This window comes from Chimaeribacter californicus, assembly GCF_002858675.1.
In the GTDB taxonomy this organism is placed as follows: Bacteria; Pseudomonadota; Gammaproteobacteria; order Enterobacterales; family Enterobacteriaceae; genus Chimaeribacter; species Chimaeribacter californicus.
Window position 1 is genome coordinate 114,185 of record NZ_PJZF01000007.1, and the last position, 55,165, is coordinate 169,349.

Genomic DNA, 55,165 nt, shown 5'->3' on the forward strand with positions numbered 1-55,165 from the left:
GCGGGTCAGGGCCGCGGGCGGCAGCGGCAGGTCGGCCGCCAGTTGCCCGGCCAGCCGCTGGGCCGTGGCGGCGACACTCTCCACCGGGATACTCTCCAGTGCGGCTGAGAGCGCCGCTTTCAACCGGGTGTGGGCCGCGCCGTCGCGCATTCTGACCAGCGCGGCAAACACCACACCGGCGGCAGTTTCCTGCAGTGCAGCCGGTACCGGTTCGCCCGGCGGGCGCACGCCCAGCAGTGGGTGGGTCAGTGCCTCTACCGCCAGCGCCGGTGACAGGGTCACCGCCGCAAAAGGCGGGAAGGCGCCCAGCGGCCCGGCCGCAGCCAGGCGCCGGTAAACAGCGCGTGGGTCAGGGTGGGTCACCGCAGCAACCGGGTCTGAAAGGGAGAACGGGCAACGTGTCATGATGATTTCCATTGGTCAGCAGGGAGGAACCCAGCGTAAAGTAATGCCGACCGCCATACTTCGTCAGGAAACGAACTATGCCTTATGAAACGATACCTTGCCCTCATGCCCCGGCAGAGCTCGCGCCGCCGCTGGAACAGCATCTGGCGGCGCTGGCCGCCGCGGTGGCAGACAGCCGCCGGGCGGCGATGCTCTGCCTGCTGATGGATGGCCGCGCCTATACCGCGACGGAACTCGGCACCGTGGCCGGTGTGGCCGCCTCCACCGCCAGTGCGCACCTGGCCCGGCTCACGGAGCAGCAGCTGGTTGTCATGATAAAGCAGGGGCGTTACCGCTATTTCCGGCTGGCCGGGGCACCGGTGGCCCAGATGCTGGAGGGGCTGATGGGGCTGACCGGCGGCGGCCCGACGGTGCGCTCCTCCACGCCGCCCGCCCTGCGTTTTGCCCGCACCTGTTACAACCATATGGCAGGCACGCTGGGCGTGCATCTGCATGCGCGGTTTCTGGCGTTGGGCTGGCTGACCGGGGAGGGGCACTATCAGCTGAGTGAGGCGGGGCAGGCGGGGTTACAGCAGATGGGCCTGGCCCTGACACCGTCACACCCGCCGGCGGCCTGTTACTGCCTGGACTGGAGTGAGCGCCGCGGCCACCTGGCAGGCGCTCTGGGCACGCAACTGTTGCAGCTTTTTGAACAACGGCACTGGGTGCAGCGCCACCTCGACAGCCGGGCACTGACACTGACCACGGCCGGGCGGCAGGCCGTGGCCCGCCACCTGGGTGCGCTTCCGGCACCCGAAGGCCGGTAAGCCCGGTTTGATATAAACCTGCTTTCCCTGGGGCACAGGGATAATTATTTTTTAAAAAAGAAGAACAAAATTGTTATATATCCGGCAGGGTATTTTTATTTGTTTTAACAAAAAGACCAGGAATTCTTATTGATATTAAGAACTGTAAATTAAAGTTGGTTTTTTAATTTTTATGTTTATACTCCTTCCGCGGTTTATCATCATAAATAGACAGGGTGCCGGCTTATTAATAAGCCGGCTATTTATTTCACTTTCTTTGAAAAGGTCACGTAAATAGAATGAAAATAGCGTCGCTGTTATCCGGAATAGTGTGTGTGGTGGCCCTGGCAGGTTGTGCGTCGAAAACCGCACCCGTCCAGAATGTAGACGCGGCGATCGCGGGGCAGTATACGGAGAGTCAGGTGAAAAACGCCATTCTGAGCGCTGGGCTGGCCCGGAAGTGGGTGATGGCTCCGGTCGCGCCGGGCGTGATCACCGGCCATGTTGAACGTCAGGGGCACAGCGCGGATATCCGCATTAATTATACCGCCGCCCGCTATACCATTAATTACGTTAACAGCCAGAATTTATTGGCCGCCAATGGAGTGATTCACCGGAATTATAATCGGTGGGTGAATAATTTGAATCGCGATATTCAATTAAAAATTTCTGCGCAGAATATTCAGTAATTTCCTTTTACACCGCGCCGGCTCGGGCCGGCCCTTTTATTATTCAGGCTGAACATAATGTCTTACGGATATGACACCGACCGCCTCAGCGCACTGGACGCGATAACCGCTGCGCAGCGCATCGCGTTTGCGCCCATGCTGTTTCAGGCTGCACGACTGTTACGTGACCACGGTATTCTGGCTTATCTTGATCAGTGTAGCCCCGCCGGGGCCGGGCTGGATGACGTGGCCGGGGCCACGCCGTTAAGCCGTTATGCCGTGTCCCTGCTGCTGGATGTCGGGCTGGGCGGGCGGCTGGTGGTGCAGCGGGATGACCGCTATTTCCTGGCTAAAACCGGCCACTATCTGCTTCACGATCCCATGACCCGCGTCAACATGGATTTCATGCATGACGTCTGCTATCAGGGCATGTTCCACCTTGATGAGGCGCTGCGCGAGGGGAAACCCGCCGGGCTGAAAGTTTTCGGCGAGTGGCCCACCATTTACCCGGCGTTGAGCCAGTTGCCGCCGAAGGCGCAACAGAGCTGGTTTGCCTTTGATCACTTCTATTCTGATGCGGCCTTTAATGCCGCGTTGCCGCACGTCTTCGCTCTTAACCCGGCGCATCTGTATGACGTCGGTGGTAATACCGGCAAATGGGCGATGCGCTGTTATGACTATGCGCCGGAGGTGCAGGTCACCCTTATCGATCTACCGGCCCAGATTACGCTCTCCCGCCCGCTGATTGCTGCGGCCGGTAAGGCTGACCGCATCCACGGCATCGGGGTAGATATGCTGTCAGACGATCCGCTGCCGGGCGAGGCTGACATCTGGTGGATGAGCCAGTTCCTTGACTGTTTCAGCGAAGCCCAGATTGTGGCCATCCTGCGCAAGATCGGCGCGGCGATGAAACCGGGGGCGCGGGTCTGCATTCTGGATATTTTCTGGGACCGTCAGGACTGGGAAGCGGCGGCTTTCACGCTGAATGCCTCCTCCCTCTATTTTACCTGCCTGGCGAACGGAACCAGCCGTTTCTATGCGGCAACGCGTTTCCTGCCGCTGGTGGAGGAGGCTGGTTTTGTGGTGGAGCAGCAGATTGATGGCCTCGGGGTCGGGCATACCCTGCTTGTCTGCAAGAAAAGTGCAGCGTAGCCGTGACCCATTTCCGGAAGAAGGCATCTGAATGAACCTGGCCTTTTCACTCCTTGACTGGCAGGCAGCCGCGCCGGGCCTGCCGGATGCGGCCGCCTGGCGGCAATGGGCGGCAGGCCCGCCGGTCACAGACCCCAGCCAGCCTTTGCCCCTGTGCCGTGAACTGCCGATGATGACCGCGCGGCGGCTCAATGACGGCAGCCGCCTGGCGGTCGAGTGTGGGCTGGCCCTGTTACGCCGCCAGGGTGCGGACGCGGTGGTTTTTACCAGCCGCCATGGCGAACTGGCGCGCAACCTGCGGATTTTACAAGCGCTGGCCGGAGGCACGGGGCCGTCGCCCACGGATTTCGCCATGTCGGTGCATAACGCCGCCATCGGCAGCCTGACCATTGCCGCTGCACAGCCGCTGGTGTCTGCCTCGCTGGCGGCCGGGGCGGACACCTTTTTGCAGGGGCTGTCTGAAGTGGCGGCCTTGCAGGCGGCGGGCTATGCCAGGGTGCTGCTGGTGGATTTTGACGGTACCGTGCCGGCGTTCTACCGGCCGCACATCGCGGGGCAGATGCCTACTTCGGCGTATGCCGTCGGCTTGTTGCTGGCCCCCGGTGACGCGCTGTGCGGCGAGCTCTGCTGGAGCGGGCGCGGCGCAGAACCGTCGCTGCCCCAGAGCCTGCAATTCCTGCATGCCATCGCAGGCGGCCACAGCCATTTCAGGGTGTCGGGCAGCGATCTCGATGGGCAGTGGACACACCGGCATGGTTAAAGGAGGCCGCTATCTGTGGCGTTTACTGATGACCGGCGTCTGTTTTGCACTGTTTGGGCTGGGCGGGCTGTGCCTGTCTTTGATCGGCTTCAGGCTGCTGGGGTGGGTCGAGCGTGATGCTTTGGCCCGCCGCCGCCTGGCACGCCGGCTTGTCTCAGCCAGTTTCCGCCTGTTCCTTGCTTCCGCCCGCCGGATGGGGGTGCTCAATTACCACATCGACGGGGCCGCGCTGCTGCAGGCGGAGCGGGGCGTGCTGGTGGTGGCTAACCACCCGACGCTGATCGATTACGTGCTGCTGGCGTCAGTGATGCCGGAGGCCGACTGCCTGGTCAAACGCGGCCTGCAGGAAAATCTCTTTTTGCGCGGCGTGGTGCAGGCGGCCGGGTATCTGGTCAACCGCGATGCGGACACCTTGCTGCCCGATTGCCGGCAGCGGCTGGCACAGGGCGATGTGATCATTATCTTCCCGGAAGGCACCCGCAGCCTGCCCGGCCAGCCGCTGACATTACAGCGCGGCGCAGCCAACCTCGCGGTGCGTTGCGGGTGCGATCTGCGCATTGTTCATATCCGGTGCAGCCAGCATACCCTGGGCAAACACCAACGCTGGTACCAGATTCCGCCTGAAAAACCGTATTTCTCCGTCAGCGTAAAGGCGCGGCTCTCCAGCCAGCCCTTTTTGCAGGGGGAGATCGCCTTGCCGCTGGCCGCCCGGCGGGTAAACCACACACTCACGCGTGCGTTAACGGCTGCCTATTCATCACCTTTGGAAAACACTATGGACACATTATCCCAAGAAATTAAGCAGTTAATTATTGACACGCTGAATCTGGAAGAGGTGAGCGTGGAAGAGATTGATACCCAGGCACCCCTATTTGGTGATGGGCTGGGGCTGGACTCCATCGACGCGCTGGAACTGGGGCTGGCGATCAAAAACCGCTACCACGTCGTGCTTTCTACTGAAAGTGAAGAGATGCGCGATCACTTCTTCTCCGTGGCAACCCTTGCCCGCTTCATTAATCAACAACATGCCGCCACAGGAGCTGCTCAGGATGAGTAAGCATGAGGTATACAACGAAATCAGCCAGCTGTTAGTGACGCTGTTTGAACTCGATCCCGCCAGCATCACGCCGGAAGCCCGGCTGTATGACGATCTGCAACTGGACAGCATCGATGCCGTAGACATGGTGGTGGTGCTGCAAAAACGCATCGGCCACAAGATTTCGCCGGAAATCTTTAAATCCGTGCGCACCGTGCAGGATGTCGTGGATGCGGTTGAACAGCTGATCGGCGAGTAGGTCACCGTTCTATGCGTCTCATTTTTACCGCATTACAGGGAGTAGGGTGGCTGACCACCCTGGCCTGGCCTTTTCTGGTCTGGTTCAGCCTGACCCATCCCGGCTACCGTGCGCTGTTGCCGCTGCTCGCTTGTCTGTTTTTAGTCCGCGCGCTGGCCTGCGTCGGCCGCCGGGAGGTCATGAAAGGGCTGACAATGGGGCTGGCGCTGGCCGGTTGTCTGCTCAGCGCCGCCAGCCTGCTGCTGGGCCGGGCACATCTGCTGCTCTGGTATCCGGTGGTGGTCAATGTCGCCCTGCTGGCGCTGTTCGGCGGTTCGCTGCTGACCGCCATGCCGCTGGTAGAACGGCTGGCCCGGTTGCGCCAGCCGTACCTGCCGCCGGAAGCGGTGCGGTATACCCGGCGGGTAACGCAGGTCTGGTGCGGTTTTTTCATGATTAACGGCAGTGTGGCACTGGCAACCTGCCTGCGGGGGCATCTGAACGAATGGACACTCTGGAATGGGGCAATCAGCTACCTGCTGATGGGGATACTGATGGGCGGCGAGTGGCTGGTGCGCCGTCGGGTGCAGGCCGCGTCATGACAGCCCGGCCAATCGCCGCCCAGCCAATCGCCGCCTGGCTTGATGCACAGGCCTGCCTGCCCGGACGGGCCGCCATGCGCAGGCAGGTTGTGCACCTCAGCCAGCGCCTGCAGAAATTACCGCAACAGCAGTGGGCGCTCTGTTTCGAAGACCGTTACCTGTTTACCGTCGCCTTGCTGGCGGCCCTGCATGCGCAGAAAACCCCGGTCATCCCCGGCCACTGCCGGCAGGCGCTGTTGCAGGAGCAACTGACCGAATTTGACGGCCTGCTCACGGACACCACCTTATCGTTGTCTTGCCCCACTTTGCAGGTGGAGGAAGGGGCGGAAATGGCCGGGGATGTGCTGCCGCCGATTACGCATGCGGCTGCTGTCGTGCTGTTTACCTCCGGTTCAACCGGTGCGCCGCGCAAAATCGTCAAGCCGGTCAAGTGCCTGGACGAGGAGGCGAGCTGGCTGGCGCACCACTGGGGCGCGTTGCTGAGCGAATGCCGGATTGTGGCGTCGGTCAGCCATCAGCATCTCTACGGGCTGACGTTCTGCATCTGGTTGCCTATGGCGCTGGGGCTCGACGTCACCGGCCCGCCGGTTCGTTACGCCGAGCAACTTGCGGCATTACCGCCCGGCAAGCCTTACGCCTTTATCAGCAGTCCGGCCTTTTTGCGCCGCCTTGATCCTGTGCTCCCGGCCCCTGACTGCCGGTTGATGGTGTCAGCCGGGGGTGTATTGCCCTGGCCGGATGCCGCTGCTGCCCGGCAGTGGTTTGGCCGGGCGGTGACAGAAATCTATGGCAGCACAGAGACCGGCGTGCTCGCCTGGCGACGGCGGGAGAGGGAAGCGGTGGGCTGGCAACCTTTCCCGGGCGTAACGTTTGCCCGCGACGGCGCGCAGCACTGGCGGGTGCGCTCCGCCCTGATTCCGCAACCGCAGGGCATCGTGCTGGATGACCGGCTGGATTTTGATGCTGCCGGGCGGTTCCAGCTGTGTGGGCGGCAGGAGCGCCTGATCAAAATCGAAGACAAGCGGATCTCACTCAGTGAGATCGAGCGCCGCCTGCTGGCGCTGCCGGAGGTGGCGGAGGCGGTGGCGTTACCGGTGTGCCGCGCCCGGCGCAGCGGCATTGGCGTCGTGCTGGTACTGGCGTCGCCGGTACAGGCCGCCGCACTGCCGCAACTGAGGCAGCAATGGCGGCGTGAGCTGCATAAATGGCTGGAGCCGGTCGCGATCCCGCGCTTCTGGCGCATTGTCGACACCCTTCCTTGTGATGGGCAGGGGAAATGCGCGTGGCCACAACTAAAGGAGCTGTTTGATGTTACCGACTGAACTCGCCTGCGAACTGCAGGGATCACAGGCCGTGCTCAGCCTGCGGGCGCATGCCGGCCTGTTCTGGTTTCGAGGCCATTTCCCCGGCCAGCCTCTGTTGCCCGGCGTCGCCCAGGTGGATTGGGTCATGCATTATGGCCGCCGGCTGCTGGTACCGGGCGGCCTCTTTTCCGGGGTTGAACAGATTAAATTTCAGCACCCTATCCAACCGGAGGATACGGTGACGTTGTCACTGAACTGGTGTGCAGAAACACGAAGGATCACCTTTGTTTATCAGCTGCCGGCAAACGGCGGGGAACCGGCCATCGTTGCCAGCAGCGGGAAAATCGCCTTATGTCCATAGCGTCTTCTTTTGCTCCCTGCGTCATTATCCCTTGCTATAACCATGGGGTGATGATGCCGGCCGTGCTGGCCCGGCTGGCTGTGTTTGCGCTGCCGGTTTTTATTGTGGATGACGGCAGTGACCAGCTTACCCAACAGCAGCTTGAGCACCTGGCGTGCAGCCATGCCCAGGTCACTCTGGTGACGTTGTCACGCAATTGCGGTAAGGGGGCGGCAGTGTTGCGCGGGCTGGAAGCCGCCGCAGTGGTTGGGTACAGCCACGCCCTGCAGGTGGATGCCGACGGCCAGCATCAGATTGAGGATGTGCCGCGCCTGCTGGCAGAGGCCCGTCGTTACCCGCACTGCCTGATCTCCGGCCAGCCGCACTATGATGCCTCGGTACCGAAAGCCCGCCTGTATGGCCGCTACCTGACCCACGTCTGGGTCTGGCTGGAGACGCTCTCTTTCTCGCTGAAAGACAGCATGTGCGGCTTTCGCGTTTACCCTATTGCGCCCACCCGTGCATTGGTTGCCCGGCAAGCAGTGGGCCAACGGATGGATTTCGACACCGACATCATGGTGCGCCTCTACTGGCAGGGCACCCCCAGCCGCTTTATTCCTACCCGCGTAACCTACCCGGCCGATGGGCTCTCACATTTTGATGCCTGGCGCGACAACCTGCGCATCACCCGTATGCATACCCGGTTATTTCTCGGCATGCTGCCGCGCCTGCCCGCCCTGTTGCGGCGGCGGGCCACACCGCACTGGGCGGAAATGACGGAGCGCAAAGGGCTGTGGGGAATGCGGCTGATGCTGGCGCTCTATCAACGGTGCGGCAGAACACCTTTTATGCTGCTGTTATGGCCGGTAGTGGCCGCCTACTGGCTGACCGGTCATGCCCAGCGCCGGGCCTCGCGGCAGTGGCTGCACCGGATACGTGACTATGCGCACCAGCAGCAGGTCGTGCTGCCACTGCCGCTCAACAGCTATGCCCACTTTCTGCGTTTCGGCCAGGCGATGCTGGATAAAACCGCCAGCTGGCGCGGTGACCTGCGCTGGGGCCGGGAGATCGATTTTGCACCCGGCGTGCGTGAGGCCATCGGCCCGCTGGAAGGGCGCGGGCGACTGATTCTGGCCTCGCATCTGGGTGACATTGAAGTCTGCCGGGCGTTGGCACAACAAATAGAGGGGCTGGTGATCAATGCGCTGGTGTTTACCGGCAACAGCCGTCGCTTCCGGCAGGCGGTCGGGGCGCTGGCCCCCCAGGCGGGCATCAACCTGATGCCGGTTGAGCGTATCGGCCCTGAGACTGCGGTGCTGCTGCAACAGAAGCTGGCGGCCGGTGAGTGGGTCGCTATTGTCGGCGATCGCACGGCGGTAACTGCCCCGCGCGAGGGTACCCGCCGGGTGACCTGGAGCAATTTCCTCGGGCAGCCCGCGCCCTTTCCCCAGGGGCCGTTTGTGCTGGCAGCGGTATTGCGCTGCCCGGTGATGCTGATGTTTGCCCTGCGCGAACAGGGCCGGTTACGCCTCTACTGCGAACCTTTCGCCGATCCGCTGCGTCTGCCGCGTACCGGGCGGGAAGCTGCGCTGCAACAGGTGGTGGATCGTTACGCGGCGCGGCTGGCGCACCATGCGCTGAAAGCACCGCTGGACTGGTTTAATTTTTATGATTTCTGGCAACTGCCCACAGATCCGCAGAACACAGAAAAAAGGAGTGATCATGAGTAATGCGCCATTAAGCCACGAGGTGGAGATCGTGGTTCCTTTCCATGACTGCGATCCGATGGGAGTGGTCTGGCACGGTAACTATTTCCGCTATTTTGAGGTGGCACGCGAAGCGCTGCTGGGGAAATTCAATTACGGCTACCGCGAGATGAAAGCCTCAGGCTATGTCTGGCCGGTGGTGGACACCCGCGTAAAATACCGGGCGGTGGTGGAACATGAACAGCACATCCGGGTGCGTGCCACCATTGAGGAGTTTGAAAACCGGCTGCGGATCGCCTACCAGATTTTTGACGCCCAAAGCGGGCAATGCACCACCACCGGCTACACCCTTCAGGTCGCGGTGGAGGAGGCAAGCCGGGCGCTCTGTTTTGTCTCCCCGCCGGTGCTGTTTGCGCGCCTGGGGGTGACGCCGTGCTGAAATTCATGATGGCGGCGTGGCTGCTGTTCAGCGCGTCCCTGCCGGCGTTAACGCTGGATGACCTGCAACAGCGTCTGGCCCAACACCGGGTTATCCGTAGTGATTTTACCCAACTGCGGCAGATTGCCGGGATGAGCCGGCCGCTGCGTTCAAGCGGCCGCCTGCTGATTTCGCAGGCAGATGGCCTGTGGTGGCAACAGGATACCCCCTTCCCGATGACGCTTATCCTGACGGAACAGCAGATGGTGCAACAGATGCCCAACCAGCCGCCGCAGGTGATTACCGCCGTCAACCAACCGCAGATGTTTCAGTTTAACCACCTGCTGCGGGCGCTGTTTCAGGCCGACCGCCAGGTGCTGATGCAGAATTTCTCACTCGCGCTGGAGGAGCCCGGCACCCCGGCGTGGCGGCTGGTGCTGACGCCGAACACTTCGCCCCTCGACAAACTTTTTACCCACCTGATTCTGGAAGGCGATCAGCTTATTGATCACATCGCCCTGTATGATCGCCAGGGCGATGTCACCACCCTTGCGTTCACCCATCAACGGCTGCTGCCAGGGACATTAAGTGATGATGAACAACAGCGTTTCCGCCACTAAGCGCCACAAGGTGGCGGGCTGGGGCTGGGCCGGGGTCTGCGCGGCATTATTGGTGTCCCTCTTCCTGTTGTGGCCGGGCGCCCGGATCAACAGCAGCGTGCTGGCGCTGCTGCCGGCGCGGATCATGGGCGATGCGCCGCCGGATCTGCAACAGGGGTTTATGCAGCAGCTGGATCGCCAGATGGTGTGGTTGATCTCACCCGGTAAACAGGCCGATCCGGCAGCCGCGCAATGGTGGCTCTCGCACCTTCGCGGGTTGCCGTCACTGCAACAGGTCACAGGCCCGATGGACGCGGGGCAACAACAGCAGTGGGGACAGTTTGCGTTTGAACACCGTAATGCGCTGCTGGATGGTGATACGCGTGCCCGGCTGGCCGAGGGCGGTGCAGCGCAGGCAGAGTGGGTGCTGGCGCAACTCTACTCAGCGTTCGCCGGGGTCAGCGGGCAGGAGCTGAAACATGACCCGCTGCTGCTGGTGCGCGGTGCCCAGCTGGCGCTGCAAAAAAACAGCGGGCGGATGGGGCTGACGCAAGGATGGCTGACCACCACTGACCCCCAGGGGCGCGTCTGGTATTTCCTGCATGGTGAACTCAGCGGTAATGCCTTCGACATGGCGCAAAGCCAGCAACTGACAGCGGAACTTGCCCGCCTGAAGAGTGCGTTTCAGGCCGCCTTCCCGCAGGCAAAAGTCCTGACACGCGGCAGTGTGCTGTTCAGCCACTATGCCGGCCAACAGGCGCGGCAGGATGTCTCCACGCTCGGTACGGCCTCGGTCGGCGGCGTGCTGTTGCTGATTATCATGGTTTTCCGCTCGGTGCGGCCGCTGCTGCTCTGTGTGTTGTCGCTTGGCGTGGGTGCGCTGGCCGGTGGCGTGATGACGCTGCTCTGTTTCGGCGAGCTGCATCTGATGACGCTGGTGATGAGCATCAGCATCGTTGGGATTTCAGCAGATTACACCCTCTATTACCTCACGGAACGCAGAGTACACGGCGCGGTGCATTCCCCGCTGGAGAGCCTGCACAAGGTGCTGCCGACGCTGCTGCTGGCGCTGGCGACCACCGTCGCCGCCTACCTGATGATGTTGCTGGCCCCGTTTCCGGGGGTGCGGCAACTGGCGGTGTTTGCCGCTGCCGGGCTGACTGCCTCCTGCCTGACGGTGGTCTGCTGGTATCCGTGGCTGGTCGGGGGCCTGCCGGTGCGGCCGGTGCCTGCGATGAGGCTGATGGGGCGCTGGCTCTGTGCCTGGCGGCGCCGGCCGGTCATCAGGCTGGGGCTGCCGCTGGCCGTGGCCGTGCTCGCGCTGGCGGGGTGGCTGCGCCTCACGGTCAACGATGATATTTCCCAGCTTCAGGCCCTGCCGCCGGGCCTGATGCAACAAGAACGCGAGATTGCCGCGCTGACCGGGCAACACAGCGATCAGACCTTCTTTATGGTCTATGGCGACAACGCTGAGCAGGTGCTGCAACGTGCCGGGGCGCTGGTGCCCGGCCTGCAAAACGCGCAGCGGCAACAATGGCTGAGCCATTGGCGCCTGCCGCCGCTCCTGTCGCTGCAACAGCAGGCGCAGGATCAGCGTTTGATCGCGGCAGCGGCCCCGCAGGTGACGCAGCGGCTGGCTGAGGCTGGTCTGGCGGTGGCGCCGCCGGATGTCCGGGCGATGCCGGTCACACCGGATGCCTGGCTGGCCAGCCCGTTGAGTGAGGGCTGGCGCCTGCTGTGGCTGACCCTGCCGGATGGCCGCAGCAGCCTGTTGATTCCGGTCAGCGGGGTACAGCAGCGGGCGGCGTTAAAGCAGCTGGCGGATACGCAGCCGGGCGTGGTGTGGGTCGATCGTAAAAGCGGCTTCAACGACCTGTTCCGCTTTTACCGGGTAATGCTCTCCTGGTTGCTGCTGGCGGCACTGGCGCTGCTGGCACTCAGTTTTACCTGCCGCTTCGGCCTGCGCCGTGGGCTGGTAAATATGCTCCCCACGCTGCTGTCACTGGGGGCAGGGGTGGCTGCGCTGTCGCTGGGCGGCGAGGCGCTGAACCTCTTTTCCCTGCTGGCGCTGGTGCTGGTGCTGGGCATCGGCATCAACTATACGCTGTTCTTCAGTAACCCCCGGGGCACACCAATGACTTCGTTGCTGGCCGCGACGCTGGCGATGGGCACCACGTTGATGACGCTGGGAATGCTGGTGTTCAGCCGCACCGCGGCGATCGCCAGCTTCGGCACGGTGTTATGCAGCGGCATTTTTACGGCCTTCCTGCTGGCCCCGCTGGCCTTGCCCCGTTCCAAAGGAAAACCCCGGAAATTCCCCTTTCGCGCCGGGCTGCTGCTCAGCGTGCTGCTGAGCGGGTGCGCTGCCACCCCCGGCCCCACGCTGCCGCAGGCGTGGCTCAAGCCCGGCGTGCGGGTCACGTTGCCCGCACCCGGCATCAGCCCGGCCATTCATGGCCAGCAATTGCTGACCGGCACCTTCAAAGGGCAGCAGCAATCGCTGGTGGTGTTGCTGAATGCCGATGCGCAGCGCCTTTCCCTGGCCGGGCTGTCGTCGCTGGGCATCCGGTTGTTCCAGCTCACTTATGATGCACAGGGCATCCACACCAGGCAGGCGCTCGTGCTGCCGGATCTGCCGCCTGCTGCGCAGGTACTGGCGGATGTCATGCTCGGCCTGTGGCCGGTGGAGGCCTGGCAGGGCCGCTTGCCGCCGGGCTGGACCCTTAACGACGAGGGCGATACCCGCCGGTTGTGTGATGAGCACGGGAAAAGGGTGACGGAGATCCGCTATCAGCGCCGCCACGGGCAGCGCAAACCGGTCAGCCTGGAGCAGTACGTATTCGGTTATCACATCACTATTCAACATCTGGACGATTAAGATGATCACAATTTCTGCCGTGGGCATGCTGAATGCCCTGGGCAACAACGCCGATGAGGTTGCCGGCAATCTGGCACGTGGCCATGCGCCGGGCATGGGGCCGGACAGCGTCTGGCGACTGGGTGAAAAATGCTGCTGGACCGGGCGGGTGACCGGGCCTCTGCCGGCGGTGCCTGACGCGCTGGCCGCGCACAACAGCCGCAATAACCGCCTGCTCATGGCTGCGCTGGCGCAGATCCGGCCGGAAGTCGAGCAGGCTATCGCCCGCGTGGGCGCAGCGCGGGTAGCCGTGGTATTGGGCACCAGTACCTCCGGGCTGGACGAGGCGGACCAGTTTGTCAGCCGCGGGTTGCCGGGCTACCGCTATGCCCAACAGGAGCTGGGCGATCCGTCGCGTTTTCTTGCCCGGTTACTGGGGCTGCGTGGGCCGGCTTATACCCTGTCAACCGCCTGCTCCTCCAGCGCCCGGGCGCTGATCAGTGGTGCCCGGCTGATCCGCGCCGGGCTGGCTGATATGGCGATTGTCGGCGGGGCTGACACCCTCAGCCGGATGCCGGTAAACGGCTTTGACAGCCTGGCCTCACTCTCTTCGCACCGCTGCACGCCTTTCAGCACCCACCGGGACGGCATCACCATCGGGGAAGGCAGCGCCCTGATGCTGATCGGGCGTAACACCGGCGGCGTGGCGCTGCGCGGCTGGGGAGAATCCTCGGATGCCCACCACATCTCTGCGCCCCATCCGCAGGGGGACGGGGCGATCCGCGCCATCAGTATGGCGTTGCGCAGTGCCGGGTTGCAGCCGCAGCAGGTCGGCTACATCAACCTGCACGGCACCGCCACCCGCCTTAATGACCAGATAGAGGCACAGGTCATCGCCACACTGTTCGGTGATGGCGTACCGGCCAGCTCGACCAAACACCTCACCGGGCATATGCTCGGTGCCGCCGGCATCGGGGAAGCGGCGCTCGGCTGGCTGCTGCTGACCCGGCCGCTGCCGCTGCCGCCGCAGGATTTCTCGCAAGACCCGCTGGATGAATCGCTTCCCCGCTGTGGCCTGCTTACGGCACCCGCGCCGTTGGGCCGACGGTGCGTGCTCTCCAACTCCTTCGCATTTGGCGGCAACAACGCCTGCCTGATTCTGGGGGATGCGCCATGACGCGTTTATCGCCTGCCTGTTATCTGCCCCATGTCGCGCCGCTGATCCTGCTGGATGAGGTCGTCAGTGTCTCCGGCACCTCGGCCCACTGCCGGGTGCGGGTCAGTGCCGACGGCGTCCTGGCGCCGTTTCTCACACCGCAGGGCACGTTGCCCGCCTGGTTTGGCATTGAAATCATCGCACAGGCGGTGGGGGTGTGGTCGGGCTGGCACGGGCGGCAGCGCGGGGAGGCCGCACAGCCGGGCATGTTGCTGGGCGCACGGAATTACCGCTGCCCGGCCGGTGACTTTGCCGCAGAGTCGCTGCTGGAAGTCAGTATCGCGTTGCTGATGCGCGATGAAAAAATGGGCAGTTTTGACGGCGCCATCGCCTGCAACGGTGAACGCCGGGCCGGCGGCAGGATCACCACCTACCAGCCGGGCGAAGGGGAGTTATCGCAACTTTTACAACAGGGAAAGATCTCATGAAGCGTTCAGTGTTAGTGACAGGGGCCAGCAAAGGCATCGGGCGCGCGATCGCGCAATGTCTGGCGGCCGGGGGGTTCTCTGTGGTGGTGCATTATCACCGCGATCAGGCCGGGGCCACGGCGACAATGGAACAGATCCACCAGGCCGGCGGCGAGGCGCGCCTGCTCTGCATGGATGTGGCTGACCGGGCGCAGTGCCGCGCCCGCCTGGAAGAGGACATAGCCGCGCACGGCGCCTATTACGGTGTGGTCAACAATGCCGGGATTACCTGCGACGGCGCGTTCCCGGCGCTGGAGGGTGAGGCGTGGGATCAGGTTATCCATACCAATCTCGACAGTTTCTACAACGTCATTCACCCCTGCATCATGCCGATGATCCGGCGGCGCGACGGCGGCCGGGTGGTGGTGATCTCATCGGTATCCGGGCTGGTAGGCAACCGCGGGCAGGTTAACTACAGCGCGGCCAAAGCGGGGCTGATAGGGGCCGCCAGGGCGCTGGCGGTGGAACTGGCCTCACGCCGGATTACCGTGAACTGCATCGCCCCGGGCCTTATCGACACCGCCATGATCCAGATGGCACCGGAAGCGCGTGAGGCCGCGATGGCGATGATCCCGATGCAACGGGTCGGGCAGGCGGATGAAGTGGCAGGGCTGGCGGGCTACCTGATGTCAGACGCTGCCGGGTATATCACCCGTCAGGTGATTTCAATCAACGGGGGGATGGTGTGATGCGGCGGGTGGTGGTAACAGGCATGGGCGGCGTGACCGCCTTTGGCAATGACTGGGCGTCGGTGTCGGCCAATATCCTGGCCGGGCGCAACGCGGTACGCAAGATGCCGGAATGGCGGGTGTATGCCGGGCTGAATACGCTGCTGGGCGCGCCGATTGATGATTTCAGCCTGCCGGAGCACTACACCCGCAAGCGCATCCGTTCCATGGGGCGCGTATCGCTGATGGCCACCCGCGCCACCGAACTGGCGCTGAGCCGGGCCGGGCTGCTGGGTGATCCGGTGCTGACCAGCGGCGACACCGGGATCGCCTATGGGTCGTCTACCGGCAGCACCGGGCCGGTGAGTGAGTTTGCCACCATGCTGACAGAGAAACACACCAATAACATCACCGGCACCACCTACGTGCAGATGATGCCGCACACCGCCGCGATCAATACCGGGCTGTTCTTTGGCCTGCGCGGCCGGGTGATCCCGACATCCAGCGCCTGTACCTCGGGCAGCCAGGCGATTGGGTACGCCTGGGAAGCGATTCGCCACGGCTACCAGACGGTGATGGTGGCCGGCGGGGCAGAGGAGTTATGCCCGTCTGAGGCCGCCGTGTTTGATACGCTGTTTGCCACCAGCCAGCGTAATGACGCGCCGCACACCACCCCGGCCCCGTTTGATGCCGATCGTGACGGCCTGGTGATCGGCGAGGGGGCGGGTACACTGGTGCTGGAGGCACTGGAACATGCCCTGGCGCGCGGGGCGACGATCTATGCGGAGCTGGTGGGGTTTTACACCAACTGCGATGCCGCCCACATTACCCAGCCGCAACAGGCGACGATAGAAGTCTGCATGGCGCGGGCATTGCAGATGGCCGGGCTGGAAGCGGCACAGATTGGTTATATCAATGCCCACGGCACAGCCACCGGGCGCGGCGATATCGCGGAGAGCCGGGCCACCGCCGCCGTGTTTGGCGCACAGACCCCGTTCTCGTCGCTGAAAAGTTATTTCGGCCACACGCTGGGAGCCAGCGGTGCGCTGGAAGCCTGGATGAGCATTGAGATGATGCGCGCGGGCTGGTTTGCACCGACGCTGAACCTCACCCGGCCGGCACTGGACTGCGGCGAGCTGGATTACATTATCGGTGAGCCGCGCCGCCGGCAGGTGGAGTATGTGCAGTCCAATAATTTTGCTTTCGGTGGGGTGAATACGTCACTGATTTTCCGCCGTTGGCCGCCATGCGTCACCGGCTGATCGTGGGGCATACCGGGGCGTTGTGCCGCGAGGCCGCGCACTGGTTGCCGCCTTCGGTTCGCGCTGCCATGCCGCAGCCACAACGGCTGGCCGGGCGGGTGTTGCTGTCCAGGGCCCTGAACCGGCCGCTGCCGCCGCTGCTGATTGCAGAGAGTGGTAAGCCCTGTTTTGCCGAGCCGTCATTGCCTGCGTTCAGCCTCAGCCACAGCGGCCAGACGGTGGCGCTGCTGTTGTCATCCGGGGGCGAGGTAGGGTGCGATATCGAACAGGTTCGCGCCCGTCCGCGCTTTGCGGCGCTGGCGGCGCAAAGCTTCAGCCCGGCATGCTGCCACTGGCTGCGGCGGCAGCGCGATCCGCTGGCGGCCTTCTGGCAACTCTGGACGGTGCATGAAGCGGTACTGAAACAGCAGGGGCGCAGCGTCTGGGCAATGCGTGACCTGCACCTCTCCTTACCCCATCTGGCCCCTGCCGGGTTAGTCACCCACACCTTCTGCCTGGATGGCTGCCGGATAGCCCTGTGCGCCCGGCAGCCGTTTACCGCACTGAAAATAGAACGCCTTTGACGTCACGCCCGCGCCCGCTCAGCGCTGGGCGTCGGTGATCGGGTCACGCACGATAAACAGGTAGGAGAGCGCGCCAAGCACCGTCACCCCGGCACAAATGCTGAGCGCCAGGCTGAAGGAGTGGGTGGTGTCGAGGATCCAGCCGGTCACCACCGGGGCGAACGAGGCGAAAATGAAGCTGGCGAAGTTCTGGATGCTGCCCACCGAGGCGGTCATGCGTGAGGCCACCGCAACATGGATCAGCCCCCAGCAGGAGGTGCCGGCAAAGTGGATGCAGAACAGCGCCATGCCGATCAGCACCACCGCCACGCCGGTGGTTTCTGCCTGCACCACCACGGCAGTGAACGCGGCGGAGAGGAACATGCCGGAGGCGATACAGATTTTGCGGCTTTTTACCGGGGCCATGCCGCGCCGCACCAGAAAATCGGTGACCACGCCGTTGCACAACATCCCGGCCGCGCCGAACAGGAACGGGATGGCGGCATACAGCCCGGTGCTTTTCAGGTCAAGCTGGTAGGTGTTCTGCAAGTAGCCCGGCAGCCAGGCGAGGTAGAGCCAGGCGGTGTAGTTGATGCCGCTGAAGCCGAGCATCATGCCCCACATGGTGCGGTTGCGGAACAGCCCGCGCCATTCGGCCATGCTCAGTGGGTCCTGCCGGGTGCTGACGCTGCCGTTATTGAGGTACGCCTGCTCGTCAGCCGTGAGGGACACCGACGGGCGGTTGCGGTAGAGCGTGTACCAGCCGAGGGAAAGGGCGATCCCCAGCACGCCGATGGTGATAAACATGCCGCGCCAGCCGATCAGCAGCATCATGGCGGCGAGGATCGGCGGGCTGATGGCCAGCCCGATGGTGGAGGCGGCATTGAAGATGCCCATCGGCGTGCCGCGGTGGCGGATGTTGAACCAGTCATTGATCACCTTCACGCCGCACGGGTTCATCGGCGCTTCACCAATCCCCAGCCCGATGCGTACCAGCACAAACTGGGTGAAACTGTTGACCAGTCCGGAGAGCGCCTGGAACAGCGACCAGACAAACATCCCCAGCCCCAGCATAATGCGCGGCCCTTTGCGATCCAGCAGTGGGCCGCACGGCAGTTGCGCCAGCCCATATGCCAGCGAAAAGGCAGAAAGCAGCAGGCCGATCTCAGTACCGCTCAGCCCCATCTCCCCGCGAATGGTCATGTTTGCCACCGACAGGGAGCTGCGGTCGAGGTAGTTGATCACCGCCGCCAGAAACAGCAGCACCATCGCGGTGGTCTGGATGCGTTTGAGGCGGGCGCTGCGCGGCGGTGCGGCAGCGTCAAGCGGGGGCAGCGTAACCGGCGGGCGCGCACCGCGCACCGTCTCACCGGTAAACTCACGGGTTTTATCCATTGCAGGCTCCAGGGGGTAAAGGCTGCCCGGTCAGGCAGCCGACCCCCTGAGCCTAGCGAGCGCCGCCCGCACGCCGCTGCGGTTTGGTGCCAAACCGTGCGGCGGGTAAACGTTTTCGGTTTTTAACCGGGTTTTATCCGGCGGCCGCCAGCCTGCCGGGCGCGGGCGGCGGCTTTGCTGAAAAGCGCATAAGGCTAGCAAGATTGGTTGTTAGACAAGGACGCCGGCCGCTCTTACTCTCGACACGTTTTTTCATACTGATTAACACGTTAAGAAGGGGTGCGCAGTGGGCAAAGGGACAGGGAACGGGGAAAAAACAGGGGGCGGGCGGCCGCTCCGGGCGGTGGTGCTGGCCGGGGCCGTCTGGCTGGCGGCCGGGGCATCGGCAGATGACATCCTGAAAGAAGGGATCACCCCGGCGACCGATCCAGGCCAGGTGCCGGCTGCGGCGGCGCTGCGCAAAGACACGGTGGTGGCCGGGATCTCCGAGCCGCAGGGCATTTTTAACCCCTACTTCTTCACCAATGGCTGGGATGAGAACGTCACCAACGTCATCTTCGCCCGCCTGATCGACCTCGACAGCCAGGGCAAACCGGTGCCGGGGCTGGCCGCCGCCTGGCAGGTCAGCGCAGACAACCGCGTTTACACCATCAAACTGCGCCCGGGGCTGACCTTCAGCGACGGTTCGCCGCTCACCGCAGAGGATGTCGCCTTTACCCTGACCCTGCTGCATGACCCGGCCTATGACGGCGAGACCGACCTCTCCCTGGCGCACATTGACGGCGGGGAGGCGTATAAAACCGGCAAGGCGTCCGCCATCCGCGGCCTGAAGGTGATTGACCCGCTGACGCTGGAGGTCACCACCACCCAGCCGGGCGCCACCACCCTGTTCCTGATCGGCGGGCCGGTGCTCTCCAAAGCCTATTACGGCAAAGGCTACCAGCCGGGCAAACTCACCTACCTGCGCACCCTGCACGGCAAGCCGCTGGGCAACGGGCCTTACATTTATGACACCTACATCCCGGGGCAGGAGATCCGCTTCCACGCCAACCCGCGTTACTACCGCGGTGCCCCGGCGATGGCGCGCTTTATCTACCGCGTCACCAACCCGGCCACTAACTTCCAGCTGTTCCAGACCGGCGAAACCGACTATGACGCCTTCACCTCCCGCCCGGACGACGTCGAGCAGCTGAAAATGCTGGGCTTTGCCAACATCAACCTCTACAGCTCCAGTGACTACAGCAAAATCGCCTTTAACCTGAAAAAACCGGCCTTGCAGGATGTGCGGGTGCGGCAGGCGCTGATCTACGGGCTGGATCGCCAGAAGCTGATCTCGGTGGTCTATCAGGGTTACGGGCAGGTGGCCAACGAGCCGATAGCACCGATCTCCTGGGCCTACGACCCCAGCGGCGTGAACCCTTACGCCTATGACCCGGCCAAAGCCAACCAACTGCTGGAGGCGGCCGGCTGGGTGCGCGGTGCTGACGGCATCCGCAGCAAGGCGGGCCAGCGTCTGACCCTGACGCTGCTGGTGACCAAAAAAGTGCTGAATGACGCGCTGGTGCCGGTTGCCCGGGAGAACTACCGTCAGCTGGGCATTGACCTGCGCCCGCAGGTGCTGGATTTCAACGCGCTGCTCGCCGGCTACAAAAGCGGCAATTACGATCTGGCGTCGTTCAGTACCAGTACCCTGAATGACCCGCATGACGGCGTGCGGGACTTCCAGACCAGTGAAAGTACCAACGGCTACAGCAACCCGGCGGTGGATAAGCTTATCGCCGAGGGGAACAGCACGCTGGACACGGCGCAACGCAAACCGATCTACCACCGGCTCTATCAGGCGCTGGCGGAAGACCCGCCGGTGATCCTGCTCGGCTACCGCAAAATCCTGTCGGCCAGCAGCGCCCGCGTCACCGGCTTCACGCCGGACATTTATAACGGCCTGGTGGGCAGTCTGCCGGCAGTGAAGCTGGCCGCGCCGGCCCCCTGACGAGCGACGATGAAAACCTTTATCCTGCGCCGGCTGCTGCTGACGTTGCCGATGCTGCTGCTGGCCTCCATGCTGATTTTCGGGATTTTCGCCCTGACGCCGGGCGACTTTATCGACGGCAATATTACCCTGACCGCCGCGCGGGCGGCGGAGCTGCGCGCGCTGTACGGACTCGACCAGCCGCTCTGGTCGCGCTACCTGCACTGGCTGGGGCAGCTGCTGCACGGCGATCTCGGCTTCTCGCTGCAGTACCAGATCCCGGTCAGCACGCTGCTCAACCAGTACATCTGGCACTCGTTCCTGCTGGCCTCGGTGTCGATGTTGCTTTACTGGGGCATCGCGCTGGCCGTGGGGGTGGCGTCAGCGCTGCGGCCGCACTCGCTGTTTGACCACCTGGTCACGGCAGGGGTCTTCGGGGCCATGTCATTCCCGACCTTCTTCCTCTGTCTGCTGCTGATTAAGTGGTTTGCCGTTGACCTGCACTGGCTGCCGGCAGGCGGCATGCTGCGCACCGGCAGCGACAGCCGGGGGCTGGCCTGGGCGGGCGAGGTGGCATTGCACCTGATTTTGCCCGTGACCGCGCTGGTGATGTTGCAGGCAGGCAGCCTGACGCGCTACTTCCGCGCCAGCATGCTTGAGGTGGTGCGCATGGACTTCATCCGCACCGCCCGCGCCAAAGGGCTGCGCGAGCGCACCGTTATCCTGAAACATGCGCTGCGCAATGCCCTGCTGCCTATCATCACGCTGTTGGGGTTTGAGCTGCCGGGGCTGTTTTCCGGGGCGCTGATCACCGAAAAAATCTTCAACTGGCCGGGGGCGGGGCATATCCATATCGACTCCCTGGCGGCGCGCGATTACCCGGTGCTGATGGGCTTTACCCTGTTTCTGGCGGTGCTGACCCTGTTGGGCAACCTGCTGGCGGACGTGCTCTATGCCTGGGCCGATCCGCGGATCCGGATGAGGTAATGATGTTACGACAGCTTTTCACCCCCAGCCGCCGCTGGCGTCAGGCGGCACTGCCGGCGCTGGCGCAGCGCGCCTCCTCGCCGGGGAACGAGGCGTGGCGGCGGCTGCGGCGCAACCGCCCGGCGATGACGTCGCTGGCGCTGCTGCTGCTGATGGTGCTCTGGTGCGCCGTCGGGCCGTACTTCTCGCCGTGGCGCGATGACGCCACCGACATCATGATGATCAATAAAGCGCCGGACGCGGCACACTGGCTCGGCACCGATTTCCTTGGGCGCGATATCTATACCCGGATGCTGCTGGCCGGGCGCATTTCGCTGACCATCGGGCTGGTGACCATGCTGCTCTCGGTGACGCTCGGCTATGCGGTCGGCGCGGTGGCGGGCTATGCCGGCGGCCTCACCGACAAGCTGCTGATGCGGCTGGCGGATCTGCTGATGACCATTCCCAGCCTGCCGCTGCTGATCATTATGGGCGCGGTGGTCACGGAGCTGGGCATCCCGCCCGACTACCGCATCTATTTGGTGATGGTGATGCTCAGCCTGCTGGGCTGGCCCTCGCTGGCGCGGCTGGTGCGCGGCCAAATCCTGTCGCTGCGCGAACGCGATTTTATGCTGGCGACCGAGGTGCTGGGGTTGTCTGCGCGGCGGCGCATCCTGGGCCACCTGCTGCCGAACACCGTGCCGATCCTGATAGTGGTCGCCACGCTGGGCGTGGCCAATGCCATCCTCAGTGAGTCAGCGCTGAGTTACCTCGGGCTGGGCGTGGTGCCGCCCACGCCCTCCTGGGGCAACATGATGGACGCCGCCAACAGCCTGATCGACTTCCAGCGCCGCCCCTGGCTCTGGATGCCGCCGGGCGCGGCGATCTTCCTGACGGTCGTGGCGATTAACCTGCTGGGTGATGCCCTGCGCGACGCCCTCGACCCCCATATGACCCGGAGATAACCGATGGGCCCGTTACTTTCATTTGACCGCCTGGCGGTCTCTTTCCAGGGCGAGCACGGCCCGGTGCAGGCGGTGCAGGCGGTGAGTTTCAGCCTGGAGGCCGGGCAGACGCTGGGCGTGGTGGGGGAGTCCGGCTGCGGCAAGAGTGTCACGGCCATGGCGCTGATGGGGTTGTTGCCGCCGCACAGCGCCCGCATCGACCGGGGCGCCATCTGGTTCCAGGGCCGTGACCTGTTGACGCTGAAGCCGCGGCAGATGAGCGATCTGCGCGGCAGCGCGCTGGCGATGATCTTCCAGGAGCCGATGAGCGCGCTCAACCCGGTGCTGACCATCGGCGAGCAGCTGGTGGAGCCGCTGATCCGCCACCGCGGCCTGGCCCCCAAAGCCGCCTGGCAGCAGGCGACGGCCTCGCTCACGGAGGTCGGCCTGGCGCGGGCCGCCGGGCTGATGACCAGCTACCCGCACCAGCTCTCCGGCGGGATGCTGCAGCGGGTGATGATCGCGATGGCGATTGGCTGCCGGCCTGCGCTGCTGATCGCCGATGAACCCACTACCGCGCTGGACGTGACGGTACAGGCGCAGATTCTGGCGCTGCTGCGGGCGGAGGCGGCCCGGCACCAGATGGCGATGATGTTGATCACCCACGATCTGGGGGTGATCGCCCAGATGGCTGACCGGGTGGTGGTGATGTACGCCGGACGCGTGGTGGAGCAGGGCGACACCCGCGAGGTACTGGAAAACCCGCAGCACCCCTACACCCGCGGGCTGATGGCGGCCAGGCCGGTGCCGGGGCAGCGGCGTAAGCGGCTCTATGCGATCCCAGGCCAGGTGCCGGATCCCGCGGATCTGCCGCCCGGCTGCGCGTTTGCTGACCGCTGCCCCGACGCGCAGCCGCGTTGCCGGGCGGCCATCCCGCCGCTCTACGGCAGCGCGCAGCGCCAGTCGGCCTGTTTTTATTCTGATCTGGCGGCACAGCCTGCCGCCATGGAGCCTGATCATGCCGGATAACGATACCCTGATTGACGTCACCGGGCTGAAGAAGTATTTCCCGTTGACCGGCGGGCTGTTCGGCCGTAAAACCGGCGAGCTGCGGGCGGTGGATGACGTGAGTTTTACCCTGCGGCGCGGCAGGGTGTTCGGGCTGGTGGGGGAGTCGGGCAGCGGAAAAACCACCGTCGGGCGCACCCTGCTGGGGCTCTACCCGCCCACAGCCGGAGAGATCCGCTTCAACGGCCGGCCGATACAGCACCTGTCACCGCGTGAACGCAGTGCGCTGCGGCCGCAGATGCAGCTGGTGTTCCAGGATCCGTACAGTTCGCTCAACCCGCGCCTGCGGGTCGGGGAGGCGATAGGCGAGGCGCTGTTGCAGCACGGCCTCTGCCCGCCCGCGCAGGTGCGCGACCGGGTGATTGAGACCATGGCGATCTGCGGGCTGGCGGCGCGCCACTACAGCCGCTACCCCCATGAGTTCTCCGGCGGCCAGCGCCAGCGCATCGGCATCGCCCGGGCGCTGATCCTGCAACCGGCCTTTATTGTGGCGGATGAACCGGTCTCCGCGCTGGATGTGTCCGTACAGGCGCAGGTCATCAACCTGTTTTCCGACCTGCAACAGCAACACGGCGTGACCTTCCTGTTTATCTCCCACGATCTGGGGGTGGTGGAGCATCTGTGTGATGATGTGGCGGTGATGTATCTGGGGCAGATTGTGGAGATCGCCGATCGCGACAGCCTGTTCCGCCGGCCGGGCCACCCCTATACCCAGGCGCTGCTGGCGGCCGTGCCGACGCTGGAGGCCGGCCGCGGCCCGCAGGTGATGGCGCGCGGCGAGGTACCCGATCCGAGCCGGCCGCCCGCCGGCTGCCGCTTTCACACCCGCTGCCCGCATGCCCAGCCACGTTGCCGTGAGCAGGCCCCCGCATTGCGCACGCTGGGCCCCGGCCACCGCGTCGCCTGCCACTTCGCCCTGTAGCGGCGGTCAGTGGGCCGGGCGCTGGCCGCGGATCGCCTCGCTCATGGTGCGGCGGGCGGTGGCCAGGTGGGCGCGCAGCTCGCGCATCGCCTCCTGGTCATTCCGGCAAATCAGCGCCAGCAGCAGTGCCATATGCTCCTCGGTGGCGATGATGTTGCGCTGTTTCAGGTGGTGCTCATCCCACTGGTAGTGGAAGTGGAAAATCACCGAGATGATCTCCAGCGTCTGGTTGAAGAAGGGGTTGTCGGCGGCGGACATAATCAGCGCGTGCAGTTCCCGGTCCAGCCCGGCAAAGCGGCAGTAGTGATCGTCCATCATGGTGTGCAGCTGGCGGTGGCGGGTCAGCAGATCCCGCGCCTGTACCCAGCGCCGATCGTCAGCGGGTAGGGTCAGGAAACGTTGCAGTGCGTGGGTCTCCAGCATCTCCCGCAGTTCAAACAGGTTCTCGGCATAGGCCTGGTCGAAGGGTTTCATCAGCCATTCGCCGCGCCCGGCGGCCTCCAGCAGGCCATAACGGCTGAAGCGCAACAGGAAATCATGCACCGCCCCGGCACCCACCCCGGCGCTTTTTGCTAATTGGACTTCACTGAACGTATCGCCGGGGCGCAACTGCCGCTGGCGGATCAGCTCATGAAACGCGGACTCCACCCGCCCGGCCTGTTCAGCATCCGGCGTTGGCCCCGGCAGGAAGCCCTCATCCCCGGCCGGGGCGCGGGCAATGCAGAACTGCCCGGCGCGGCGCGCCAGAATGCCGCGCTGTTGCAGGTAGTCCAGCGTATGGCGCACGGTGGTGCGGCTGATGTTGTAGAGTTCGGCCAGCGCCGCCTGGGAGGGCAGCGGGGAGGGCAGGTGGCCCTTGGTGATGCCGTCAAGCATCTGGTTGATGACACTCTGTCGCAGGTGTTGCGGTCGGCTCATGGCGGCACCTCTGTGCAGGGTTCGGCCGCCCATTAAAACCCACTTTAAAACACAATAGTCGGCGCTAATTCACATTTGCCGCCTTTATGTAACAAATTAATGCGTAATTTCACTAAAAGGAAACATAAAACGCCGTAACGGAGAGACACCATGCACCAGATGACTGCCCTGATTTGCCCGGAACCCAAAGCCCTGCGCTATAGCCAACGCGACGTCCCGCGCCCCGCGCCCGGTGAGGCGCTGCTGCGGGTGCTGGCCGTCGGCATTTGCGGCACTGACATCCACGCCTGGGCGGGTAACCAGCCGTTTTTCAGCTACCCACGGGTGCTCGGCCATGAAGTGTGCGGGGAGATTGTCGCGTTCGGTGACAATGTCACGAATTTCAGCCCCGGCCAGCGTGTGGCGCTGATCCCCTATCTGGCCTGTGAGCATTGTTCAGCCTGTATGAGCGGCAAACCCAACTGCTGTGAAAACATCTCGGTGATCGGCGTGCATCAGGACGGGGCATTCTGTGATTTCCTCAGCGTGCCGGTGAGTAACCTGCTGCCGGTGGGCGACCTTGACCCGGAAGCCGCCGCGCTGCTGGAGCCGTTTGCCATCAGCGCCCATGCGGTGCGGCGTGCCGGGCTGCGTCCGGGGCAGGCGGTGCTGGTAAGCGGGGCGGGGCCGATCGGGCTGGGGGTGGCGGCGATTGCCGACGCGGACGGCGCACAGGTGGTGGTCAGCGACACCAGCCCAGAGCGGCGGGCGCACGTTACGCAGGTGCTGGGGTTACCGGCGCTGAACCCGCTGGATGCCGCGTTTCAGGCGCAGCTGCGGGCAGCGTTTGGCGGCCTGCCGCCGGAAACGGTGATAGATGCCACCGGCAGCCCGCAGGCGATGAACGGCGCGGTAGAGCTGATCCGCCATGGCGGCAGCGTGGTGTTTGTGGGGCTGCATAAAGGGATGCTGGAGATCGCCGACCCGGCGTTCCATAAACGGGAAGCAACGCTGATGGGCAGCCGTAACGCCACCCGGCAAGATTTTGCCAAAGTCAGTGAGTTAATGGCGGCCGGCACGCTGCACCCCGGCATCATGCTGACCCACCATTTTCAGTTTTCCGCGCTGGCGGAGGAGTTCGAAACGCGGGTCATCGGCAACCGCGCATTGATTAAAGGTGTGGTACGTTTCTGAACCGCGGCGGCCGGTCAGCCGCCCCAGCCGAGTTGCCGGCGGATCGCCCGCCGGTAAGGGGTGTCAATTTGCGGCGGCACCTGCTCGATGTAGTCCATGGCGTGGTCGCGCGTCTCGCCCGTCAGGCTGCTGAGGTAAGCGAGCGCCTCCTGCTGCGACGGGATGCGCCCCTCGCTGTTCTCCACCCTTGGCGGCAGGGCCGTCCAGATCACTGCGTCAATATTGCGCGCCGCCGCCCAGGCGGGCAGCATCCCTTCCGGGTCGCCGGCGGTGAACATCAGCCCGACGCCGTCATGCCGTTCGCGAGGGATCTGCTCCCGCTCTTTCAGCGCCTCGCACGCCTCCGCCAGTGACGGTGTGGTGAGCAGCGCCCAGAACACCGGCACCGGCGGCGCGTTGAAACAGACGGCGGTGGCCAGTTCGCCGCCATCCCCCACCCGTGAAAACTCAATCGGTACGTCGGGGCCATCTGCGTACCATTCGCCTGCTATCGGCACCGGACCCGGTTTCCATATCAGCGATCCCCAACCCAGACAGGCAATGTTCATTCATCCAACTCCTGATAAGTGTCACATCCACGGGATCAAGAGTAGTTGAATTTCTGCCGCTTCGGTTAGTCAGCGGTGGTCAGCCAGCGCAGCATATTGGTGAACAGCGGCGCATAACCGGGCCAGTCAATAAAGGATTGCGGCAACCAGTGCGGGCTGACATCGGACGTCCAGGCCAGCGTGCGGCCCCGGCCATAGCGGCCGGTCACCAGCAGCGGGTGGCTGCCCTGGCAGGCCGGCAGGCGCGCCAGCACCTCTGCGCCTGGTTTCACCTCTACCTCATTCGCCCCCAGCAGCAACGGCCACTCCGCCGGGATGCCCGCCAGGATCGGGTGGTCTGTTGCCCCCGGTACCAGCACGGCCGAAAAGCCTTCCGGCACTTCCAGCCGGTCGTCATACGGCAGGCAGGTCACCGGCAATACCTCTTCCACCGGGGTGCGCCGCCAGCGCGCCTTGCCGTCAATGCCCTGGAAGCTCAGGTAACCGCCGAACATCGCCAGCGCGCCACCCTGTTCCACATAGCCGCGCAGCAGCTTCAGCCGGTCAGCAACCGGTTTACCGTGCAGCCAGACATCCGGGTGCAGTTGCAGCGAAGTTGCCCCGATGTCTGACAGCAAAATCGCGTCATAGGCTGCCAGGCCGTCGGCCGTGAACGGCAACTGCTCCACGGCCTGATGGGCCGGCAGGTGCGTCAGCTGGAATTCAGTGTCTGCCAGCGCGGCAGTCAGCGGCCCGGCGCCGCTGTGAAAAGTCACGCTGCCGAACTGGTCAAATCCTTTGTAGTGTGTGGCCGCACTGACCCACGTTTCACCGACCAGCAATACCTGTTTGGTTTTTTCCACCCTTTCTCTCCCTCCGGGGCTGCCCGGCCAAGTGCACAAAGTGCGCACGTCTCTTGACAGGGTAAATAATAGTCAAAGTTGAACCGTTTCAACGGGAAAAAATGTGTCATTAATCGCCTATGCATTCAACAAATAAATAATATTTATGTAAGTTATTGACACCATTCATCAAACCGTTTCACTATCTGCGGATTGCTGATAATTCGTGCGGTTGATTTGGCTTAGCGCGTGGCAGGAAAGCACGTGAAGAAGCCCCCTTTATTCACTTAGGCAAATGGAGAATACCGATGCAACGACGTTCAATCCTGAAAGGGGCACTGCTGGCCGGTGCCGTGGCACTGGCACCATGGCTGGGTGCCGGTATGGTGACCCCGCAGGCGCAGGCTGCCGAACTGACCAAAGTGACCTTTGTGCAGGAGTGGCCGGTGGCGGACGGCTTCTGGATCCCGTGGATCCTGGGGAAAGAGAAGGGCTTCTACGCGGCTGAAGGCATTGACCTGAACATCGTGGCACCGCCGACGGTGGCTGACACCATGAAATTCCTCGGCACCGGCCGCGCTGACCTCGCCTTCACCACGGTGATGGACATCATCTTCGCCAAAGAGCAGGGCGCACCGGTGACTGCCATCGGCCGTTACGGCCAGGGCAATAACTGGGGCATCGTCTCCCGCCAGGGCGAAAAATTCACCGTGGCAGAGCTGAAAGGCAAAACCATCGGCATCTACAATGACGCCTGGACCAAAGCGCAGCTGGCATTGATGCTGAAAAGCGCCAACCTGACGCTGAAAGACATCACCATGGTGGCGGCAGCCGACGACACCGTGCCGCTGCTGCTGCAAAAACGCGTGGACGCCATCACCGGCATCACCAACGCCGAAGGTACCGGCGTGGTCACCACCGGCAAACAGAAACCGGAATTCCTGCCGGCGGTAGAGCACGGCGTGCCGAATACCCCGATCTTTATGCTGGCCGGCAACGAGCGCTGGCTGAAGGCCAATCCGGAGAAGGCCAAAGCCTTTATGCGCGCCACTGAGAAGAGTATCGCGTACGCCATTGCCCACCCGGACGAAGGCACCGCGACCTTCACCAAACTCTACAGCAAAGCCTATGACCCGGCGTTCATCAAACAGCAGTGGGCTGACACCATCACCCTGCTGGGCAACCCCGGCCCGGAACAGCTGAAACTCAGCGATGCCGCCTGGAATGACCTGCTGAATGCGGTAAAAGCGGAAGGGATCGTGAAAGAGACCCTGCCGGCCAACCAGTACTACACTAACGATTTCCTGCCGCAGGGGAACTGAGGATGAGTACACGCGAACCGGGCACCCGTTGGGTGCCTGAGTGGAGCTACAAGCCCGGCCCGGATGTCGCCTTTGAGGCACCGGCCGGTTTGCGCCATGCGCAGGCGATGGCGAAAAAGGTGGCGGAAGCCGGGCTGGCTGCCGCCGCGCCCGGCATCACTGAGCAGCAGATCGAGCTGGCCGTGTGTGACGCGCTGGAACAGCAGGGCGCTGCAGGCATCTGGACGATCACCACCGTGGGGCTGGGGGAGAATGCGCGCATCTGCTTCCCCACCCATGCACCGACCCCCCGTGCGGCCGCGGCGCAGGATGTGCTGATGATCGACGTGCACCCGATTACCCGGCAAGGGTTCTGGGGCGACTGCACCCGCTGCAAGGTGATTGGCGACCATCCGCTGGCCACCGAGGCGCTGCGCGATCTCGAGGCGTTGCACTACGAAGTGCTGGCCCAGTGCCGCCCCGGCATGCCGGCCAATGAGCTGTTCGGCCTGTGCCATAGCCGGCTGGAGGCTGAGGGCTTTGTGCTGCTCGACCTGCTGGCGAACATCGGCCACTCCCTGACGCCCGGCGCGGCTTACCTGCACAATTTCATTGATGCCGGGAATGACACGCCGATGTGGGGCGCGTGGGCGGTGGAGCCGTTCGCCGCACGCGGTGATATCGCCGTTAAGGTTGAGGATCTGGTCTGGTTTGGCCGCGAGCGGTGTGAAATCCTGTAATACCCGCCGATGATGAAAGGAATACCCGATGTCCCAAGCAAAACTCAGGATCGAGCAGGTGTCGCGCCGGTTTGGTGATCTGACCGCGTTGGCCCCCACCGATCTTCAGGTCGCCGAGGGGGAGTTCATTTCTGTGGTCGGCCCGTCCGGCTGCGGCAAAAGCACCTTGTTTAACCTGATCTCCGGCGTGCTCGCGCCGAGTTCAGGCCGCATCCTGATCGACAACGACGACGTGACCGGCAAAACCGGCCACGTCGGGTATATGCTGCAAAAAGATCTGCTGCTGCCGTGGCTCACGGTGATTGATAACATCGTGCTGGGGGCGACCCTCAAAGGGCGCGCCACCGCCGAGCAGCGCCGCGCCGGGGTGGAACTGGCGCGCCGTTACGGCATCGGCGAGTTTATCAACCACTACCCGGCGGCACTCTCCGGCGGGATGCGCCAGCGGGTGGCGCTGATGCGCACGCTGGCGATGCAGCATGATGTGATGCTGCTGGACGAGCCGTTCGGCGCGCTCGACTCCCAGACCCGCCTCTCGATGCAGCAGTGGCTGCTCACGGTGTGGCAGGAGCAGAAGCGCACCGTGGTGTTCGTCACCCACGATATTGACGAGGCGATCTTCCTGGCTGACCGGGTGGTGGTGATGACCCCGCGCCCCGGCCGGGTGAATGCCATCTTCCCGGTGGAACTGGCGCGCCCGCGCCCGCTCTCCTGTTTGACCAGCGAACCCTTTATGGCGCTGAAAAAGCAGATCCTCAGCCTGATCTACCAGGATGACGCGCAACGCTTGGCGGAGGAGAAGGCCCATGTACACTGAGCCGTTTGGCTGGCGTGGCTGGCTGCTGCGCCTGGGTGGCCCGATGGTGGCGCTGGTGCTGGTTGTCCTCGCCTGGGATCTGGCGGTACGCTGGTTTGACATCCCGGCCTATGTGCTGCCCTCGCCGGAACGCACCCTTGACCACACGCTTTCTGACTGGGACACGCTGTGGGAAGGGTTCCGCATCACCTTCCTGACCTTCCTGATGGGCTTTTTGCTCGGCGCGGTCAGCGGGTTTGCCTTTGCGGTGCTGATGGATATGTCCAGTTGGGTACGCAGCGTGCTCTACCCGATTCTGATCGCCAGCCAGGCGGTGCCGGTGATCGCCATCTCGGCGGCGCTGACCATCTGGCTCGGTTTCGGGCTGGCACCGAAACTGGTGATTGTGGCGCTGGTGGTGTTCTTCCCGGTGGTGGTGAACGTGCTGGACGGCCTCAACTCGGTGGACCGTGACATGCTTAACCTGGTGAAGTCGATGGGCGCGTCGCGTGCCAAAATCTTCCGCTACGTGAAGCTGCCTGCCACCTATACGCCGCTGTTTTCCGCGCTTAAGCTCTCGGCGACCTTCAGCGTCACCGGCGCGGTAATTGGCGAGTGGACCGCCTCCACCAGCGGCGGGCTGGGCGCATACCTGCTGCAGGCCAACTCCCGCCTGAACACCGCCGGCACCTTTTCGGCGATTGTGTTCCTGGCGTTGCTGGGGGTGGTGAGTTTCCTGCTGGTGGTGGGCGCCGAGTACCTGATGACGCCGTGGCGCAACGGTTCCAAAGCCCGCCGCTGGTCACGCCGCTACTGGCGCGATGATAAGCCATGACAGACACCCCGCGCCCGACCATCCGTGATGTGGCGCGCCGCGCGGAGGTGTCTATCGGCACCGTCAGTGCGGTGATCAACAACAGCGGGCGGCCGGTGGCGGCCCGCACCCGCGAACGGGTACTGCAGGCGATTGCCGATCTCGGCTTTGAGCCAAGCAATGCCGCCCGCAGCCTCAAGAGCCGCCGTATCTCCTCCATCGGGTTTATCGTGCCGGATCTCGGTAACGCTTTTTTCGCTGATGTCGCGGAGGGCATCCAGCTGGTGCTCGACCAGGCCGATTTCCTGCTGGTGCTCTGCCTGACCTGGTCTGACACCGCCCGCGAGGAGCATTATGCGCATGTGCTGCGCACCCAGCGGCTGGATGGCGTGATCTACCTTTCCGGCACCGGCCGCCTGAGCCCCTCGTTGCAGGCGTTGGCCAGCCGCGGTGCCATGGTGTTTGTGGATGAGTGCCTGCCGGGGATTGATGTGCCCTTTATCAGCGCACAGAACCGGCAGGGCGCGGCGGCGATGGCCCGCCACGTGCTGGCCTGCGGCCACCGCAGGCTGTTGCTGCTCGGCGGCCCGCCGGGGCTGTGGACCAGTGAACAGCGGCTGGCGGGTTACCACGACGCCTGCCGCGAGCAGGGGTTGGACCCGGCGCACTTGCCGCTGATCGACGGGGATTACACCGAGCGCAGCGGCGAGCAGGCGGCGCAACAGATTCTCGCCCAGCCGCGCCACCAGTGGCCGACGGCGGTGCTCTGCGCCAATGACCTGATGGCGATTGGCCTGATCCGCTATTGTCAGCAGCAGGGCATCGCCGTGCCGGAGGTGCTCAGCGTCACCGGTTTTGACGATATCCCGGCGGCGGCGCGCATTTCACCGCCGCTCACCACCGTGCGCCAGCCGGGGCATGAGATGGGGGCTGCCGCAGCCCACCTGCTGCTGCACCGCCTGGGGTATTTGGCGGCGCCCCCGGCGCGGGAGGCGTTTCCGGCGACGGTGATGTTGAGGGGGAGTGTGAGGGAGATGGAGCCGGGAAGCGGCTCAAGAGGGTAATTGGGGGTTATTGCTTCGGTTGTTCATATGGAGTGGAAAGTTTCGGTTGTTTATGTGAAGTGGAAAGTTTCGGTTGTTCAGCACTGTAGTTTACCTGAGCTGCCGCGCCTCAACCGAGCAGGGCGCGCCGGTGCGCTCGCCCTGCACCCGCGCACTTTTTGGTGCCCTGGCTGAATCATTGGCCGCTCCCGCGGCTCCCCTCATTTCGCCTACGGGCTAATCGGGCCGGGACAGACACGCTCCCTGCGTGGCTGTCCCTCTCGCACACATCCCTGTGTGCTCACCCGGCCCTGCGGCTCCATTCGGCAATGATTTTTACGCCCCCGCCTCTTCTGCAAACCGTCTGGTATGTAAGGAAAGAGTAGGGGCGATTTACTGCACTAACGTCGCCGCGTGGGCTTGGGCGGCGGCGAGGGCGTGGTCGTCAAAAATCGGTTGTTCATACTGATCGCTGAGGTTTCTGACCCGGTAGAGTTTCCAGAGGCCCTGTTCGCGCCGGAGGTAGACGCGCAGGCGCTGCGTTTTACCCGCTTCCCGGCCAAGCCGGACGTCCAGCACTTTGCCGCCCAGGTAGTCTGCGGCAGGCCCCACCTGTAACCCGGCAATCCATTCCGGGGCGTAGTCCTGACCATAGATAAAATAATCGGAACCGACTATCTGCTGCTCCTCAATCTTTTCAATGGCACTCAATCGGCCCAACGTCTCCGCCGCCACATAACGTCGCATAGTAGGCGAACTGTAGGTGCTCTCAGCGCTGTCGCCGGCAAAGGCCTCCAAATAGAAATGGTAGAACGCATCAACCTGCTGCTCAGGCGTGGCCGTAGAGACAGTGCAGCCAGATAACAGCAAAACGAACAGGAAAAGTGCGCGCATCAATATCAATGCCTCCTGTAAATTTTATATGCGGGCTGGGCTGAACGATAACCCGGCCCGGCCCACATATCGCGCTGGCGAAAGTCGGAATACCAGTTTTGTCCGTCATATATCGCCATATGCCCACTTTCGTTTCCGCCCCGGTAAGGCTGGATAACCACAACATCCCCCTCTTGCAGCGTTTCCCCTGCACCAATCACCGTGAACCCTGCGTTACTGAGTAAGCGGCCATAATCTTTTGCATGTAACGTCTGCCCTATATCTATACCGCCTGCATTGATAGCGCGGCGGGTAAAGGCCGCACACCTTCTTTGTGAGGTTGACCCCGCATGTTGCCTGGCATAGATCGCCGCAGCATGTTTATTCCATCCCATTGCATTTTCCTTTTAGTGAATACGTGGCGGCGGCTATTCCAGCACGTGGGGAAGGGGGGCGGGTAGACAAAAGGGGCGATAGAAAATTTATATAATTTAATGATTTAAAAGATAAATTATTGATGGTTGTGGGGGTGATGCTGCGCGGGCCGCAGCATCAGAGAAACGTGCCTTACTTCGGTAACTCCTGCCGGAACCCGACGCCGATGAGGCGGCCGAACAGGAAGGGGAGCCAGGGGCGGTGGCGCAGCCAGCGGCCGAGGGCGCGGATCATCGCAGGCGGACGTTTGCCGCTGCCGGAGCGGCGCGTCATCATCACCTGCAAAAATTGCGTGGCTTTGGTGGGGAAGGTGCGGCGGCGCTGCACGCGGCTGAGCTGGCGCAAGGTCGGTACGCCGCGCTGTAACGGCGCGGCCAGCAGGTTGGCAGTGGCGACGGCGTCCTGAATCGCCAGGTTTACCCCCACGCCGCCAATCGGCGACATGGCATGCGCCGCGTCACCAATGCAGAGCAGCCCCGGCCGCGCCCAGTGGTCCAGCCGGTCGATGCGGATGCTCAGCAACTTCACCTGATCCCAGTGCGTGATGGCCGACGCCAGCCGGGCCGCGTCAAACGGCGCGCTGGCCGCGACCTGGTGCAGAAAGGCCGGCAGGCCCGCCTGCTGTAAACCCGGCAGGGTGCCCTTGTCGATCGAGACGCCGCACTGCCAGTAGTCTCCGCGATCGATCATAATGAAATTCTTACGCGGCCCGCGGTGGCCGGTGGCCCACGCCGGGTCATCTGTATGTTTCGGGATTTTCAGCCACAGCACATCACGCGGTGCACCAAAACTCCGGCTGCTTAGCCCGGCCAGCGTACGCACCGCTGAATGGCGGCCGTCACAGCCCACCACCAGATCGCTTGCAATATGTAACGCGCCCTGCGGCGTCATCGCCTCTACGCCAATCACGCGTTGCTGGTCGTCATAACGCAGGCCGGTCACGCCGGCTTCCATCAACAGGGTGAAGGTGGGCAGCGCCGCGGCCTTACGCTGGAGAAAGTCGAGGAAATCCCACTGCGGCATAAATGCCATAAATTTGCAGTGGGTCGGCAAGCGGGTGAAATCGGCAATCGTCATCTCCCGGCCGCCCATCTCCGCCTGCAACCGTTCCATGCGCTGGTGCGGTAACTGCAAAAATTCTTCCAGCCAGCCCAACTGGTGAATCACCTCCAGCGTCGACGGGTGCAGCGTGTCACCACGGAAATCACGCAGGAAATCGGCGTGCTTCTCCAGCACCACGACCTCAATGCCGCGGCGCGCCAGCAGGTAGCCAAGCATCATGCCGGCCGGCCCGCCGCCGGCGATGCAGCACCGGGTGCGGCGCAGGGTGGGGGTATCAGTCATCAGCATCCCTTATACAACAAACAAGAGTGATAACGATTATCATTGCCGCCTCAGGGAGTCAAACTATCGCTGCCATTTATCCGCCTGTGCGATCCACCGCCACCACCCTGGCCATCAGCGCCGGCAATTGCCGGTCAGAAAATACTTCAATGCCGTGACGGCGCAGCAGCTCCGTGGTGACGCCCACACCCGGCAGGGTCTGCCCGCGAAAGCCGCCGTCATAAATGCGTTGGCTGCCGCAAGAGGGGCTGCCGTCGGTCAGCAGCGCAAAACGGCACTGGTTGGCCTGCGCCATCTCCAGCGCCAGCCAGGCACCCAGCAGATAGCGCTCAGTCACGTCAGCGCCGCTCTGCTCCTGCACCCGCGCGCCCGCGGCCAGCACAGAGTAACGGCCGTGCTGCGGCTGAATCTCCGCCGGGGGGCGCGGGGTATCAAATCCGGCGGCCAGTTCCGGACAGAACACCACCAACCGTTGCTGGTCGCGCCAGGTACGGAGGGTATGCTGAAGCCGGGCCTTTTCGCTGCCGTTATAACGTACCGGCAGGCCATATAAGCAGGCGCTGATCAGGATATTTGAGGGGGGCATGGGCAAACCGCTGATTGAAAAATAAGGCAAAAGCATACCGGAGAACCGGGCGACGGCACGTGGCTTTTTTGAATGAGAAAGCAACAAGCTTGTAAGGGTATGTAACATCCTCAGCCGTCCGGATGCCCGGATGGCGCTGCGCGCTCAGGGCGGGGCAGCGCGGGTGAGCCGGGCGCTTGCGCAACCTGGGCTGCTTCGGCATGGCGGCGTCAGCGTGCATTCACGCTGCCACATTTTGGCACATTTCCAGAGAGAGAAAACTTGATGTGAGGTACCGCAGGCATTAGGGTTCGCCCCCTTCAAAAACGGGGATTCTGATGAAACGATCTTTTGGCTACGCCGCACACACCGCGCAAACCGCGCTGGCACCTTTCCACTTTGACCGCCGTGACACCGGGCCGGATGACGTCCGCATTGAGATCGCGTTTTGTGGCGTCTGCCACTCCGATCTGCACATGGCCCGCAATGAGTGGAACATGAGCCGCTACCCGCTGGTGCCGGGCCATGAGATTGTCGGCCATGTCACCGAAACCGGCGCCAATGTCAGCCGGTTCCAGGTGGGGCAGCGCGTCGGCGTGGGCGTGATGGTCGGTTCCTGCGGCCAGTGCGCGGCCTGCCATGAGGGCGAAGAACAGTATTGCGATAAAGGCTTCACCGCGACTTACAACGGTGAAGAGGCGGTAATGGGCGGCACCACCTTTGGCGGTTACGCCACCGACATCGTGGTCGCACAGGATTTTGTGGTGCGGGTGCCGGAACAGCTCGACCCCGCCGCCGTGGCGCCGCTGCTCTGCGCCGGTGTCACCACCTGGTCACCGCTGCGCCACTGGAACGTACAGCCCGGCCAGCGTGTCGGCGTGGTCGGCCTGGGCGGGCTGGGCCATATGGCAGTGAAACTGGCCACGGCAATGGGGGCAGAGGTGGTGCTGTTTACCACGTCGCCGGGCAAAGGTGAGGATGCGCTGCGCCTTGGTGCCAAACAGGTGGTGGTCTCCACCGATGCGCTCCAGATGGCCGCCCAGGCGAACCAGCTGGATCTGATCCTCAACTGCGTGGCCGCGCCGCATGACCTGAACCCCTACCTGGCGACGCTGAAAAGTAACGGCAATCTGATCCTGGTCGGCATCCCGGAAAGCCCGCATCAGGCCCCGGACATCACGCCGATGGTATTCAAACGCCTGAGCATTGCCGGTACCTCGATCGGCAGCATGAAAGAAACTCAGGAAATGCTCGATTTTTGTGGGGAACATGGCATCACTGCTGATGTCGAAGTAATTCGCATGGATGAAATTGAGCAGGCGTTTGCCCGCATGAGCCGTGGCGACGTTAAGTACCGCTTTGTGATCGATATGAACTCCCTCCGGGCAGAATAATCCTGCCCACTCCGTCGTAGCCCTCCCGCCTCCGGTGCAATGCCGGGGCGGACAGGCGGACGGCGCGCCTCATTCCCTTACTGAATGCACTGTTTTGCTCTAGGTGACTTTCATTTTTATCCATGTTTGAATAGCGGTTTCGGCTGCAATGTCAGCATATTGACGCCTTTTTAACCATCTTTAGCCCCATCAGGAAATGAGAGTGTTATGCAACCGCCCGCCCAACCGTCTGACGAGCATCAACGCCTGTCCACCCTCCGTGCCTACAATATTCTCGACACGCTGCCGGAAGAGCGCTTTGACCGCCTGACACGGCTGGCGCGGCGGCTGTTTGATGTGCCGATTGCGCTGGTGTCGCTGGTGGATATGAACCGCCAGTGGTTTAAGTCCTGCCAGGGCCTGGAGGTGCAGGAGATGCCGCGTGACGTCTCTTTCTGCGGCCATGCCATTCTGGAGGATGACATCATGGAAGTGCCGGACGCGCAGCACGACAGCCGGTTTCATGATAACCCGCTGGTAACCGGTGAGCCGGGCATCCGCTTTTATGCCGGTTGCCCGCTGACGGTGCCCAACGGCCTCAAGCTCGGCACCCTCTGCCTGATTGACACCGCCCCGCGCGTGCTGAATGAGGAAGACCGGATGCTGCTGCGCGACCTGGCCGCCATGGCGGAGCAGGAGATCACCGCCATGCATCTGGCGACCATGGATGAGCTGACGCAGATCTCCAACCGCCGCGGCTTTGAGGCGCTGGGCCAGCATGCGCTGGACGTCTGCCACCGGCTGGCGTTACCCGCCTCGCTGCTGTTTTTTGACATGAACGGCTTTAAAGCGATCAATGACACCTTTGGTCATGCCGAAGGCGACCTGGCACTGAAAACCTTTGCGGCACTGATGCGTGACAGCCTGCGCGACAGTGATGTGGTAGGGCGGCTGGGGGGCGACGAGTTCGCGGTACTGCTGACCAATGCCGGCCGGGAAGAGACGCAGCAGGCGCTGGCGCGGCTGCAGGACCATGTCGCCGGGTATAATGCCCAGAGCGGGCGCGGTTACGCATTACGTTACAGCGTGGGGCAGATTGAGTATAACGGCAGGTATGCGGTGCCGGTGGCCGACCTGCTGGCCCAGGCCGATGCGCTGATGTATGTGCAAAAGCGCGGCGGGTCGCCCCGGGGGTAACCCGGTCACCGCAATAAAAAAGGAGCCATCCCGGCTCCTTTTTTGTTTTTTACGCGGCAGCCTCAGTGGGTGTGGATCTCAATCTGCCCGCCGATGGTGACCTGATGGTAAACATGCTGCGGGACTTCAACCTGATAACAGCGGCCATCGTGCGTGACTTCAAGCACATAGCGCTCGCTCTCAAAAGACTCGATCGGGATGAAGCCGAAAAAGCCTTCCGCCACACTGAAAGTGCGCGTTGAGGGCAGGGCATAACGGCGGACAACGCGGGCGGCCAGCGGTGCCTGTTGGCCGGTGAGGGTACGCCAGGTCTGCGAAACCGGCGCCAGCACGGAGGCGCGCAGCGTGGCAGTGAACAGGGCTGCCTGAGTGGCCAGCCCGGCCAACGACGCAGAGACGCGGGCAGAGGTGCTCGTTTTCATGATCGTTACCTCGTGGTCAAAGTCGGCCCGCTTCACCAGGAAAACGGTTGCGGGGTCGCCTTCATATTTATAGTTATAACCGGGTAAGATCAAACTCTTTTTCCGTATAAGCAACCCCAGATGCGCACCTCCCTGAGGGAGAACGCTTTTTTTCTGCTCAGACGGTGGCCGGGCGGCGGCGTTTTTCAGCCAGTAACAGCGGGCAGGAGGGGCACATTTCGTGGTCACACAGCTCATAGCGCAGGCAGCACTGGCGGCGGAACGACGGGCTTTCCGCCACGGTCGGGATTTCACGGCGGGTGGGTTCGAACAGCGCATTTTTGCTGCCGTCGCACAGGGTACGGGCAGCGAGCAGGGCCTGGCCGGGCGTGACATCTGCGTTCACCAGCTCAGCCTGTTCAATGCCCCACTCGATGCGCACGGCGGCATTATTCCAGAAAATCCCCGGCTTCAGCCCGGCGAGATCCGCCAGGATCCGGCAGACCGGCGCAATGTGCTGCACCATGCCCGCGAACCGCATCAGCGGGTCGGACCCGGTGACCGGTTCGCCCTCTCCCTGCAACATAAATTGCAGCGGCAGGCCATCCTCATTGAGCTGGAACCAGACGCGGTCAGCGTTAATCGGTAATTGCCACTGGTGGGAGAGGTTCACAATCATCCACACCGGCAACAGGCGGGCAAAATACCATTGTGACCACATAGAGACGCGGGCGCGGTGTTCTGACGCATCATGGGCATTGAGGTAGTCAGCCAGCACGTCGCGCGCCCCTTCCGGCGTCAACAGGCGGCCGGCAGGCACCGTCCGCTCAGCATGCGCATCATAAGGGATGAACATGGTTTTGACCCAGTCCAGCGGGCCATCGGCAAAGGAGTCTAAAATTGTCAGCATCGTCATGCGCTTGGCACCAGGAATCTTTTTATTCGTCCTCCCGCCCCGGCATACACCCCGGCACGGCCTCTGCCGCTCAGTGTAAGCGACCCTGATAGGAAATGGTAATGATTTCGATTTGTATTATGATCTAAACGTGCGGCGGCCTTTCACGTCTGCCGTCAAAAAAGCCGCGTAAAAAGAGGGGAATAGCCCTCTCCCTGCAAATGCTAATGATAATAAATATCATTTCCATCTATGATTTTTTGTGTTTTATAATGCCGCCATTCACCCTTAACCCGCCTCTCCTGAGCGTGCCGTTACGCCGCACCAGGGAAGCGCGCTGCCGGAGATTGTCATGGCTGACCTGTACGCACACTACCTCGATATTAAAAAAACCCATCCGCGGCATTATGCCCGTGACATCGCCCGCCTGATGCAACGGAGTGAGGCGGAATTACTGGCGATCCGTACCGGGCATGATGCCCGGCGTCTGCAGCTTAACCCGGCGGCGTTGCTGGCCGCACTGGAGACAGTGGGTGAGACGCTCTCGATTACCCGTAACGAGTACGCGGTACATGAACAGCGCGGCTGCTACCAGAACCTGACCCTGACACCCCACGGTGGGCTGGTGCTTAACCCGCGTGCGCTGGATCAGCGCCTCTTTACCAGCCAGTGGCACTGCGCGTTTGCGCTGGACGAGGAGGTGCCGCAGGGCCGCCGCCACAGTATCCAGATCTTCGATCCGCAGGGCGAGGCAGTACTGAAAATCTATACCACGGCGCAGAGTGACAAGGTGGCCTGGCAGGCGCTGGTCACGCGCTTTGCTGCGCATGACAATCCGGCGCTGACGCTGAGCCCGGTACCGGCGCCGGTTGCCGCGGCCACCGATCTCACCGGGCTGGAGCAGGCGTGGCGGGCAATGACCAACGTGCATCAGTTTTTCCTGCTATTGAAAAAATACCGCACCACCCGCCAGCAGGCATTCCGCGCGGTGCCGGCCGATCTGGCCTGCCGGGTGGAAAACCGGGCGCTGGAGGAGATCCTGGCCGCCGCCTATCAGCAGCAGAATGAGATCATGATCTTCGTCGGCAACCGTGGCTGTGTGCAGATCTTTACCGGCGTGATTGAGAGCGTGCGCCCACAGCATGGCTGGCTGAATGTCTTCAACCCGGCCTTCACGTTGCATTTGCAACACCAGCGCATTGCCGAGAGCTGGGTCACCCGCAAACCGACCGCAGACGGCATGGTCACCAGCCTTGAATTGTTTGCGGAAGACGGTACGCAGATTGCCCAGCTCTATGGCCAGCGCACAGAAGGGCAGCCGGAACAGGCGATATGGCGTGAACAGCTGGCACGCTTGCCGGTTTGCCGCAGCGGGGAAGTGGCATGAGGCGCGCGCTCTGGTTATTGGTACTGCTGGCCGGCAATGCGGCTGCAGAGCGCGTTGTGACGATCGGGGGTGACGTTACGGAGATCGTCTACGCGCTGGGGGCAGGCGGGGAGCTGGTAGCCCGCGACAGCACCAGCACCCGCCCGGCGGCAGCCGGCGCACTGCCGGACGTCGGCTATATGCGCCAGCTCAATGCCGAAGGCATTCTGGCCATGCGGCCCTCGCTGGTGCTGGCGACCGCACAGGCTGCCCCGGCACTGGCGCTTGACCAAATCCGGCAGAGCGGGGTGGAGGTGATGATGGTGCCGCCCGCAGTGACGCTTGATCAAATCGCGGACAAGGTCGCTGTGGTGGCGCATGCACTGCACCGGGATTCACAGGGCGAAACGCTCAGCCGGCAACTGCGGGCACAGCTTGACCAGATGCATTACGCCGCGCTACCGACCAAGGTGTTGTTTATCATGAGCCACGGCGGCATGAGCACGCTGGTGGCCGGGCAACAGACGGCTGCCGATCAGGTGCTGGCCGCCGCCGGGGTGCGCAACGCCATGCAGGGCTTCAATGGCTATAAGCCGCTGTCAGCTGAGGGGGTGATCGCCGCTGCACCCGATCTGGTACTGGTCACCACTGACGGCCTGCGCACGCTGGGGGGGCAGGCGCAGGTCTGGGCACTGCCCGGCCTTCGCCTGACCCCGGCCGGCCGGGGCGGGCGCTTGCTGGTGCTGGATGATATGGCGCTGCTGGGCTTTGGGCCGGCCACCCCGGCGGCGGTCAGGCAACTGCGGGCGGCGGCGGCGCCAGCCCCGTGACGCGTCGCGGGCGGGTGTTCCGGCTGTTATTGATGGCGCTGTCACTGGCCGGGCTGATGCTGTTTGCCGCCCGTTCCGGTGCGCTTCCGCTGCCGCTTTCCCTGCTCTGGGAGCGGCAGGCCGCCGGACAGGTGTGGGCGATTTGGTTTGAGATCCGCCTGCCGCGCGTGTTGCTGGCGGTGATGGTGGGAACCGCGCTGGCCTTGGCGGGCAGTGTGATGCAGGGGGTATTCCGCAATGCGTTGGCAGACCCCGGCCTGCTGGGTGTCAGCAGCGGCGCGGCACTGGCGGTGGCGATTTCGGTGCTGCTGCCGTTGCCGTTGCCGTCCGGCCTGGCGCTGTATGCACCGGCATTCGCGGCGTTTATCGGCAGCCTGCTGGTGACCCTGGCGATTTTTCTGCTCTGCCGCAGCGGCCGCCAGCCGATGTCACGGCTGCTGCTGGCAGGGATCGCCATCAATGTACTGACCGGCGCTATCACCGGGTTGCTTTCCTGGTTGAGCAGCGATCAACAACTGCGCCAGCTCGCGTTGTGGGGCATGGGGAGCCTGGGGCAGGCGCAATGGCCGGCGTTGTGGGCGGTGGCGTCGCTGGTTATTCCGGCCTCTGCCGCCCTTTGGGGGTATGCCCGGCGGCTGAACCTGTTACAGCTGGGAGAGGAGGAGGCGCACTACCTGGGCGTACCGGTGCGGCAGACGCAGGCAGCATTGCTGATCCTCAGCGCATTGCTGACAGCGGCCGCGGTAGCCGTCAGCGGTATCATCGGCTTTATCGGGTTGGTCATTCCGCATCTTGCCCGGATGGTGATGGGTGCGGATCACCGTGCCCTGCTGCCGGCCTCCGCGCTGTTGGGTGCCATGCTGTTGCTGCTCTCTGACACCGTGGCGCGCACCGCCGTCGCCCCGGCGGAGATGCCGGTCGGTCTGCTCACCAGCCTGATTGGCGCGCCCTGGTTCCTCTGGCTGATGATCCGTAGAAACCGGGGGCAGGATGAGTGATCTATTGTGTGCAGAGCACCTCAGCTACCGGCTCGCCCGGCAACGGCTGATTGATGACGTATCACTGGCCTTTCCGGCAGGCCGCCTCATTGCGTTGATTGGCCCCAATGGTGCGGGCAAGTCAACCCTGCTGCGTTTGCTGAGTGGCTATCTGACACCGTCGGGCGGAGTATGCCGGCTCGATGGCCTCCCGCTGCACGCGTGGCCGCTGGCTGCCTTGTCGCGCCGCCGTGCGGTAATGCGGCAGGAGAGCCACCTGGCGTTTGCCTTTCCGGTACGGGAGGTGGTGCAGATGGGGCGTGCGCCGTGGCCCGCGCAAGGCAGTGATGCGATAGTCGGGCAGATTATGGAACTGACCGGCTGTGCACCGCTGGCCGGGCGTGACTACCGGCAACTCTCCGGCGGCGAGCAGCAGCGGGTGCGGGTGGCGCGCGCGCTGGCACAACTCTGGCAGGCCGATGGGCCGCAGGGGATGCTGTTTCTGGATGAGCCGACTTCCGCGCTTGACCTGCATCACCAGCAGCACCTGTTGCGGTTGTTGAAGCAGCTGACCCGCCGCTACCCGCTCACCGTGTGTTGTGTATTACACGATCTCAATCTGGCCGCTCTCTGGTCAGATGAACTCTGCCTGCTGGCGCAAGGCCGGCTGGTCGCACGCGGCAGCCCGGCGCAGGTGCTGCAGGGTGATCTGCTGGCCCGCTGCTATCAGGCAGACCTGTTGATGGGCAGCCACCCGGAGACCGGCACGCCTGCGCTGTTCCTGAAACCATAAAGTACTGAATAACAACAATAATCCCCTTCACCGGGGAAGGGTTCCCTTTGCTTTTTTTACGCTGGGTGCACGGCAAGCGATAATAACAACTTATTGATTTAAAGGTAAATTATGTCTTTCACCACCAGAAAAACTGCCTTAAGCCTCGCGATGACCGGTTTATTGGGCAGCGCTATGCCGCCGGCACAGGCTGCCACGGGCACCGTGACAACCCCGGCGCAACACAGCGCAGAAGAGGGCGAGCAATTACTGGTTTTGTCTCCGCCGGTGCCGGTGCAGGCGGGCAGCAAAACGACGCTAAGCGCCGGGCAGATTCAGCAGAACGGCAGTAATAATTTCGGCACGCTGATGCGTTACCAGCCGCTGGTGAGCGCCACCGGCTCCAGCAGTGGCTCAACCGCCGGCAAGAGCGGCTTCGACCGCGCCGGGTATACCGGGTATAACATCCGTGGGCTGGAGTCGAACCGGGTCGGCATTGAGGTGGACGGCATCGAGATGCCGCAAGCAACCGGCCGCAGTTACGCCGGGCGGGCCGGGCTGGGCACGTCCGGCATCGGCCGTGACTATCTCGACCCGTATATGTACCAGCAGGTCGAGATTGAATCCGGCCCGACATCCGTTGAGGTGGCCAACAATGCGATTGGCGGGCGGGTCTCTTTTTTGCCGAAATCGGCCGCCGGCTACTTACGCCCCGGCAAAACCACCTATTTTGGCTACCAGAGTGACTATGACTCCGCTGACCGCGGCTGGCATAACGGGTTAACGCTGGCGGGCGGCGATTCCATTTTGCAGGGGATGCTGGTAATAAGCCGCCGCGACGGCCAGGAGACCAGCAACAACAGTGGTGAACTCTCCAGTTATCCGGAGAACTGGCACTCTACTGCGCTGCTCGCCTCCGGTTCCTGGCTGGCGACTGACGAACACCGGCTGACCGCCACCCTCGACTACTACCATAAAACCACCCACAGTCAGTACGACAGCTGGAACGATGCCGGCTCGGCGATTGTGGGTACTGCCCACCAGAGCGGCAACACCCGGCGGCTGGGCATCACGCTGAAAGATACGTGGGTGCCGCTGGAGAATGCATGGGTTGACCGGGTGGATACACAGATCTACCGGCAGATCACCGAAGCCCATGACAATACCCTGATCCCGGGCAGCAGCGGTACGGTGACGCGGGTGCTTTCCGACTATAATGTGACCCGCTATGGGTTGGAAACCACCCTGGCGAAGGCGATCGGGCGGCACGACCTACGCTGGGGGCTGAATGCCGGCCAGAGCAAAACAGAGCGGCCGTTCAGCCAGGATCCGGTACAGAGCGGGGCCGCCGCCATTATGCAGCCGGAGGCTGACAGCCATACCGAGACGCTTGGCGCATTCCTGCAGGACAACATCACCTTTGACCTCAACGGCCATACCCTGGCCGTGGTGCCGGGCGTGCGCGCGGCTTACCAGAAAACGCGTGCGCAAAATCTCTCGTCGCTCTCTGCCAACAGCAGCGTTCTCAGCGAAGGGGAGGTGGCAACGCTCTACGGCAGCAGTAACAGCGACAGCCAGCTCCTGCCGTCGCTGGGACTTATCTACAACCTGACACCGGCGCTGAGCACCTATATCCAGTACCGGCGCGGTGCGCAGTTCCCGAATGCCAGCCAGCTTTACGGCAGCTGGAATCTCGGTTCCAGCTATGCCGGGCGCGCGCAGTATGCGCTGATCGGCAGCCCGGATCTGAAAACCGAGACCAGCAACAACCTCGAATGGGGAATAAAAGGCGAGGCGGCGAAGGGCATCACGTTCCATACCGCCCTCTTCTACAACAGCTATAAGAACTTTATCGCTGAGACGCGCTACACCCGTTTGGCCAACCCGGCGGTGTTTGCCACGGTGCCGGGCAATATTTACACCGTCTATAAGGAAGAGAACCGCGATAAGGCGTACATCTATGGCGCAGAGTTGACCAGCAGGGTTGAGTTCGGCACCTGGGTGGATGAACTGCGCGGGCTGGGTGCCAATATTGGGCTTGGCTACAGCAAAGGCCAGGCGAAATCAGCCTATGAGGGCGACAAATATGTTGACCTCGACAGCGTGCCGCCGATGAAAGCAGTGTTGGGGTTAAGCTGGGATGCGCCGGATCGCGCCTATGGCGGGGCTGTCACCACTACGCTGGTGAAGGGTAAACGCGCCACTGCCACCAGCCGCCAGACTTACAGCAACAGCGGCACGGCATTGGCGGATACCACCACCACCTATATGCGCATTCCCGGTTATGCACTGGCAGATTTGACGGCCTACTGGCAGGTGGCCGCCCATGTGAAGCTGAGCGGCGGTATCTATAACCTGACCGACCGCAAATACTGGGACTATCTGAGCAGCCGCACCCTGACTGACACCGGCCTGCAGGACAGTTACAACCAGGCACTGGCCGTGCAACCCGGGCGTACCTTCCAGCTGGCGGTAAACGTCGATTTCTGACGCAGCGCCACGGCTTTCACATCTGTTTAAGGGCGGCTATGCCGCCCTTTTTTGCGGGGGTAAACAAGGCACAGCCGTCGCGGCATCTGCCTAAAAGACTTTTACGGCCAGTTCGGTACTGCCTTTGATCGGCAGCGACACTGAGATAAAGCTGTTAGCCGGGTTGCGGATGTAGCTGATAAAATCAGGTTCAGCGTTATCATTGAGTACATATCCCCCCACCCGCAATTGCGGGGCAACCACCTGCAGCACCTCATAAGCCAGCGAATGGCCGCTGTTTCCAGGCCAGCCATCAATCAGCACAAAATCAACCGGGCCGCCGAGATCTTTCAGCGTGTGGCGTGCATCACCCGACCGTATATCGGCATAATCTGCCAGCCCGGCTTCCGCCAGGTTGCGCCGGGCCACCTCCGCTTTTTCCGGCACCAGCTCAGCGCCAATCACCTGGCCGCCGGTCTCTTTCATCGCTGCTGCAAAATAGAGTGCTGACATGCCGATCGAGGTGGCGAAATCCACTACCCGCGTGGCGCGCATCGCCCGGCAGAGCAGATAAATCAGCTCGCCTTGTGCTGGATGGATAGAGAAACCATGCTCGGCAAATGCCGCGGGATCGGTGATCATCGCTTCACGCGAACCTTGCGCCGGAAAGGTGCGGGTGCTGTCGAGCCGGGTAATCACTGCCAGAATGTGCGGATCGGTAATCGTATTATTCGCAAGCTGGAAAGGAGGATGTTCTTTCATGTGGGTCACCGTGGGATGTCAGGGATAGAGGAAAAAGGGCGCTGATCTGGCGGGCGGTCTCCTCAAGCAGGGTCGTCAGGCGGAGCAGATCGGCAACGGAGCCGCGCCGATCGCCGATCGCCTCCCCGAGATTAAACGTCAGTTGCGTCAGCGCACTGTCAAGGGCAGGGAAACCGCTGCCTTCGGCGATGGCCAGCAGGTGCAGCCTTTTACGGATCAGCGCAACCGGCTGGGCATTCACGTTGAGCAGCGCACGGCCAACAATTGTTGCGCTGAAACAGGCGCGCCCGGCGTGGTCGGCCCGGGCTACCGCATACCCTTCAGTCAGTAAACGCGCCAGCACCTTCTCCAGCCGTGCAGAGCCGGGCAAATAGGCACCGTATGAACAGGCGGCCACCGCCTGATGTATGGCCTGCGGATGCCGGGGATGCAGTATGATCAGCTGTAAAACCAGCAGCAGCAGTTCATTTTTACTCAGCAACCGGGGCCGCCGTGCCGGTAGCTCCGCCTCTGCGGGAGGGGTATGCGCCTGGGAATCACTGCCGGTCATATTGAGTCATCCGCTATGGAAAAAATATATCCAAGATATATCTTGGGTGCGGGAGAGGGTCAAGCGGGATCGTGATAACAGAGGAAGGTGTGATTAACTTAACCCGCTGTTTTTGTGCAAAAAAGAAGGCATTGTAAGGCAGTGGTTAAGTGAGGTAAGCAGATGTAAAAAAGCGGGGGCGCACCCCCGCTGCATTATCATGCGATCATACCGCTCAGGCGCAGCACATTACGCACGACCTCACGCTTCTCTTCGCTCAAAGGTTGTGCCGGTTGCAGGGAGTGTACCGGAATATCTACCCCGGCCTGGCGGATCGCCTCTTTCACCACATTATAGAAGGGCGTGTCCAGGCTATAGAGCTGGGGAATATGTGACAACCGCTGTTGCAGGCCGATAATGGTCGCAAACTCCTGCGTCTTCCATGCCCGGTAGATGCCGCAGGTCAGTTCCGGGGCGAAGTTGGCACTGGCCGGAATGCAGCCATCGCCCCCCAGAATCAGCGTGCCGAACAGGTACTCGTCATACCCGGCGAACACGGCGAAGTCCGGCCGTACCGGTTTTACCGCCTGGATGGTTTCACGGAGGTGGCTGAGGGTGTCCACCGTGTCTTTCAGGCCGACTATGTTCGGGCAGCGCTCTGCCAGGGTTTTGATCAGGGAGACCGGGATGTTCTGGCCGGTCAGCGCCGGGAAATTGTAGAGCAGAATCGGCAGCGGCGAGGCGTCGGCCAGCGTCTGATAGTAGCGGCCGAGGTTCTCTTCAGAGAGCGGGTTGTAATAGGGGTTTACCACCACCACGCCATCCGCCCCGCAGCCGTGGGCGTGGGCGATCAGCGACTGTGTTTCCCGCGTGCCGGGGTGTGCCGCACCAATCAGCACCGGCACCCGGCCGGCAACGTGTGCGGTACAGAATTCAGCCACTTCATGACGCAAGGCACTGCCCATATGCGCAAACTCCCCGGCGCTGCCAAGGAAAAACACGCCGTTCACGCCGCCTTCAATCACATGGTCAATCAACCGCGCCATGCCGGGGCGATCGAGTTGTTCATCAGCGTTTAAAATCGTGGGCACCGGGGGAATGACACCGGAAAAGATCGGGGTAGCCATAAGGAATCTCCATGTTAAAGGGTGGGCCGCAGGCAGCGGAAAAGTTGGAACGGTGTTTTATTTATAAGCGATGTCACCGGGAAAACCTGTGTACTGTTTAACATTGCAGCAACTTGCGGTAAAAAGTGGCGGCCGGGTCACATCATCACGGGTGAAGAACAGGTCTGCCTGATTTTTGTTACAACATACTTAAAAACCATCACCACACCCACCGGGGAACGTACCAGCATGGGCGGAAAAGGCGGAGGCAAGGTGCGGGATTTTTCTGCACGGATCGGTAATACAGTGAAAACGGGCAGGGTGACAGGCCAGGTAAGAGAGATGCAGGTGAAGAATACAGGCGAAAAAAAGCAGGGCGGGTGCCCTGCTCAGGTGAATGAAGACGGGATCAGACGTTGAACAGGAAGTTCATCACGTCGCCATCTTTCACGATGTACTCTTTGCCTTCGGAGCGCATTTTGCCGGCTTCTTTGGCACCTTGCTCACCTTTGTAGGTGATGAAGTCATCAAAAGCGATGGTCTGGGCGCGGATAAAGCCTTTTTCGAAATCGGTGTGGATCTTACCGGCGGCCTGCGGGGCGGTGGCACCCACGGGAATCGTCCAGGCGCGCACTTCTTTTACCCCGGCGGTGAAGTAGGTTTGCAGGTTCAGCAACTCGTAACCGGCGCGGATCACGCGGTTCAGGCCCGGCTCTTCCAGGCCCAGCTCTGCCATAAACTCGGCGCGGTCTTCATCTTCCAGCTCAGCGATGTCAGATTCCACCGCCGCACAGACGGCCACTACCACGGAGCCTTCGGCCGCGGCGATTTCACGGACTTTGTCGAGGTACGGGTTGTTCTCGAAGCCATCTTCGTTGACGTTGGCGATATACATGGTGGGCTTCAGCGTCAGGAAGCTCAGGTAGCGGATCGCGGCCTTGTCTTCGGCGCTCAGGTCGAGTGCGCGCAGCATCCCGGCGTTTTCCAGTTGCGGCAGGCATTTCTCCAGCGCGGCCAGCTCAGCTTTGGCGTCTTTGTCACCGCCTTTGGCTTTCTTCTGCACACGCTGAATAGCGCGTTCGCAGGTGTCGAGGTCAGAGAGCGCCAGCTCGGTGTTGATGACGTCAATGTCATCCGCCGGGTCAACTTTGTTGTTCACGTGGATGATGTTGTCATTCTCAAAACAGCGCACCACGTGGCCGATGGCCTCAGTCTCACGGATGTTGGTCAGGAACTGGTTGCCCAGGCCTTCACCCTTGGACGCGCCTTTCACCAGACCGGCAATGTCGACGAATTCCATGGTGGTCGGCACCACACGCTGAGGTTTGACGATCGCACTCAGTTGGTCCAGACGCAGATCCGGCATCGGCACCACACCGGTGTTGGGTTCTATGGTGCAGAACGGAAAGTTCGCCGCCTCAATACCCGCTTTGGTCAGGGCGTTGAACAGCGTAGATTTACCCACGTTCGGCAGGCCGACGATACCGCATTTGAATCCCATGTTTATATCACCTTAATCGCTTAAATATCATGCGGTTAATATAGGCCGCATTATTGAATTGCACACTTACCCCTTATTATACACGGAAAGCGTGTTTATCTCGATCCGCATCTGGCCATGCCCTTCGGGCTTGCCTTTGCCACACGCTTTGCCGATACTGCTACAACTTTTTAACTGACAGGAAACGCGCCGGATGTATTTTCTGCCTGGTCCACCCTGAGCTTTCCCCCCTCTTAGCAGCCTGATGCGCTGCACTTCACTGCGCCTGCGGTGATCTCATATTCCCCTTAGGGGGAAGCAGTTGTGCTACCCAAATAAAATATGGATTCCTTATGTCTGGAATGAATAACGCCAGGCTGGCCGGCGTCAAAAATGACGTGCTGGCCGGTTGTGTTGTGGCGGTCTCTATGGTGCCGGAAGCGGTCGGATTTTCACTGGTCGCCGGGTTGTCACCGATTGTCGGCCTGCATACCGCCTTTATTATCGGGCTGGTGACGGCCCTGTTCGGCGGTAAACCGGGCATGGTCTCCGGGGCGGCCGGGTCGATTGTGGTGGTGCTGATGAGCCTCGCCAGTGAACACGGCATGGACTACGTCCTGTGGGCGACGATTTTCGCCGGCATCATCCAGATCGCCATCGGCGCGCTGCGCCTGGGCAAATTTATCCGGCTGGTGCCGCTGCCGGCGGTGCACGGCTTTGTGAACGGGCTGGCGATTGTGATTATGCTGGCGCAACTGCACATGATCGTCGGGCAGGGGCCGATGATGTACGCGCTGGTGCTGCTGGCGATCCTGGTGGTCTGCCTGTTCCCGAAACTCACTAAGGTTATCCCGTCCTCCCTGGCGGCGCTGATTGTGGTGTCGGCGGTGGCGATCGGCTTTAACCTGCATACCCTGCGGGTGGGCGACATGGCAGACATCTCCGGGACGTTGCCGAGCTTCCACCTGCCGGCCGCGCCGCTGAACCTGGAAACGCTGCGCATCGTGCTGCCTTATGCGGTGGTGATCGCGCTGGTGGGCCTGATTGAATCCCTGTTGACCATGACAGTGCTGGATGAGATGGGCAACAAAAAAGGCAACGGCAACCGCGAGAGCATCGCGCAAGGGGCAGGCAACGCCCTCTGCGGCATGTTCGGCTGCTTCGCCGGGTGCGCGATGATTGGCCAGTCGATCATTAACTTTACCTCCGGCGGCCGTGGGCGCATCTCCGGCACGGTCGGCGCATTGTTGCTGATCCTGTTTGTGGTCAGCCTGTCGACGTATATCGGCCTGCTGCCGGTGGCGGCGTTGGCCGGCATCATGCTGGTGGTCTGCTATAACACCTTTGAGTGGAGCTCCCTGCGCCGTTTACGCCGGATGCCGAAAGCAGACGTGCTGGTGATGCTGGTGGTGACACTGATTACCATCTTCACCGATCTGGCAGTGGCGGTGATCAGCGGCGTGATTATCTCTGCGCTGGTGTTTGCCTGGCAGCATGCGCGCATCAGCGTACGTCGCCGTCAGCAGAAAGGGGATCTGGCCGTGTATCAGCTGGAAGGCCCGCTGTTCTTTGGTTCGGCCGCCTCGTTTGCCGAGCTGTTTGACCCGGCGAAAGACCCGGAGCAGGTCGTTATCGACTTTGCCGCCACCCGCGTGATGGACGCCAGCGGCGTGGAAGCGATCGACAAACTCACCAGCCGCTACCTGGAGGCGGGCAAACGCATCCGCCTGCGCCACCTCAGCCCGGACTGCGTGCGGCTGCTGGCGAAAGCCGGGCCGTTCTGCAGCCATGAACTGGACGACCCGCACTATTTTGTCGCGGAAGAGGATTACCAGCCGGAAGAGGGTGAAGCAGGAGCGGGCGAGGTTCGCCGCACCTGATAACAGGCAGCGGGCGCCGGGCCCGCTGTGGTTACGCTTTAAAGCCGTGCAGCCGCTGTACGGCTTTCTCCAGACCCTCTTTCATCAGGATCTCGGTACAGCGCAGGGATTCATCAATCGCACTGTCAATCAGCTGTTGTTCGCTGGCGGGCGGCTTGCCGAGCACAAACCCCACCACTTTATTCTTATCACCCGGATGGCCGATGCCGATGCGCAGGCGGTAGAAATTCGGGTTGTTGCCCAGTTTGCTCTGAATATCTTTCAGGCCGTTATGGCCGCCATTGCCGCCGCCCAGTTTTACTTTCGCCACCCCCGGCGGGATGTCCAGCTCATCATGGGCCACCAGGATCTCATCCGGATTGAGCCGGTAGAAGGTGGCCATCGCGGCCACCGCTTTGCCGCTCAAATTCATAAACGTGGTGGGAACCAGCAGGCGCACATCCTGCCCGGCCAGCGTCAGGCGGCCGGTATAGCCGAAGAATTTGCTCTCTTCTTTCAGGGAGACATTGTGCCGGCGCGCCAGCAGATCGACATACCAGGCCCCGGCGTTATGACGGGTCTGGGCATATTCAGCGCCTGGGTTGGCCAGGCCGACAATGAGTTTTATGCTGCTCACGGGATTTCGCTTCATCAGAAATAGAGCCGGCTAGTTTACCTGCGGATCGGCATGATGACAAAACCGGGGGCGTCGCCGGGAGAAATACCTCAAAACTTGAATAATGAGCTTTATAAATTATTGTTAATGTTAATTAAAATAGGGCGTTTTAGTAAAGATTTGTCAAAAGTTCTTTGCCTTCTGTGATCCTCTCCGCAACTCCCGCCATAAGCTCTGCCTATACTTTCATCAATTAGCCCCGGTAACCGATCGGGTGACTTCAGGGAGGTGTGAAATGAGACGTAAACATGCAACGCTGGCGGGTAACCTTCTGATGGGACTGGGCCTGTTAACCATGGTAGGCGGCGTCGGCTACTCCATTCTTAACCAGATGCCGCAGCTTAATCTGCCGCAATATTTTGCCCACGGCGCCGTGATGAGCATTTTCATCGGTGCATTGTTGTGGTTGGCCGGTGCACGTATCGGCGGGCGGGAACAGGTGTGCGACCGCTACTGGTGGGTAAAGCATTTTGATAAACGCTGCAACCGGTCACATCACCCGCACTAATGATTTAGCCTCAGGCTGAGAATTTTGCACATAAAAAAACCGCCGGCATAACCGGCGGTTTTTCATTGCAACCCAACATCACCGGTGGCCTCGGGCGGGCCACACAGTATTAATGCTCGAACATCGCCGAGATGGACTCTTCGTTGCTGATACGGCGGATGGCTTCAGCCAGCATGCCGGACAGCGTCAGCGTACGCACTTTGCTCAGCGCGCGGATCTCCGGCGACAGCGGAATGGTGTCGCAGATGATCACTTCGTCAATCACGGAGTTTTTGATGTTCTCTACCGCATTGCCCGAGAAGATCGGGTGGGTAGCATAGGCGAACACACGTTTGGCACCGCGCTCTTTCAGCGCTTCCGCTGCTTTGCACAGGGTGCCGCCGGTGTCGATCATGTCATCAACCAGCACACAGTCACGGCCGGCCACGTCACCGATGATGTGCATCACCTGGGAGACGTTGGCACGCGGACGGCGTTTATCGATGATGGCCATGTCCGTGTCATTCAGCAGTTTGGCAATCGCGCGGGCGCGCACCACACCACCGATGTCCGGAGAGACCACAATCGGGTTCTCCAGGTTCTGCTGCAACATATCTTCCAGCAGGATCGGGCTGCCAAAGACGTTGTCTACCGGCACATCGAAGAAGCCTTGAATCTGTTCAGCATGCAGATCCACCGTCAGCACGCGGTCAACCCCAACGCTGGAGAGGAAATCCGCCACCACTTTCGCGGTGATCGGCACACGGGCAGAGCGCACGCGGCGATCCTGGCGGGCATAACCAAAGTAGGGGATAACAGCAGTGATGCGGCCTGCGGAAGCGCGGCGCAGCGCATCAACCATCACAACCAGTTCCATCAGGTTGTCATTGGTGGGTGCACAGGTGGACTGGATGATGAAAATATCACCACCGCGTACATTTTCGTTGATTTGCACGCTGACTTCGCCGTCGCTGAAGCGACTTACAGCGGCGTCACCAAGACTGGTGTACAAACGGTTGGCAATACGTTGTGCTAGTTCCGGGGTGGCGTTACCAGCAAAAAGCTTCATATCAGGCACGAGAAGAACCTCAGGCATGCGTCCAGAGAAGATATCGTCGGCCACATCACCGGGCGAAGTGTGGCATGGCCGCAATATACATACGGTATATCAGTGAAGGGCGGTTAACGCAGGCGCAGCGCACACACTGGCGTTAAGTCACGGCTCCACACTCCCGGCGGGTACGGTGCAGCGGCGAAACATTTACACCTCGCGCAACAAAACCGTTTACCCATTCAGGAGCTTGATTTAACACCTGCCGGGCAGCGGATTCTGTGTTGAACTCGGCAAAAACACAGGCTCCGGTGCCAGTCAGGCGCGACGGCGCGTATTCTAACAGCCATGAAAGAAGCTGTTCAACCTCGTAAAAACGTTTTCTTGCAATCGCTTCGCAATCATTTGCGTAGGGGGTGCGTAACAACGTCTCCAGCGACCGCACCGGGGTGTTACGCGTCAGCGCCGGATCGGCAAAAATCACCGGCGTCGGGATGCTGACGCCGGGGTGCGCCACCAGATACCACTTCTCTTCCGGCGAGGCGGGCTGTAACTGCTCGCCAATGCCCTCGGCAAACGCCGCATGGCCGCGCACAAACACCGGCACATCGGCCCCCAGTTGCAGGCCCAGCGCGGCCAGGGTGTCGTCGCTCAGGCCGCACTGCCAGAGCTGGTTCAGCGCCACCAGCACGGTGGCCGCGTTGGAGGAACCGCCGCCCAGCCCGCCGCCCATCGGCAAGACTTTCTCAATACTCAGTGTGGCACCGCGCGGCAGGCTGTCAATCTGTGCGGCCTCACAGTGCTGTTGCAGCAGCCGAGCCGCGCGCACCATCAGGTTCTGATCCTCCGGCACGCCCGCGACCGGCGTGGCCAGCACAATGTTGCCGTCCTCACGCGGCGCAACGCCTACGGTGTCGCCGTAGTCGAGGAACTGGAACAGCGTCTGCAACAGGTGGTAGCCATCCGGCCGCCGGCCGGTGATATAAAGGAACAGATTGAGTTTTGCCGGAGAGGGCCAGAAGTGCGTCATGTTATTTCAGGGTCCAGCGGTTCATTTTCAGTTTGATGCGTTGTTCGCCCTGGGTCAGCGTGAGGCTGCTCGGCAGGGCCGGCGTTACTTCCTCATTATACCCGGCATACTCAACTTTCCACGCCGTGCCGTTCTGGCTGTAGGTCAGGGCGCTCAGGCGGTAGCGGTCATCCAGCGTGAAGTCCGTGGCGTCACCCGGCAGGCCCAGCATCCACTGGCGCAGGCTGTTAAGCGGGATCGCCATG

Annotated in this window: 58 protein-coding genes and 2 pseudogenes (2 of these 60 cut by a window edge); 41 read left to right on the top strand and 19 right to left on the bottom strand. The window is 62.4% G+C overall.

Features of this window, described 5'->3' with window-relative positions; genetic code table 11:
* Positions 1 to 405, bottom strand: partial view of a cytochrome P450 family protein gene (locus CYR55_RS10360; protein WP_101816065.1) — the 5' end (the start) only. It extends 675 nt beyond the left edge of the window; only the first 405 of its 1,080 coding nucleotides appear in the window; the start codon lies at positions 403 to 405; its stop codon lies beyond the left edge, outside the window.
* A gap of 77 nt (positions 406 to 482) precedes the next feature.
* On the opposite strand from CYR55_RS10360, the gene CYR55_RS10365 reads away from it, so the two are divergent.
* The 20 genes and pseudogenes from CYR55_RS10365 to CYR55_RS10450 all read left to right on the top strand — a co-directional run bounded on the left by CYR55_RS10365 (position 483) and on the right by CYR55_RS10450 (position 17,046).
* Positions 483 to 1,211, top strand: a complete 729-nt coding sequence (locus CYR55_RS10365; protein WP_101816066.1) for an ArsR/SmtB family transcription factor — start codon at positions 483 to 485, stop codon at positions 1,209 to 1,211.
* Between the two features lie 278 nt (positions 1,212 to 1,489).
* The gene (locus CYR55_RS10370) at positions 1,490 to 1,879 is read left to right on the top strand and encodes a hypothetical protein (RefSeq protein ID WP_101816067.1); all 390 of its coding nucleotides are present in this window, start codon (positions 1,490 to 1,492) and stop codon (positions 1,877 to 1,879) included.
* Positions 1,880 to 1,936: 57 nt separating this feature from the next.
* The gene (locus CYR55_RS10375; RefSeq protein WP_101816068.1) at positions 1,937 to 3,010 is read left to right on the top strand and encodes a methyltransferase; all 1,074 of its coding nucleotides are present in this window, start codon (positions 1,937 to 1,939) and stop codon (positions 3,008 to 3,010) included.
* Between the two features lie 31 nt (positions 3,011 to 3,041).
* On the top strand, positions 3,042 to 3,770 hold the full coding sequence (locus tag CYR55_RS10380) for a beta-ketoacyl synthase chain length factor (RefSeq protein ID WP_101816069.1): 729 nt from the start codon (positions 3,042 to 3,044) through the stop codon (positions 3,768 to 3,770).
* A pseudogene (locus CYR55_RS10385) lies at positions 3,742 to 4,515 on the top strand (lysophospholipid acyltransferase family protein); the annotation flags it as partial. The gene CYR55_RS10380 and the pseudogene CYR55_RS10385, both read left to right, overlap by 29 nt.
* Before the next feature lie 18 nt (positions 4,516 to 4,533).
* Entirely contained in the window at positions 4,534 to 4,827 is a 294-nt protein-coding gene (locus CYR55_RS23975) for a phosphopantetheine-binding protein (RefSeq protein WP_277622326.1), read from the top strand.
* Entirely contained in the window at positions 4,820 to 5,065 is a 246-nt protein-coding gene (locus CYR55_RS10390; protein ID WP_101816071.1) for an acyl carrier protein, read from the top strand. Before CYR55_RS23975 ends, CYR55_RS10390 begins: the two co-directional genes overlap by 8 nt.
* A gap of 11 nt (positions 5,066 to 5,076) precedes the next feature.
* Positions 5,077 to 5,646, top strand: coding sequence for a COG4648 family protein (locus tag CYR55_RS10395; protein WP_101816072.1), 570 nt, complete (start codon positions 5,077 to 5,079; stop codon positions 5,644 to 5,646).
* On the top strand, positions 5,643 to 6,968 hold the full coding sequence (locus CYR55_RS10400) for an AMP-binding protein (protein WP_101816073.1): 1,326 nt from the start codon (positions 5,643 to 5,645) through the stop codon (positions 6,966 to 6,968). Before CYR55_RS10395 ends, CYR55_RS10400 begins: the two co-directional genes overlap by 4 nt.
* The gene (locus CYR55_RS10405; RefSeq protein WP_101816074.1) at positions 6,955 to 7,311 is read left to right on the top strand and encodes an ApeI family dehydratase; all 357 of its coding nucleotides are present in this window, start codon (positions 6,955 to 6,957) and stop codon (positions 7,309 to 7,311) included. The genes CYR55_RS10400 and CYR55_RS10405 overlap by 14 nt, the downstream gene beginning before the upstream one ends.
* Positions 7,302 to 9,020, top strand: coding sequence for a glycosyltransferase family 2 protein (locus CYR55_RS10410; RefSeq protein ID WP_101816075.1), 1,719 nt, complete (start codon positions 7,302 to 7,304; stop codon positions 9,018 to 9,020). Before CYR55_RS10405 ends, CYR55_RS10410 begins: the two co-directional genes overlap by 10 nt.
* Positions 9,013 to 9,435 carry an acyl-CoA thioesterase gene (locus tag CYR55_RS10415; RefSeq protein WP_101816076.1) on the top strand — a complete coding sequence of 141 codons (423 nt, stop codon included), beginning with the start codon at positions 9,013 to 9,015 and terminating at the stop codon, positions 9,433 to 9,435. Before CYR55_RS10410 ends, CYR55_RS10415 begins: the two co-directional genes overlap by 8 nt.
* Before the next feature lie 8 nt (positions 9,436 to 9,443).
* Positions 9,444 to 10,034: a LolA family protein gene (locus CYR55_RS10420; RefSeq protein WP_101816157.1), complete on the top strand. Its 591-nt coding sequence runs from the start codon at positions 9,444 to 9,446 to the stop codon at positions 10,032 to 10,034.
* Positions 10,006 to 12,324: pseudogene (locus CYR55_RS10425) on the top strand (MMPL family transporter); the annotation flags it as partial. The gene CYR55_RS10420 and the pseudogene CYR55_RS10425, both read left to right, overlap by 29 nt.
* Positions 12,325 to 12,423: 99 nt before the next feature.
* Positions 12,424 to 12,891: a DUF3261 domain-containing protein gene (locus CYR55_RS23980; protein ID WP_277622327.1), complete on the top strand. Its 468-nt coding sequence runs from the start codon at positions 12,424 to 12,426 to the stop codon at positions 12,889 to 12,891.
* A 1-nt stretch (position 12,892) separates the two neighbouring features.
* Positions 12,893 to 14,047 carry a beta-ketoacyl-[acyl-carrier-protein] synthase family protein gene (locus CYR55_RS10430; protein ID WP_101816077.1) on the top strand — a complete coding sequence of 385 codons (1,155 nt, stop codon included), beginning with the start codon at positions 12,893 to 12,895 and terminating at the stop codon, positions 14,045 to 14,047.
* Complete coding sequence (locus CYR55_RS10435; RefSeq protein ID WP_101816078.1) at positions 14,044 to 14,514, top strand: hotdog family protein; 471 nt, start codon at positions 14,044 to 14,046, stop codon at positions 14,512 to 14,514. The genes CYR55_RS10430 and CYR55_RS10435 overlap by 4 nt, the downstream gene beginning before the upstream one ends.
* Positions 14,511 to 15,242, top strand: coding sequence for a 3-ketoacyl-ACP reductase FabG2 (locus CYR55_RS10440; RefSeq protein WP_101816079.1), 732 nt, complete (start codon positions 14,511 to 14,513; stop codon positions 15,240 to 15,242). The genes CYR55_RS10435 and CYR55_RS10440 overlap by 4 nt, the downstream gene beginning before the upstream one ends.
* Positions 15,242 to 16,483 (top strand): beta-ketoacyl-ACP synthase, encoded by a 1,242-nt coding sequence (locus CYR55_RS10445; protein ID WP_101816080.1) that lies wholly within the window; start codon positions 15,242 to 15,244, stop codon positions 16,481 to 16,483. The genes CYR55_RS10440 and CYR55_RS10445 overlap by 1 nt, the downstream gene beginning before the upstream one ends.
* Positions 16,468 to 17,046: a 4'-phosphopantetheinyl transferase superfamily protein gene (locus CYR55_RS10450; RefSeq protein WP_101816081.1), complete on the top strand. Its 579-nt coding sequence runs from the start codon at positions 16,468 to 16,470 to the stop codon at positions 17,044 to 17,046. The genes CYR55_RS10445 and CYR55_RS10450 overlap by 16 nt, the downstream gene beginning before the upstream one ends.
* A gap of 18 nt (positions 17,047 to 17,064) precedes the next feature.
* Here the strand turns inward: CYR55_RS10450 and CYR55_RS10455 are convergent, their stop codons facing one another.
* Positions 17,065 to 18,294 (bottom strand): MFS transporter, encoded by a 1,230-nt coding sequence (locus CYR55_RS10455; protein ID WP_338153008.1) that lies wholly within the window; start codon positions 18,292 to 18,294, stop codon positions 17,065 to 17,067.
* Positions 18,295 to 18,763: 469 nt separating this feature from the next.
* On the opposite strand from CYR55_RS10455, the gene CYR55_RS10460 reads away from it, so the two are divergent.
* The 5 genes from CYR55_RS10460 to CYR55_RS10480 are packed head-to-tail and all read left to right on the top strand — an operon-like array spanning position 18,764 to position 24,289.
* Positions 18,764 to 20,410 (top strand): ABC transporter substrate-binding protein, encoded by a 1,647-nt coding sequence (locus CYR55_RS10460; RefSeq protein ID WP_241522132.1) that lies wholly within the window; start codon positions 18,764 to 18,766, stop codon positions 20,408 to 20,410.
* Positions 20,411 to 20,419: 9 nt separating this feature from the next.
* Positions 20,420 to 21,376 (top strand): ABC transporter permease, encoded by a 957-nt coding sequence (locus CYR55_RS10465; protein WP_101816083.1) that lies wholly within the window; start codon positions 20,420 to 20,422, stop codon positions 21,374 to 21,376.
* Positions 21,376 to 22,320, top strand: coding sequence for an oligopeptide ABC transporter permease (gene opp4C / locus CYR55_RS10470; protein ID WP_101816084.1), 945 nt, complete (start codon positions 21,376 to 21,378; stop codon positions 22,318 to 22,320). Before CYR55_RS10465 ends, opp4C begins: the two co-directional genes overlap by 1 nt.
* A 3-nt stretch (positions 22,321 to 22,323) precedes the next feature.
* Entirely contained in the window at positions 22,324 to 23,328 is a 1,005-nt protein-coding gene (locus tag CYR55_RS10475) for an ABC transporter ATP-binding protein (protein WP_101816085.1), read from the top strand.
* On the top strand, positions 23,318 to 24,289 hold the full coding sequence (locus CYR55_RS10480; RefSeq protein WP_101816086.1) for an ABC transporter ATP-binding protein: 972 nt from the start codon (positions 23,318 to 23,320) through the stop codon (positions 24,287 to 24,289). Before CYR55_RS10475 ends, CYR55_RS10480 begins: the two co-directional genes overlap by 11 nt.
* A 6-nt stretch (positions 24,290 to 24,295) precedes the next feature.
* On the opposite strand, the gene CYR55_RS10485 is transcribed toward CYR55_RS10480, so the two are convergent.
* Positions 24,296 to 25,207 carry a GntR family transcriptional regulator gene (locus CYR55_RS10485; protein ID WP_101816087.1) on the bottom strand — a complete coding sequence of 304 codons (912 nt, stop codon included), beginning with the start codon at positions 25,205 to 25,207 and terminating at the stop codon, positions 24,296 to 24,298.
* 150 nt (positions 25,208 to 25,357) lie between these two features.
* Between CYR55_RS10485 and CYR55_RS10490 the strand changes: the two genes are divergently transcribed.
* Entirely contained in the window at positions 25,358 to 26,380 is a 1,023-nt protein-coding gene (locus tag CYR55_RS10490) for a zinc-binding alcohol dehydrogenase family protein (protein WP_175580796.1), read from the top strand.
* Positions 26,381 to 26,394: 14 nt separating this feature from the next.
* On the opposite strand, the gene CYR55_RS10495 is transcribed toward CYR55_RS10490, so the two are convergent.
* Positions 26,395 to 26,928 (bottom strand): hypothetical protein, encoded by a 534-nt coding sequence (locus CYR55_RS10495; protein WP_101816088.1) that lies wholly within the window; start codon positions 26,926 to 26,928, stop codon positions 26,395 to 26,397.
* Positions 26,929 to 26,993: 65 nt separating this feature from the next.
* Entirely contained in the window at positions 26,994 to 27,770 is a 777-nt protein-coding gene (locus CYR55_RS10500) for a glutamine amidotransferase (protein ID WP_101816089.1), read from the bottom strand.
* 287 nt (positions 27,771 to 28,057) lie between these two features.
* Here CYR55_RS10500 and CYR55_RS10505 point away from each other — a divergent pair, with 287 nt between their 5' ends.
* Genes CYR55_RS10505 through CYR55_RS10525 form a run of 5 tightly spaced genes read left to right on the top strand, consistent with a single transcriptional unit; the run spans position 28,058 to position 32,464 of the window.
* Positions 28,058 to 29,071, top strand: a complete 1,014-nt coding sequence (locus CYR55_RS10505; RefSeq protein ID WP_101816090.1) for an ABC transporter substrate-binding protein — start codon at positions 28,058 to 28,060, stop codon at positions 29,069 to 29,071.
* A gap of 2 nt (positions 29,072 to 29,073) precedes the next feature.
* Complete coding sequence (locus tag CYR55_RS10510; RefSeq protein WP_101816091.1) at positions 29,074 to 29,790, top strand: M24 family metallopeptidase; 717 nt, start codon at positions 29,074 to 29,076, stop codon at positions 29,788 to 29,790.
* Between the two features lie 28 nt (positions 29,791 to 29,818).
* Positions 29,819 to 30,607: an ABC transporter ATP-binding protein gene (locus tag CYR55_RS10515; protein WP_101816092.1), complete on the top strand. Its 789-nt coding sequence runs from the start codon at positions 29,819 to 29,821 to the stop codon at positions 30,605 to 30,607.
* Complete coding sequence (locus CYR55_RS10520) at positions 30,597 to 31,421, top strand: ABC transporter permease (protein WP_241522126.1); 825 nt, start codon at positions 30,597 to 30,599, stop codon at positions 31,419 to 31,421. Before CYR55_RS10515 ends, CYR55_RS10520 begins: the two co-directional genes overlap by 11 nt.
* Positions 31,418 to 32,464 (top strand): LacI family DNA-binding transcriptional regulator, encoded by a 1,047-nt coding sequence (locus tag CYR55_RS10525; RefSeq protein ID WP_101816094.1) that lies wholly within the window; start codon positions 31,418 to 31,420, stop codon positions 32,462 to 32,464. The genes CYR55_RS10520 and CYR55_RS10525 overlap by 4 nt, the downstream gene beginning before the upstream one ends.
* A gap of 372 nt (positions 32,465 to 32,836) precedes the next feature.
* Here the strand turns inward: CYR55_RS10525 and CYR55_RS10530 are convergent, their stop codons facing one another.
* The 4 genes from CYR55_RS10530 to CYR55_RS10545 form a co-directional block, all read right to left on the bottom strand.
* Positions 32,837 to 33,337 carry a YqhG/Tai3 family protein gene (locus tag CYR55_RS10530; protein ID WP_146000973.1) on the bottom strand — a complete coding sequence of 167 codons (501 nt, stop codon included), beginning with the start codon at positions 33,335 to 33,337 and terminating at the stop codon, positions 32,837 to 32,839.
* Between the two features lie 5 nt (positions 33,338 to 33,342).
* The gene (locus CYR55_RS10535) at positions 33,343 to 33,711 is read right to left on the bottom strand and encodes an NlpC/P60 family protein (protein WP_101816096.1); all 369 of its coding nucleotides are present in this window, start codon (positions 33,709 to 33,711) and stop codon (positions 33,343 to 33,345) included.
* 172 nt (positions 33,712 to 33,883) lie between these two features.
* On the bottom strand, positions 33,884 to 35,095 hold the full coding sequence (locus CYR55_RS10540; protein WP_101816160.1) for an FAD-dependent oxidoreductase: 1,212 nt from the start codon (positions 35,093 to 35,095) through the stop codon (positions 33,884 to 33,886).
* Between the two features lie 76 nt (positions 35,096 to 35,171).
* Positions 35,172 to 35,681: a 2-thiouracil desulfurase family protein gene (locus CYR55_RS10545; protein ID WP_101816161.1), complete on the bottom strand. Its 510-nt coding sequence runs from the start codon at positions 35,679 to 35,681 to the stop codon at positions 35,172 to 35,174.
* A gap of 317 nt (positions 35,682 to 35,998) precedes the next feature.
* Between CYR55_RS10545 and CYR55_RS10550 the strand changes: the two genes are divergently transcribed.
* Both CYR55_RS10550 and CYR55_RS10555 read left to right on the top strand, forming a co-directional pair.
* Positions 35,999 to 37,054, top strand: coding sequence for an NAD(P)-dependent alcohol dehydrogenase (locus CYR55_RS10550; RefSeq protein ID WP_101816097.1), 1,056 nt, complete (start codon positions 35,999 to 36,001; stop codon positions 37,052 to 37,054).
* A gap of 207 nt (positions 37,055 to 37,261) precedes the next feature.
* Positions 37,262 to 38,230: a sensor domain-containing diguanylate cyclase gene (locus tag CYR55_RS10555; protein ID WP_101816098.1), complete on the top strand. Its 969-nt coding sequence runs from the start codon at positions 37,262 to 37,264 to the stop codon at positions 38,228 to 38,230.
* A 62-nt stretch (positions 38,231 to 38,292) separates the two neighbouring features.
* On the opposite strand, the gene CYR55_RS10560 is transcribed toward CYR55_RS10555, so the two are convergent.
* The gene (locus tag CYR55_RS10560) at positions 38,293 to 38,652 is read right to left on the bottom strand and encodes a hypothetical protein (RefSeq protein WP_101816162.1); all 360 of its coding nucleotides are present in this window, start codon (positions 38,650 to 38,652) and stop codon (positions 38,293 to 38,295) included.
* Positions 38,653 to 38,809: 157 nt separating this feature from the next.
* Positions 38,810 to 39,547 carry a siderophore-iron reductase FhuF gene (fhuF, locus tag CYR55_RS10565; protein WP_241522127.1) on the bottom strand — a complete coding sequence of 246 codons (738 nt, stop codon included), beginning with the start codon at positions 39,545 to 39,547 and terminating at the stop codon, positions 38,810 to 38,812.
* A gap of 331 nt (positions 39,548 to 39,878) precedes the next feature.
* Between fhuF and CYR55_RS10570 the strand changes: the two genes are divergently transcribed.
* From CYR55_RS10570 to CYR55_RS10590, 5 genes are all read left to right on the top strand, one after another.
* Positions 39,879 to 40,913: a hemin-degrading factor gene (locus tag CYR55_RS10570; RefSeq protein WP_101816100.1), complete on the top strand. Its 1,035-nt coding sequence runs from the start codon at positions 39,879 to 39,881 to the stop codon at positions 40,911 to 40,913.
* Positions 40,910 to 41,722: a heme/hemin ABC transporter substrate-binding protein gene (locus CYR55_RS10575; RefSeq protein ID WP_101816101.1), complete on the top strand. Its 813-nt coding sequence runs from the start codon at positions 40,910 to 40,912 to the stop codon at positions 41,720 to 41,722. Before CYR55_RS10570 ends, CYR55_RS10575 begins: the two co-directional genes overlap by 4 nt.
* A 32-nt stretch (positions 41,723 to 41,754) precedes the next feature.
* Complete coding sequence (locus CYR55_RS10580; protein WP_101816163.1) at positions 41,755 to 42,720, top strand: FecCD family ABC transporter permease; 966 nt, start codon at positions 41,755 to 41,757, stop codon at positions 42,718 to 42,720.
* On the top strand, positions 42,713 to 43,492 hold the full coding sequence (locus CYR55_RS10585) for a heme ABC transporter ATP-binding protein (RefSeq protein ID WP_101816102.1): 780 nt from the start codon (positions 42,713 to 42,715) through the stop codon (positions 43,490 to 43,492). Before CYR55_RS10580 ends, CYR55_RS10585 begins: the two co-directional genes overlap by 8 nt.
* Before the next feature lie 111 nt (positions 43,493 to 43,603).
* A complete protein-coding gene (locus tag CYR55_RS10590) occupies positions 43,604 to 45,961 on the top strand; it encodes a TonB-dependent hemoglobin/transferrin/lactoferrin family receptor (RefSeq protein WP_101816103.1) in 2,358 nt (785 codons plus the stop codon).
* 90 nt (positions 45,962 to 46,051) lie between these two features.
* On the opposite strand, the gene CYR55_RS10595 is transcribed toward CYR55_RS10590, so the two are convergent.
* The 3 genes from CYR55_RS10595 to CYR55_RS10605 all read right to left on the bottom strand — a co-directional run bounded on the left by CYR55_RS10595 (position 46,052) and on the right by CYR55_RS10605 (position 48,358).
* Complete coding sequence (locus CYR55_RS10595; RefSeq protein ID WP_101816104.1) at positions 46,052 to 46,702, bottom strand: O-methyltransferase; 651 nt, start codon at positions 46,700 to 46,702, stop codon at positions 46,052 to 46,054.
* Complete coding sequence (locus CYR55_RS10600) at positions 46,668 to 47,252, bottom strand: hypothetical protein (protein WP_146000974.1); 585 nt, start codon at positions 47,250 to 47,252, stop codon at positions 46,668 to 46,670. The genes CYR55_RS10595 and CYR55_RS10600 overlap by 35 nt, the downstream gene beginning before the upstream one ends.
* Positions 47,253 to 47,449: 197 nt before the next feature.
* The gene (locus tag CYR55_RS10605; RefSeq protein WP_101816106.1) at positions 47,450 to 48,358 is read right to left on the bottom strand and encodes a dihydrodipicolinate synthase family protein; all 909 of its coding nucleotides are present in this window, start codon (positions 48,356 to 48,358) and stop codon (positions 47,450 to 47,452) included.
* Positions 48,359 to 48,379: 21 nt separating this feature from the next.
* Between CYR55_RS10605 and CYR55_RS10610 the strand changes: the two genes are divergently transcribed.
* Positions 48,380 to 48,757 (top strand): hypothetical protein, encoded by a 378-nt coding sequence (locus CYR55_RS10610; RefSeq protein ID WP_101816107.1) that lies wholly within the window; start codon positions 48,380 to 48,382, stop codon positions 48,755 to 48,757.
* Here the strand turns inward: CYR55_RS10610 and ychF are convergent.
* Entirely contained in the window at positions 48,747 to 49,838 is a 1,092-nt protein-coding gene (ychF, locus tag CYR55_RS10615; RefSeq protein ID WP_101816108.1) for a redox-regulated ATPase YchF, read from the bottom strand. The two genes, CYR55_RS10610 and ychF, sit on opposite strands and share 11 nt — an antisense overlap.
* A gap of 332 nt (positions 49,839 to 50,170) precedes the next feature.
* On the opposite strand from ychF, the gene CYR55_RS10620 reads away from it, so the two are divergent.
* Positions 50,171 to 51,697, top strand: coding sequence for a SulP family inorganic anion transporter (locus CYR55_RS10620; protein WP_101816109.1), 1,527 nt, complete (start codon positions 50,171 to 50,173; stop codon positions 51,695 to 51,697).
* 31 nt (positions 51,698 to 51,728) lie between these two features.
* On the opposite strand, the gene pth is transcribed toward CYR55_RS10620, so the two are convergent.
* Positions 51,729 to 52,313, bottom strand: coding sequence for an aminoacyl-tRNA hydrolase (gene pth, locus CYR55_RS10625; RefSeq protein ID WP_175580797.1), 585 nt, complete (start codon positions 52,311 to 52,313; stop codon positions 51,729 to 51,731).
* Between the two features lie 274 nt (positions 52,314 to 52,587).
* Here pth and ychH point away from each other — a divergent pair, with 274 nt between their 5' ends.
* The gene (gene ychH / locus CYR55_RS10630) at positions 52,588 to 52,860 is read left to right on the top strand and encodes a stress-induced protein YchH (protein WP_101816111.1); all 273 of its coding nucleotides are present in this window, start codon (positions 52,588 to 52,590) and stop codon (positions 52,858 to 52,860) included.
* A gap of 109 nt (positions 52,861 to 52,969) precedes the next feature.
* On the opposite strand, the gene prs is transcribed toward ychH, so the two are convergent.
* From prs to lolB, 3 genes are all read right to left on the bottom strand, one after another.
* Entirely contained in the window at positions 52,970 to 53,917 is a 948-nt protein-coding gene (prs, locus tag CYR55_RS10635; protein ID WP_101816112.1) for a ribose-phosphate diphosphokinase, read from the bottom strand.
* A 133-nt stretch (positions 53,918 to 54,050) separates the two neighbouring features.
* A complete protein-coding gene (gene ispE / locus CYR55_RS10640; RefSeq protein WP_101816113.1) occupies positions 54,051 to 54,920 on the bottom strand; it encodes a 4-(cytidine 5'-diphospho)-2-C-methyl-D-erythritol kinase in 870 nt (289 codons plus the stop codon).
* 1 nt (position 54,921) lies between these two features.
* Positions 54,922 to 55,165 carry the 3' portion of a lipoprotein insertase outer membrane protein LolB gene (gene lolB, locus CYR55_RS10645; RefSeq protein WP_101816114.1) on the bottom strand. 395 nt of this gene lie beyond the right edge of the window, so 244 of the gene's 639 nt are visible here — the last part of the coding sequence; its start codon lies off the right edge, out of view; its stop codon occupies positions 54,922 to 54,924.

Bases quoted from the DNA above. Each gene is read 5' to 3' on its own strand.
- CYR55_RS10365 (WP_101816066.1), top strand. From the start codon at position 483: ATGCCTTATGAAACGATACCTTGCCCTCATGCCCCGGCAGAGCTCGCG.
- CYR55_RS10370 (WP_101816067.1), top strand. From the start codon at position 1,490: ATGAAAATAGCGTCGCTGTTATCCGGAATAGTGTGTGTGGTGGCCCTG.
- CYR55_RS10375 (WP_101816068.1), top strand. From the start codon at position 1,937: ATGTCTTACGGATATGACACCGACCGCCTCAGCGCACTGGACGCGATA.
- CYR55_RS10380 (WP_101816069.1), top strand. From the start codon at position 3,042: ATGAACCTGGCCTTTTCACTCCTTGACTGGCAGGCAGCCGCGCCGGGC.
- CYR55_RS10390 (WP_101816071.1), top strand. From the start codon at position 4,820: ATGAGTAAGCATGAGGTATACAACGAAATCAGCCAGCTGTTAGTGACG.
- CYR55_RS10395 (WP_101816072.1), top strand. From the start codon at position 5,077: ATGCGTCTCATTTTTACCGCATTACAGGGAGTAGGGTGGCTGACCACC.
- CYR55_RS10400 (WP_101816073.1), top strand. From the start codon at position 5,643: ATGACAGCCCGGCCAATCGCCGCCCAGCCAATCGCCGCCTGGCTTGAT.
- CYR55_RS10405 (WP_101816074.1), top strand. From the start codon at position 6,955: ATGTTACCGACTGAACTCGCCTGCGAACTGCAGGGATCACAGGCCGTG.
- CYR55_RS10410 (WP_101816075.1), top strand. From the start codon at position 7,302: ATGTCCATAGCGTCTTCTTTTGCTCCCTGCGTCATTATCCCTTGCTAT.
- CYR55_RS10415 (WP_101816076.1), top strand. From the start codon at position 9,013: ATGAGTAATGCGCCATTAAGCCACGAGGTGGAGATCGTGGTTCCTTTC.
- CYR55_RS10420 (WP_101816157.1), top strand. From the start codon at position 9,444: ATGGCGGCGTGGCTGCTGTTCAGCGCGTCCCTGCCGGCGTTAACGCTG.
- CYR55_RS10430 (WP_101816077.1), top strand. From the start codon at position 12,893: ATGATCACAATTTCTGCCGTGGGCATGCTGAATGCCCTGGGCAACAAC.
- CYR55_RS10435 (WP_101816078.1), top strand. From the start codon at position 14,044: ATGACGCGTTTATCGCCTGCCTGTTATCTGCCCCATGTCGCGCCGCTG.
- CYR55_RS10440 (WP_101816079.1), top strand. From the start codon at position 14,511: ATGAAGCGTTCAGTGTTAGTGACAGGGGCCAGCAAAGGCATCGGGCGC.
- CYR55_RS10445 (WP_101816080.1), top strand. From the start codon at position 15,242: ATGCGGCGGGTGGTGGTAACAGGCATGGGCGGCGTGACCGCCTTTGGC.
- CYR55_RS10450 (WP_101816081.1), top strand. From the start codon at position 16,468: ATGCGTCACCGGCTGATCGTGGGGCATACCGGGGCGTTGTGCCGCGAG.
- CYR55_RS10455 (WP_338153008.1), bottom strand. From the start codon at position 18,294: ATGGTGCTGCTGTTTCTGGCGGCGGTGATCAACTACCTCGACCGCAGC.
- CYR55_RS10465 (WP_101816083.1), top strand. From the start codon at position 20,420: ATGAAAACCTTTATCCTGCGCCGGCTGCTGCTGACGTTGCCGATGCTG.
- opp4C (WP_101816084.1), top strand. From the start codon at position 21,376: ATGATGTTACGACAGCTTTTCACCCCCAGCCGCCGCTGGCGTCAGGCG.
- CYR55_RS10475 (WP_101816085.1), top strand. From the start codon at position 22,324: ATGGGCCCGTTACTTTCATTTGACCGCCTGGCGGTCTCTTTCCAGGGC.
- CYR55_RS10480 (WP_101816086.1), top strand. From the start codon at position 23,318: ATGCCGGATAACGATACCCTGATTGACGTCACCGGGCTGAAGAAGTAT.
- CYR55_RS10485 (WP_101816087.1), bottom strand. From the start codon at position 25,207: ATGAGCCGACCGCAACACCTGCGACAGAGTGTCATCAACCAGATGCTT.
- CYR55_RS10490 (WP_175580796.1), top strand. From the start codon at position 25,358: ATGCACCAGATGACTGCCCTGATTTGCCCGGAACCCAAAGCCCTGCGC.
- CYR55_RS10495 (WP_101816088.1), bottom strand. From the start codon at position 26,928: ATGAACATTGCCTGTCTGGGTTGGGGATCGCTGATATGGAAACCGGGT.
- CYR55_RS10505 (WP_101816090.1), top strand. From the start codon at position 28,058: ATGCAACGACGTTCAATCCTGAAAGGGGCACTGCTGGCCGGTGCCGTG.
- CYR55_RS10510 (WP_101816091.1), top strand. From the start codon at position 29,074: ATGAGTACACGCGAACCGGGCACCCGTTGGGTGCCTGAGTGGAGCTAC.
- CYR55_RS10515 (WP_101816092.1), top strand. From the start codon at position 29,819: ATGTCCCAAGCAAAACTCAGGATCGAGCAGGTGTCGCGCCGGTTTGGT.
- CYR55_RS10520 (WP_241522126.1), top strand. From the start codon at position 30,597: ATGTACACTGAGCCGTTTGGCTGGCGTGGCTGGCTGCTGCGCCTGGGT.
- CYR55_RS10525 (WP_101816094.1), top strand. From the start codon at position 31,418: ATGACAGACACCCCGCGCCCGACCATCCGTGATGTGGCGCGCCGCGCG.
- CYR55_RS10530 (WP_146000973.1), bottom strand. From the start codon at position 33,337: ATGCGCGCACTTTTCCTGTTCGTTTTGCTGTTATCTGGCTGCACTGTC.
- CYR55_RS10535 (WP_101816096.1), bottom strand. From the start codon at position 33,711: ATGGGATGGAATAAACATGCTGCGGCGATCTATGCCAGGCAACATGCG.
- CYR55_RS10540 (WP_101816160.1), bottom strand. From the start codon at position 35,095: ATGACTGATACCCCCACCCTGCGCCGCACCCGGTGCTGCATCGCCGGC.
- CYR55_RS10545 (WP_101816161.1), bottom strand. From the start codon at position 35,681: ATGCCCCCCTCAAATATCCTGATCAGCGCCTGCTTATATGGCCTGCCG.
- CYR55_RS10550 (WP_101816097.1), top strand. From the start codon at position 35,999: ATGAAACGATCTTTTGGCTACGCCGCACACACCGCGCAAACCGCGCTG.
- CYR55_RS10555 (WP_101816098.1), top strand. From the start codon at position 37,262: ATGCAACCGCCCGCCCAACCGTCTGACGAGCATCAACGCCTGTCCACC.
- CYR55_RS10560 (WP_101816162.1), bottom strand. From the start codon at position 38,652: ATGAAAACGAGCACCTCTGCCCGCGTCTCTGCGTCGTTGGCCGGGCTG.
- fhuF (WP_241522127.1), bottom strand. From the start codon at position 39,547: ATGACGATGCTGACAATTTTAGACTCCTTTGCCGATGGCCCGCTGGAC.
- CYR55_RS10570 (WP_101816100.1), top strand. From the start codon at position 39,879: ATGGCTGACCTGTACGCACACTACCTCGATATTAAAAAAACCCATCCG.
- CYR55_RS10575 (WP_101816101.1), top strand. From the start codon at position 40,910: ATGAGGCGCGCGCTCTGGTTATTGGTACTGCTGGCCGGCAATGCGGCT.
- CYR55_RS10580 (WP_101816163.1), top strand. From the start codon at position 41,755: ATGGCGCTGTCACTGGCCGGGCTGATGCTGTTTGCCGCCCGTTCCGGT.
- CYR55_RS10585 (WP_101816102.1), top strand. From the start codon at position 42,713: ATGAGTGATCTATTGTGTGCAGAGCACCTCAGCTACCGGCTCGCCCGG.
- CYR55_RS10590 (WP_101816103.1), top strand. From the start codon at position 43,604: ATGTCTTTCACCACCAGAAAAACTGCCTTAAGCCTCGCGATGACCGGT.
- CYR55_RS10595 (WP_101816104.1), bottom strand. From the start codon at position 46,702: ATGAAAGAACATCCTCCTTTCCAGCTTGCGAATAATACGATTACCGAT.
- CYR55_RS10600 (WP_146000974.1), bottom strand. From the start codon at position 47,252: ATGACCGGCAGTGATTCCCAGGCGCATACCCCTCCCGCAGAGGCGGAG.
- CYR55_RS10605 (WP_101816106.1), bottom strand. From the start codon at position 48,358: ATGGCTACCCCGATCTTTTCCGGTGTCATTCCCCCGGTGCCCACGATT.
- ychF (WP_101816108.1), bottom strand. From the start codon at position 49,838: ATGGGATTCAAATGCGGTATCGTCGGCCTGCCGAACGTGGGTAAATCT.
- CYR55_RS10620 (WP_101816109.1), top strand. From the start codon at position 50,171: ATGTCTGGAATGAATAACGCCAGGCTGGCCGGCGTCAAAAATGACGTG.
- ychH (WP_101816111.1), top strand. From the start codon at position 52,588: ATGAGACGTAAACATGCAACGCTGGCGGGTAACCTTCTGATGGGACTG.
- ispE (WP_101816113.1), bottom strand. From the start codon at position 54,920: ATGACGCACTTCTGGCCCTCTCCGGCAAAACTCAATCTGTTCCTTTAT.